General features: G+C 41.4%; 39 protein-coding genes, 3 tRNA genes and 1 other RNA gene. 14 read left to right on the top strand and 29 right to left on the bottom strand.

Annotation, left to right across the window (positions count from 1 at the left end; all coding sequences use genetic code 11):
• The coding region (locus tag AUR67_RS21195; RefSeq protein WP_161936940.1) for a hypothetical protein at positions 1 to 2,506 on the top strand (2,506 nt) is incomplete at its 5' end.
• A gap of 381 nt (positions 2,507 to 2,887) precedes the next feature.
• Positions 2,888 to 3,246: a transfer-messenger RNA gene (gene ssrA, locus AUR67_RS20795) on the top strand.
• Positions 3,247 to 3,317: 71 nt separating this feature from the next.
• Here the strand turns inward: ssrA and AUR67_RS11355 are convergent.
• Both AUR67_RS11355 and AUR67_RS11350 read right to left on the bottom strand, forming a co-directional pair.
• A complete protein-coding gene (locus AUR67_RS11355; protein ID WP_058585350.1) occupies positions 3,318 to 4,337 on the bottom strand; it encodes a hypothetical protein in 1,020 nt (339 codons plus the stop codon).
• Between the two features lie 240 nt (positions 4,338 to 4,577).
• Positions 4,578 to 5,294, bottom strand: a complete 717-nt coding sequence (locus tag AUR67_RS11350) for an enoyl-CoA hydratase/isomerase family protein (protein WP_058585349.1) — start codon at positions 5,292 to 5,294, stop codon at positions 4,578 to 4,580.
• Between the two features lie 205 nt (positions 5,295 to 5,499).
• Between AUR67_RS11350 and AUR67_RS11345 the strand changes: the two genes are divergently transcribed.
• On the top strand, positions 5,500 to 6,273 hold the full coding sequence (locus tag AUR67_RS11345) for a sulfite exporter TauE/SafE family protein (RefSeq protein WP_054561843.1): 774 nt from the start codon (positions 5,500 to 5,502) through the stop codon (positions 6,271 to 6,273).
• Here AUR67_RS11345 and AUR67_RS11340 read toward each other — a convergent pair.
• The 3 genes from AUR67_RS11340 to AUR67_RS11330 all read right to left on the bottom strand — a co-directional run bounded on the left by AUR67_RS11340 (position 6,263) and on the right by AUR67_RS11330 (position 9,314).
• Positions 6,263 to 7,741: a methyl-accepting chemotaxis protein gene (locus tag AUR67_RS11340; RefSeq protein ID WP_054561842.1), complete on the bottom strand. Its 1,479-nt coding sequence runs from the start codon at positions 7,739 to 7,741 to the stop codon at positions 6,263 to 6,265. The genes AUR67_RS11345 and AUR67_RS11340 overlap by 11 nt on opposite strands.
• 7 nt (positions 7,742 to 7,748) lie before the next feature.
• On the bottom strand, positions 7,749 to 8,585 hold the full coding sequence (locus AUR67_RS11335; RefSeq protein WP_058585348.1) for a substrate-binding periplasmic protein: 837 nt from the start codon (positions 8,583 to 8,585) through the stop codon (positions 7,749 to 7,751).
• Between the two features lie 93 nt (positions 8,586 to 8,678).
• Positions 8,679 to 9,314, bottom strand: coding sequence for an SDR family oxidoreductase (locus AUR67_RS11330; protein ID WP_058585347.1), 636 nt, complete (start codon positions 9,312 to 9,314; stop codon positions 8,679 to 8,681).
• A 142-nt stretch (positions 9,315 to 9,456) separates the two neighbouring features.
• Here AUR67_RS11330 and AUR67_RS11325 point away from each other — a divergent pair, with 142 nt between their 5' ends.
• On the top strand, positions 9,457 to 10,914 hold the full coding sequence (locus tag AUR67_RS11325; protein WP_152996522.1) for an OmpA family protein: 1,458 nt from the start codon (positions 9,457 to 9,459) through the stop codon (positions 10,912 to 10,914).
• Between the two features lie 26 nt (positions 10,915 to 10,940).
• Here AUR67_RS11325 and mnmC read toward each other — a convergent pair whose 3' ends face one another.
• The gene (gene mnmC, locus AUR67_RS11320) at positions 10,941 to 12,989 is read right to left on the bottom strand and encodes a bifunctional tRNA (5-methylaminomethyl-2-thiouridine)(34)-methyltransferase MnmD/FAD-dependent 5-carboxymethylaminomethyl-2-thiouridine(34) oxidoreductase MnmC (RefSeq protein WP_058585346.1); all 2,049 of its coding nucleotides are present in this window, start codon (positions 12,987 to 12,989) and stop codon (positions 10,941 to 10,943) included.
• 179 nt (positions 12,990 to 13,168) lie between these two features.
• Between mnmC and fabB the strand changes: the two genes are divergently transcribed.
• From fabB to AUR67_RS11300, 4 genes are all read left to right on the top strand, one after another.
• A complete protein-coding gene (gene fabB, locus AUR67_RS11315) occupies positions 13,169 to 14,383 on the top strand; it encodes a beta-ketoacyl-ACP synthase I (RefSeq protein ID WP_054561838.1) in 1,215 nt (404 codons plus the stop codon).
• Between the two features lie 132 nt (positions 14,384 to 14,515).
• On the top strand, positions 14,516 to 15,637 hold the full coding sequence (locus AUR67_RS11310; protein ID WP_058585345.1) for a 4-phosphoerythronate dehydrogenase: 1,122 nt from the start codon (positions 14,516 to 14,518) through the stop codon (positions 15,635 to 15,637).
• A gap of 32 nt (positions 15,638 to 15,669) precedes the next feature.
• Positions 15,670 to 16,686, top strand: a complete 1,017-nt coding sequence (locus AUR67_RS11305) for an aspartate-semialdehyde dehydrogenase (protein WP_054551679.1) — start codon at positions 15,670 to 15,672, stop codon at positions 16,684 to 16,686.
• A gap of 320 nt (positions 16,687 to 17,006) precedes the next feature.
• Positions 17,007 to 21,545 (top strand): FimV/HubP family polar landmark protein, encoded by a 4,539-nt coding sequence (locus AUR67_RS11300; RefSeq protein ID WP_058585344.1) that lies wholly within the window; start codon positions 17,007 to 17,009, stop codon positions 21,543 to 21,545.
• A 61-nt stretch (positions 21,546 to 21,606) separates the two neighbouring features.
• Here AUR67_RS11300 and AUR67_RS11295 read toward each other — a convergent pair whose 3' ends face one another.
• Positions 21,607 to 23,232 carry a M28 family metallopeptidase gene (locus tag AUR67_RS11295; RefSeq protein WP_058585343.1) on the bottom strand — a complete coding sequence of 542 codons (1,626 nt, stop codon included), beginning with the start codon at positions 23,230 to 23,232 and terminating at the stop codon, positions 21,607 to 21,609.
• 127 nt (positions 23,233 to 23,359) lie between these two features.
• Positions 23,360 to 24,379 (bottom strand): MBL fold metallo-hydrolase, encoded by a 1,020-nt coding sequence (locus AUR67_RS11290; RefSeq protein ID WP_235591828.1) that lies wholly within the window; start codon positions 24,377 to 24,379, stop codon positions 23,360 to 23,362.
• A 175-nt stretch (positions 24,380 to 24,554) separates the two neighbouring features.
• On the opposite strand from AUR67_RS11290, the gene AUR67_RS11285 reads away from it, so the two are divergent.
• Positions 24,555 to 25,148, top strand: coding sequence for a TetR/AcrR family transcriptional regulator (locus AUR67_RS11285; RefSeq protein ID WP_058585341.1), 594 nt, complete (start codon positions 24,555 to 24,557; stop codon positions 25,146 to 25,148).
• Positions 25,149 to 25,205: 57 nt separating this feature from the next.
• Here AUR67_RS11285 and lipA read toward each other — a convergent pair whose 3' ends face one another.
• The 13 genes from lipA to leuS form a co-directional block, all read right to left on the bottom strand.
• On the bottom strand, positions 25,206 to 26,171 hold the full coding sequence (gene lipA / locus AUR67_RS11280; RefSeq protein ID WP_054551675.1) for a lipoyl synthase: 966 nt from the start codon (positions 26,169 to 26,171) through the stop codon (positions 25,206 to 25,208).
• Positions 26,168 to 26,821 (bottom strand): lipoyl(octanoyl) transferase LipB, encoded by a 654-nt coding sequence (gene lipB / locus AUR67_RS11275; RefSeq protein ID WP_082665624.1) that lies wholly within the window; start codon positions 26,819 to 26,821, stop codon positions 26,168 to 26,170. Before lipB ends, lipA begins: the two co-directional genes overlap by 4 nt.
• A gap of 19 nt (positions 26,822 to 26,840) precedes the next feature.
• Positions 26,841 to 27,119 (bottom strand): DUF493 family protein YbeD, encoded by a 279-nt coding sequence (ybeD, locus tag AUR67_RS11270; protein WP_054551674.1) that lies wholly within the window; start codon positions 27,117 to 27,119, stop codon positions 26,841 to 26,843.
• Positions 27,120 to 27,302: 183 nt separating this feature from the next.
• Complete coding sequence (locus AUR67_RS11265; RefSeq protein WP_058585340.1) at positions 27,303 to 28,463, bottom strand: serine hydrolase; 1,161 nt, start codon at positions 28,461 to 28,463, stop codon at positions 27,303 to 27,305.
• A 54-nt stretch (positions 28,464 to 28,517) separates the two neighbouring features.
• Positions 28,518 to 29,285: a septal ring lytic transglycosylase RlpA family protein gene (locus tag AUR67_RS11260; protein ID WP_054561832.1), complete on the bottom strand. Its 768-nt coding sequence runs from the start codon at positions 29,283 to 29,285 to the stop codon at positions 28,518 to 28,520.
• Positions 29,285 to 30,391 (bottom strand): rod shape-determining protein RodA, encoded by a 1,107-nt coding sequence (rodA, locus tag AUR67_RS11255; RefSeq protein ID WP_058585339.1) that lies wholly within the window; start codon positions 30,389 to 30,391, stop codon positions 29,285 to 29,287. The genes AUR67_RS11260 and rodA overlap by 1 nt, the downstream gene beginning before the upstream one ends.
• Positions 30,388 to 32,268, bottom strand: coding sequence for a penicillin-binding protein 2 (gene mrdA / locus AUR67_RS11250; protein ID WP_058585338.1), 1,881 nt, complete (start codon positions 32,266 to 32,268; stop codon positions 30,388 to 30,390). Before mrdA ends, rodA begins: the two co-directional genes overlap by 4 nt.
• Positions 32,269 to 32,276: 8 nt before the next feature.
• Positions 32,277 to 32,747, bottom strand: coding sequence for a 23S rRNA (pseudouridine(1915)-N(3))-methyltransferase RlmH (rlmH, locus tag AUR67_RS11245; RefSeq protein ID WP_036967350.1), 471 nt, complete (start codon positions 32,745 to 32,747; stop codon positions 32,277 to 32,279).
• Positions 32,748 to 32,774: 27 nt separating this feature from the next.
• Positions 32,775 to 33,092, bottom strand: a complete 318-nt coding sequence (rsfS, locus tag AUR67_RS11240; RefSeq protein ID WP_054561829.1) for a ribosome silencing factor — start codon at positions 33,090 to 33,092, stop codon at positions 32,775 to 32,777.
• A 56-nt stretch (positions 33,093 to 33,148) separates the two neighbouring features.
• Positions 33,149 to 33,784 carry a nicotinate-nucleotide adenylyltransferase gene (gene nadD, locus AUR67_RS11235; RefSeq protein ID WP_058585337.1) on the bottom strand — a complete coding sequence of 212 codons (636 nt, stop codon included), beginning with the start codon at positions 33,782 to 33,784 and terminating at the stop codon, positions 33,149 to 33,151.
• Between the two features lie 12 nt (positions 33,785 to 33,796).
• A complete protein-coding gene (holA, locus tag AUR67_RS11230; RefSeq protein WP_058585336.1) occupies positions 33,797 to 34,837 on the bottom strand; it encodes a DNA polymerase III subunit delta in 1,041 nt (346 codons plus the stop codon).
• Positions 34,837 to 35,325, bottom strand: a complete 489-nt coding sequence (gene lptE / locus AUR67_RS11225; RefSeq protein WP_058585335.1) for an LPS assembly lipoprotein LptE — start codon at positions 35,323 to 35,325, stop codon at positions 34,837 to 34,839. The genes holA and lptE overlap by 1 nt, the downstream gene beginning before the upstream one ends.
• A 1-nt stretch (position 35,326) precedes the next feature.
• Positions 35,327 to 37,915, bottom strand: a complete 2,589-nt coding sequence (leuS, locus tag AUR67_RS11220; RefSeq protein ID WP_058585334.1) for a leucine--tRNA ligase — start codon at positions 37,913 to 37,915, stop codon at positions 35,327 to 35,329.
• Between the two features lie 186 nt (positions 37,916 to 38,101).
• Between leuS and AUR67_RS11215 the strand changes: the two genes are divergently transcribed.
• The 4 genes from AUR67_RS11215 (at position 38,102) to AUR67_RS11200 (ending at position 42,777) form a co-directional block, all read left to right on the top strand.
• Complete coding sequence (locus AUR67_RS11215; RefSeq protein WP_054551664.1) at positions 38,102 to 38,560, top strand: zinc ribbon-containing protein; 459 nt, start codon at positions 38,102 to 38,104, stop codon at positions 38,558 to 38,560.
• Positions 38,561 to 38,629: 69 nt separating this feature from the next.
• On the top strand, positions 38,630 to 41,032 hold the full coding sequence (locus AUR67_RS11210) for a Lon protease family protein (protein WP_058585333.1): 2,403 nt from the start codon (positions 38,630 to 38,632) through the stop codon (positions 41,030 to 41,032).
• Positions 41,029 to 41,505: an FKBP-type peptidyl-prolyl cis-trans isomerase gene (locus AUR67_RS11205; protein ID WP_058585332.1), complete on the top strand. Its 477-nt coding sequence runs from the start codon at positions 41,029 to 41,031 to the stop codon at positions 41,503 to 41,505. Before AUR67_RS11210 ends, AUR67_RS11205 begins: the two co-directional genes overlap by 4 nt.
• Before the next feature lie 357 nt (positions 41,506 to 41,862).
• On the top strand, positions 41,863 to 42,777 hold the full coding sequence (locus AUR67_RS11200) for a hypothetical protein (protein ID WP_058585331.1): 915 nt from the start codon (positions 41,863 to 41,865) through the stop codon (positions 42,775 to 42,777).
• Between the two features lie 51 nt (positions 42,778 to 42,828).
• Here the strand turns inward: AUR67_RS11200 and lnt are convergent, their stop codons facing one another.
• The 5 genes from lnt to miaB are packed head-to-tail and all read right to left on the bottom strand — an operon-like array spanning position 42,829 to position 48,269.
• Positions 42,829 to 44,382: an apolipoprotein N-acyltransferase gene (gene lnt / locus AUR67_RS11195; protein WP_201024586.1), complete on the bottom strand. Its 1,554-nt coding sequence runs from the start codon at positions 44,380 to 44,382 to the stop codon at positions 42,829 to 42,831.
• Positions 44,363 to 45,247, bottom strand: coding sequence for a CNNM family magnesium/cobalt transport protein CorC (gene corC, locus AUR67_RS11190; protein ID WP_054551660.1), 885 nt, complete (start codon positions 45,245 to 45,247; stop codon positions 44,363 to 44,365). The genes lnt and corC overlap by 20 nt, the downstream gene beginning before the upstream one ends.
• A gap of 22 nt (positions 45,248 to 45,269) precedes the next feature.
• Positions 45,270 to 45,725: an rRNA maturation RNase YbeY gene (gene ybeY, locus AUR67_RS11185; protein ID WP_054551659.1), complete on the bottom strand. Its 456-nt coding sequence runs from the start codon at positions 45,723 to 45,725 to the stop codon at positions 45,270 to 45,272.
• Positions 45,722 to 46,774, bottom strand: a complete 1,053-nt coding sequence (locus AUR67_RS11180) for a PhoH family protein (RefSeq protein WP_054551658.1) — start codon at positions 46,772 to 46,774, stop codon at positions 45,722 to 45,724. Before AUR67_RS11180 ends, ybeY begins: the two co-directional genes overlap by 4 nt.
• A gap of 49 nt (positions 46,775 to 46,823) precedes the next feature.
• Positions 46,824 to 48,269 carry a tRNA (N6-isopentenyl adenosine(37)-C2)-methylthiotransferase MiaB gene (gene miaB, locus AUR67_RS11175; protein WP_054551657.1) on the bottom strand — a complete coding sequence of 482 codons (1,446 nt, stop codon included), beginning with the start codon at positions 48,267 to 48,269 and terminating at the stop codon, positions 46,824 to 46,826.
• Positions 48,270 to 48,527: 258 nt separating this feature from the next.
• On the opposite strand from miaB, the gene AUR67_RS11170 reads away from it, so the two are divergent.
• Entirely contained in the window at positions 48,528 to 49,697 is a 1,170-nt protein-coding gene (locus AUR67_RS11170; protein WP_058585329.1) for an FAD-dependent oxidoreductase, read from the top strand.
• 162 nt (positions 49,698 to 49,859) lie between these two features.
• Here the strand turns inward: AUR67_RS11170 and AUR67_RS11165 are convergent.
• The 3 genes from AUR67_RS11165 to AUR67_RS11155 form a co-directional block, all read right to left on the bottom strand.
• Positions 49,860 to 49,934, bottom strand: a tRNA-Gln gene (locus AUR67_RS11165).
• A 38-nt stretch (positions 49,935 to 49,972) separates the two neighbouring features.
• Positions 49,973 to 50,057: transfer RNA gene (locus AUR67_RS11160), tRNA-Leu, on the bottom strand.
• A 66-nt stretch (positions 50,058 to 50,123) separates the two neighbouring features.
• A tRNA-Gln gene (locus AUR67_RS11155) sits at positions 50,124 to 50,198 on the bottom strand.
• Between the last annotated feature and the right edge of the window lie 24 nt (positions 50,199 to 50,222).

The raw sequence follows: 50,222 nt of genomic DNA, 5'->3' as shown, positions 1-50,222 counted from the left end.
AACAGTGAGCTTAGTTTATCGTGTAGAGTTAAGCAAATCGCGAGATACGGGGTATTTAGCACTATTTGATGACGCCTTTGTCTATTTGTATGATATGAGAGATAGTGATAATGATGGACTAAGCAATACCGATAAAGTACTTGCAGGAACAGATATAAATTCGCCTGATACTGATGGCGATGGTGTATTAGACGGTAATGATGCTTTTCCATTAAACTCAACGGAGTCTGTAGATACCGATCTTGATGGTATCGGTAATAATAAAGATGAAGATGATGATAATGATGGTTTTTTAGATACCGAAGATGCATTTCCATTAGATCCTACAGAGTGGCAAGACTTAGATGGTGACTTGGTAGGTGATAATAAAGATCTAGATATCGACTTGTTTATATCTAAAGAGGCTTTGCTCAATGAATATCTTAGTGTTAATGCAAAAGGAATGTATACAGATGTTGAAGAAGTTCTAACTAATCATATAAATAATTACGTACAATCAACGGTATCCTTTGACGTAATATCTGAATTGTCTTTAGTTAGTGGAAATCATGAAATTGAAATTCAATTACTTAATGAAAATGAACTTACATCTTTAATTCTTGTACCGCTGAAAGTTGTTCCAGCGGTAACTGTTGCTGATGAACTTGAAGTTTTGAATAACACTTCACTGAACGTTTTGGTTAATTTATCTGGAAAAGCTGCTGAATATCCGGTCATAATTGATTTTGAAACATCAGGTTTTCTTGATAGTGAATTAAATAGCTTGATTATTGAGGAAGGTACTGAAGGTCATTTCACAGTAACCCCTTTAACAAACGATAAACATTCAATCTCAATTTTAAATGCCGAAAATGCTCATATTGAAGGTGTTAATGATATCTTTGTATCAGTCGTCAATAATTTAGAGCCCAAAATAGACCTAGCTTTATATAATGGTGCATATGAAGCTGTCGTATTTAAGAGTAATGAAAAGGCAACTCTTAAACTTGACATAGAGGATGAAGGATTAACTAAATACGACCTTAAATTATCTTTGAATGGTGAAAACTTAACCTCTTTTGCTGATTCGCCAGCGTCATATTCGATAGATTTATCTTTGCTTGATGAGGGGGAGCAATTTCTTAACCTAAGCTTGATTGAACTGAATTCGTCTGAAAAGTATGAGGCAGGTTCAAAAATTAAGTTTTATGTTAATAATGAGGCTCCTGAACTAGAGGCTACATCTGACACTGATGGTGATGGCCTTATGGATTTAGTAGATGGGTTAGGCGATAGTGATGGTGATGGTATTGTCGACCTTTATGACCCTGAATCTCATGCAGATAATATAATTTCTTGGAATGATACACTCATATCTACTTCTGAAGATACTTCTATTAAGACTGGAGAGCTTGTAAACAAAACTTATAAGGGGTTAGCAAAGTCCGTCGCGTTAGAGCTTGATGATGCAGATGAGTTTTCAGCTACGAATTTTCCTGAAATAGTGAATGAAATTATTTCGAATGCATTTGAATTAACTCTAAGTGCAAAAGATAACAAAACTACTGATTATTGGTCAATTCAACTTAAGTTACCTAGAGGTCAAGCTGTAACAAGTAACACTTCTTTATATACTTATACTGAATCAGGTTGGGTAAAGTTTATTGAAACCAGCAATGAATATTTGATGTCAGCTATATCTAACGATGGAATGTGTCCAAAAGTTGGTTCTTCTGACTATAGTAAGGGCTTAACTGAAAATGATGACTGCGTAGTGATAATATTTAAAGATGGTAGTCAATTAGACCTTAATTTAAAAGACTCCCGTATTGCAAGAGTATTCGCTTCATTTGTTCTTGAAAATCAAGCGCCAATTATAAATGATGAAACCTTAAACTTTGAAGTTGATGAACAAAATACATTTACACATCAATTGGAAGCTTTTGATCCAGAAAATGGGATGATAGAGTTTGCTTTGGAGCAAACTTCCGGTTCAGAGGTAAAATTAACGGGTAATGATGGAGTGTTAGAGTTCATCGCTCCAAATGTTAGTCAAGATGAAACTTTAGAGTTTAAACTAACTGTTACTGATGAATTTTATACAGTAGAGCTACCTATAACTGTAATAGTAAAACAAGTTAACGAAGCACCTGAAATAGAGAGTATTTCTAATCAAACAATCAATGAAAGAAGCTCATTGTCAATTCCCTTAGTTGTATTCGACCCTGATGGAGATGATATATTTACGGAGGCAGAGATCACTTCAGGCAAAAATCTACTTAAATTTGATTTCAATAACTCTGTATTAAATGTAATTTCTAATGATGTAACCACAACAGAGAATATTACTGTTAAAGTTACTGTATCTGACGGAGATATGGTTGTGAGCACTTTTTTTGAAGTAAAGATTTTAAATGTTGATGCTGTTGAACAACCAAATGATACGAAGGAGTCATCTGGAGGTTCTATGGCTTATTTATTAATTTTCCTTACTGGTCTTTTGTTATTAGTTAAACGAAAAACTTGACATAAGTGATTTAAATATAAGTACTAAAAGTGCTCTGTCAGAAAGATAGAGCGCTTTTTTACAGCCTTAGGGGCAAGACTTCTAACTATTTTGCTTAATTAGTAAGCTATGATAGTAAAGTTTCATAAATCTGACATAAAGTAAAGTAGTTGATTTTTAAGCACATTAACTTACTTCATTTAAATTTTAATTCTTAGCTACTCTATAGTTTTGCCTTGGCGGGAATATGCTTAACATGCCTGTCATTATTGATTAAAGCAGTAGAAAAGATAAAAATGAAAAAGGGTTGTCAAACCAATATAATACCGCTACAATCCGCAACATCACTAGCTTTGCTGGCGATAGAAAAGTATTCTAAGATTTATGTCTTATGACAAAATCGGGGCTGATTAGGATTCGACGGAATTCAAGACGCCCGAGGTGCATGTCGAGGTGCGGTTGGCCTCGTAAAAAAGCCGCAATTTAAAGTAATCGCAAACGACGATAACTACGCTCTAGCGGCATAATAGCCCGCTAGCACTTCTCCGGTGTATGTCTGTGGACCCGGTTCTGAAGTGTCACCCTACACGGACTCGCTACGGAAACCCTGGCCGGGGTTGAAGGGCTAAAACTAAGCGGCCTCGCCTTTGCAGATCGTGTTCGTCCGAGCTGTATAAGGTTAACTAAAAGACGATACTAAACATGTAGTACCAAAGGTCGAGGCTTTTCGGACGGGGGTTCAAATCCCCCCAGCTCCACCAAATATGAAAAAGGCTGCTCTCAGAGCGGCCTTTTTTATTGTCTAAAGTATAGAAATAGTAGATAGCATTATTTATGACTTTTTATCGATGGCATCACAGGGCTGATACCATGTTAACCTTACAGATGCTAAGGCTGAAATAATTTTATTAACAAAACTTTGACCTCCGCCTATTGGGTTATAGATGCCGATTACTCTGGGTGTTATTCTAATATTCTCGTCATGGAGCAAAGCTTTTATCGAGCCGAGTGATAAAATCGAATTTTGAATAGTTGTTTGATTTAACTCGCTTGGTAAAGGTAAATTAGCAGAGACTAGCTCACCTGTAGCTCCCAGTGTTTGAACAACTAAAGTACCTGTTAAGTTTCCAGCTTTTGCTTCAGCTGCGATTGCAGGTAAACCAGACAAATTAACATTTCCATTTAAGACATTAATAGTCGCAGTGAGCCTTAACCCAACTCCTACATATACTGGCAAATTCACGAGTTCATAGTTCTTAATATCGTTGCCTAATAAATCAAAAAGTGATTTTAGCTCTTTGTTTTCTTTTGCCTTTGAAAATAATCCATCATTCGGATTAACTATAACTTTATAATTAGATATTACATTATCTGGAACGTGTTCAAATAATTTTAGGGGTTGGCCTTTTTCGTAAGTTTGGCTAGTATCATCGGCTCCCCACCATTTTACATCTGGTATTTGGCCGGATATTTCTCTTTTAACTAAAAAGCTACCCTTTGCGGTGTCTGTATTTGCATAGTCAATAATAACTTGATAAGAGCGACCTTCATAACCAATTGTTGATGGGCCAAAATTAAGTGTCCCATCAGATGTAAATTCAGCAACAGCTAAACGAACTGTTTGATCAGGAAATGAATCTTTTAAATTGCGCAATACAATTTCTTTATTTTTAAATTTAAGTTCGTTATCTTCGGGAGAACAACTAGCCCCATCTTGAGTCTGTACAGGTAATGGATCAAATGGTATGTAACTATATGATGTTTGTTTCTCAGCTAATGTATCAGGAATTTTAGTATGTGAGGTGCATCCAGCTAGAACTGAAATAGATAAAATAAATGTAATAAACTTCATGAGCATTCTCCTTTGCCTAATAAAAAAGTGTATGCTTTTATTTTGAATATAATGAATTTTATTTATATTATTTTAAATTTAAACTTCGAATTTAAAATAATATATTAGGTCTTTTTTTATAATGTGCAAGTTTAAGCTTTTAATAGTTGTTATTATTCTTGGTGTTTTATAAGTGTTATTATATAAACGATGTGAAGTTATATAAAAGAACCTCTAAGCACAGATACTTAGAGGTTTTTCCTAAACAACCAACTGAACGGCATCAATAATCGGTTTGTTTTCTATGTCAATGGTGTCGATGATGTGTTTGTGTAGGCGCTTTTTGTGCTCGGCGAAAATCGCGCGTTTTTTATCGAATTGGCTGGCAAATTCGAGGGCGGTATTAAATAAAGCTTCGTTGTTTGGGCAGGCTTGTTCAATAACATGATCCGTGGCGAGTTCGCCTGCGGTAACGCGGCGGCCCGTTAGCATCATTTCGTTAAAACGATAGTCTGGTATGGCTTTTTTAATAAAGGCGAGCATGCCCGGTAAAAACGGGATTGATAAATCAACTTCTGGGAAGCAGAAAAAACCACGGTCGCTTTGCATAAATCTAAAATCACAAGCGCACGATAAAATGGCGCCATTACCAAAAGCGTGGCCATTAATTGCTGCAATTACTGGCATTGGGAAGAGTAATAGGCGTTTAAATACCGCATCCATAGAGTGCATAAAGCCACTTACTTCAGCAAATTTTTGTGTTTTTAATGCGGGCATAAGCCAATCTGTATCTATGCCCAAGCTCCATGATTTTTCGCTGCTTGAAGTGATCACCAGTGCTTTGTGTTCAGGGTTACGTTCGATTTCGTCAAGGCAAGTTAAAAAAGCCTCTGCAAAAGCAGGGTTATGGCGATTTTCAGCTGTTGTCATAGTTAAGATAGCAACAGATCCTTGTGTACTTACATTCATCAGTGTCATGCTCTGCCTTTAATTTTATTGTGTTGTGGGCATAGTTATAACCCATAGGTTTAACAAAATAAACCACAAGTCTGACCAGTTGTGAATTTAGGGGCACTTCTCTTTTGGTTGATATGGTCTTTTAGTCGAAAGGGTTTTTCGAATTGTCGCTAATAATTGTGAGTCATGATAGCGTTAGCTCAAACACACTATTTAAAGCGTAACAATGGATTTGATCAGTTGGCAGTTTTTGGGTGGAGATTTATTAAGTCCGATCAGCACTATAATGCTCATTGTGGTTGCGGGCTTTACTTCAATGATTTCAGCGGCTTTTGGTGCGGGTGGCGGCTTAATGCTGCTGGTGATCATGGCATCTATGCTTCCTATGAGTGTGGTTATCCCTGTCCATGGGTTAGTGCAGTTAGGCTCTAACGCAAACCGCTTTTTGTTCACGTTTAAACATATTGATGGTGCTATGTTTGTGTACTTCTCTTTAGGGGGAGTCTTAGGTGCGCTGGTTGCCTCAACGATTGTCACATCAATTCCCCTTGAATTAATGAAAATAGTGGTCGCTGCCTTTGTGCTTTATTTACTGTGGGGTGTGACGCCAAAGCTCAGAGAAACCTCAAAGTTATGGCGTGTTCTCGCTGGGCTTTGGACCACGTTTATCTCGATGTTTGTAGGGGCAAGTGGGCCATTGGTTGGCAGCTGCTTATATGTAAATAATTATAATAAGCTTAAATTTACCGCCACATTCTCAAGCTGCATGACAGTACAACATACCTTAAAAGCGATTTTATATGGGGCTGTGGGCTTTGCATTTTGGCAGTGGTTGCCGCTGGTTATGCTCATGATATTGAGCGGTGCTTTAGGTACTTGGCTTGGCCTTAAGTTACTGCACCGCATTTCGTCAGATAAATTTAAAAAGATTTTTCGTTTAGTGTTAACGGTGCTTTCCCTGCAACTTGCGTGGCAGGGAATTATGGCTTTTAGTATTTAAACAAACCCAGTTTGGCAACGATGCCGCGTTCTAATTCATTGAGTTGGCCTATGGTGTTATCGAGGTGCTGAGCTTCTTGCGATAGGCTCTTAGCGCCTTGGTTAATGAGCTGCATGGTATTTAAGATATCAGCGGTCACACTGGTTTGCTCTTCAGAGCTTGCTGCCACGCTTTCGTTCATTTGATTAATGGTATTGATTTGTTTAGCAATATCTTTAAACACCGCTTGGCTTTTTTGATTCGCTTGGCTCACTTTATCGCTGAGTGACTTACTTTGCTCCGTTGCGGTTACACAATCAGAGGTATTGTTGTGTAGCGATACAATAATCGACTCAATCTCAGACGTTGAATCATAGGTTTTACTAGCAAGCGCTCTTACTTCATCGGCTACCACAGCAAAGCCACGACCAGATTCACCTGCACGAGCCGCTTCAATAGCAGCATTTAGAGCCAGTAAATTGGTTTGCTCGGCAATACTTTTTATAACATCGAGCACTTGGCTGATTTCGTTACTGCTGGCGTTTAGTTGTTTAACTACGTTTGAAGTATGGTCGAGTTGTGCAGCTAATTCGTCAACCATGTTGCCATTGGCATTCATATTTTGTTCGCCTTGTTGGCATAAGCGATGTACGTCGGTTGTTTGCTGTGCAGTTTGATTAGCCCCTTGCGCAATCTCTTTGGTTGCTTCACTTAACTGACTAAGCGCATTGGTTGCTGAATCAGTGCGATTATATTCAAGCTCGGCTTCGTTTTTAGAGCGCACAGATGCTTCGTTTACTGTGCTGGCTATCATTTCAAGCTCACTGGCTGTACTGCCTAGCTCAGTAATGATTTCTTGCACTTGCGCTATAAATCGATTGAAACCATCGACCAAATAGCCTATTTCATCATTAGATTGATAGCTAATACGTTTTGTAAGGTCGCCTTCGCCTTTGACAATTTCATCAACAAGGCTATTTACGCTATCGATTGGTTTTATCACTAATAGCCGCACGATATAAATAATCACCGCACCCAAGGCGATAAAAGAGACCAGCAAGGTAATAAACATGGTGCGTGTCGACTCAGCAATAGTGCTATGCAGTGCTTTTTGTGAGTAACCAATTTTTATGTGACCAATTAAATTATCTAAATAGTGCAAATCAATAGTTTTGCTAACCGATGCGTTATTGCTTTGTTTAGTGATAGCGGCCAGTGGCTTATTGCGATGATCTGTCACTGAAATGCTATGTACATGTTTGTTTTGCGAAAAGGCTTTAATAATCTGATTGATTAACGGCTCATCATAAGAGAATACCGGCTCGGCTAAAATAACCTGCATTTGCTCATTAAGGGCAGTGATGTCGTCTTGCCATTGCTGTGTTTGACTCGACTTTGCCAGCAGGTAGTTTGCGCTGATCACGAAGATAACGCTCAGTAAAAGGCACAAAGACAGTGCCAAGGTCATTTTATATTTTAATGATTTCATTGTGCGCTCATTGAAATGGGTTAAACCACAAAGGGCTATTTTTATTAGGTGTGTTCGACGATAACGTTGGGTTATCTAGCTCAATAAGGCGACGCGAGCTTAAGTTGGCTTTTGATAAAACCGTTTGTACTTGGCTGTCTGCCAAAAACATGGCGTTAAATGTGCCATCAGCAATCATCTCGTTTAGGGCATCATTTAGCTGTTTAAGTAGTGTGTGGTTGTTTTTGTTGACGAAAAAGTAAAGTGGTGCGGTGTACTTAATGACCAAGTGCGGCTCAACAGTGAGGTTAAGCTCTGAGTGATTGGCAATTTCATCCCAAGGTTCATTAACACCGCGTGGGAAGTAATCAAAGCGCTCGCCTTCAAGCATTGGGAACAAATTAGGGTATTTTAATGTAGTAACAACAGGCAGTTGATTTGCTTTTAATATTTTAGTATCTGGCCAGGTTTTACCTTGCCCAGCGGTAAAACGTTTTAAATCTTGTAAGCTAGTTACTGAGCTAAACAGTTCGCGATTTTGTGCTTTCACAATCGCGACTCGCATGCCAAGTAAGCCACGAAACAAGGGAATATAAACGGCTTGATAATCTTGCTCTAACTGAGTAGATGTCATGCTCCACATCACATCAAGCTGGTTGTTTTTTACATCGTTTAAGATACGTGCATTAGAGATATCTTTATTGGTTTCGTAAGGGTGAACATACTCTAAGCCAGCACGTTCGATGGCGCTGATCAGTAATTTGTGGGGAAGTGAGGTATCGCCACTATAGCTTTGAACTTTTACCGGTGCGGCAAAACAAGCCGACGTAAAAGCAAAGCAAAAAAGGAAAGCAAAATGACGCATAAAGCACCTTTGTTATTATTATGTAAACAATAAACTAAAGTGCTTTACGCGCTTTCTCAATCTTATTTCTTATGCATACGTATTCATACCTAATCAATCGTTCAGAAGGCTGTCGATTGACTTATCACCATTAAACAATTCAAACACTTGCGGTTTTTGCGGTGTATGTTCAGCAAGGTATAGCAGGGTATCTGCTACATCTTCACGATTGATCACCGCATCTTGGCGGGTTGCAGGGCGCGTGGTGGTTAATAGCCCCGTTGCTGCATCATTTAATAGCGTGCCAGGTCTGACAATGCTGTAATTTAACTCGCTACTGATTAAATGTTGGTCAGCCATGTGCTTTGCAACTAAATACGGTTTTATACTGCTTTCAATATTATCTGGGGCATCAGCACCGATTGAGCTCACCATTATAAAGTGCTTAACCTTGGCATCAACCGCATAATTAATCGCTTTAACAGCGGCCCATAAATCAATTAATAAGGTTTTATCTGCACCCGTAGCGCCGCCAGAACCCGCGCTAAAAATCACTTGCTCAACCCCTTCGAAGGCACGACTAAAATCGTTTTCGAGGTCTTGCTCTACAATCGTTAAATTATTACTTTCAAGTGTACTCAGTTTGCTTTTGTCTCTAACTAGAGCCACTACGTCATGACCACTTGCCAGCATTTTTTCGGTGGTCATTTTACCTATTTGGCCCGTTGCGCCAATGATTAAGGTTTTCATATCAAACTCCTTCTAATTGCTGTGTAACTAACGACCTTGGGGTGTGGATTTATTTTTAAAGGGGTACAAGCAAACTTTGAATAAAAAAGTATTATTTGGCATAGTATTGAATTAGGTACAAACTCAATTAAAAGGACTTAAAGTGAAAATATTTATTAAACTTTTAGGGTTGGTAACATTGGTATTTTGCAATGCAGTATCTGCTAATCAATGGCTATCACCTTATCCAAATAGTGAGGTTGAAAAGTCGGTTAAACTCAGTGGCGAACAGACACAGTTAATGAGTCAGTTTGATGGCAGTAAAAAGACATTAGAGAGATTTAGTTACAAAGACTTTATTGGCGATGTAAACCACACATTGTATGAAATAAACAATGTTGCCACTCTCAAAGTATTTGAAAACTATAAACACGCGTTACTCACTGATGGTTTTAATATTGTTTACTCTTGCCAGCTAGATGCTTGCGGTGACAGCTGTGATTTTGCAGAGGAAGTCGGTTACTTTCAGCTCTATAATTATCATCGTAAGCCATATTATCTTCTTGCTACTAAAGGTGAAAAGCCTGAGTTTGCCGTGTCGTTATTTGTTGGCCAGTACAACAGTAAAACGCGTGTTATGAGTAGCTCAATTGCGATTAAAGAGCTTGAAACAGGTCTGATAAAAGCCAATACAGCTGCTTTTGCAAAACAGCAAACAAATCCTGTTACCAAAGCACCTAAAGACGATATTAGAGGCTCAAGCGATCACCCATTACTTAGCCGTTATCCTGGTAGTTTTATTGAAGCCTTTGAGCAAATTGATTACGAAGAATTTTCACTACCAACAGGAATATTCAACCGTAAAAATAAAGCGCTACCTGTTGAAGATGTGACAGGTGATATCACTCGTATTACTTATGAAATTAGAAAAGTATCAACCCTTAAGGTTTTTCATAACTATGTGTCTGCCTTAACAAAAGAAGGCTTTGAAACGGTATTTAGTTGCGAACGTCAAGCATGTGGTGACGACCGTAAGGCAATACAAGCACTTGGTGATCACTTGTCGGTAAAACAAGTTTATAACTATTATCGTCAGCCGCGTTATCAGTTAATGAAAAGCACCACAGAAAATCAAACAACCTATGTCGCATTTTTTGTGGGTAATTACCAAGGCACTACGCGAGTGCAGCTTGTTATAATTCGAACAGAGCCTTTACAAGGAGATTTAGTTAAAACCAATCCGGACCAGGTGTTAAAGCAGCTAGAGCAAAAAGGTAAAGCAGCCATTTATGGCATTTACTTTGACCATGATAAATCAGACATTAAACCTGAGTCAGCAGAGTCATTAAAAGTGATTGCGGATGTTTTAAATAAAAATAATAGCTTAAATTTGTACGTTGTTGGTCATACAGATGACAAAGGGAGCCCAGAATATAATTTAGGGTTGTCATCTAAACGAGCAAAAGCGGTTGTTAAAGCGCTCGTGAGTCAATACGGCATTAAAGAGTCGCGTTTAATTGGTTATGGCGTAGGCCCTTATGCGCCAGCTGCCAATAATAAAAATGATTTGGGTCGTCAGCTAAATCGGCGCGTAGAGCTAGTTGAGCGATTAGGTAATTAACAATCAAAAGGGGCTTTTTAGCCCCTTTAAATTTTATTACGAATTAGGTCACGAACAATAAAGCGGGCGGGGTGAATAGCCTGACTCACGCGTTCGCTAAATGGTCTTGGCTCATTGTTTAAACAAGCAATTAAATGTTCAGCACATAAAGGGGCACTGCACAGGCCTCTTGCACCAAAGCCTGTGAGTACATGCAAGCCTTGCTGAGGTTTCGTTAACGTTTGGTACTGATAACGCTTACCTAAGCGTAGATTAGCAAACGCGCTTACATAATCACTTTGTTCAGCCCATTCACCTGCCATAGGTAGATGATCGATGAAGGTACATCTAACCGCTGCTTTCGCTGCAGTTATTTCACCTAAGCTATTGGCAAACTCGCAGTTGGGGTAAAAGTTTAATAGTTGTTCGCGATTAGTGTGGTTGTCTTGCTCTTTAACTTCACGGCTTTTTGAGTTTTTTTCAAAGGTTGCGCCCATGCAATGATGGCCCTGATATTCAGGAGTAAAATAGCCTTTGTGGCAAAGCACGGTCTTTAGGCGTTTTGACTGCTCGCTTGCTTGCACATGCGAGACTTGGCCGCGCACACCAACAACAGGTAGCGCTTGAGTTTGGCTAAACTGATCGCTGTGTTCACCTGCACAATTAATCACATCGCTAAATGGCCCGAAAGTTTGCTCTTTGCTGTGTAGCAACCAGCCATCAGCGGTTTTTTCGAGCTTTTCAATATGGCAATTAAAGTGACTGTCCATTTTATTATTGGTAGTGGCAGTTAACGAATTTGCCGCATTAAATAGAGCTGTAACAAGGGCTGGTGGATTTACCCAGCCACCTTTTGCAAAGAATACACCTGAGTAGCCCGTTTCTACACCGGCAATTTCGTCGCCTTCTTCGGCGCTTACATTACGCATTAATTCAGTTGGCCAAAGTTCTTTTTCAGCAAGGTTTTGATGTTTATCAGCTAGGCCTTGTTTAACCGCATGTTGTAATACACCACACCACTGGTGAGGGTAGTCAAAACCATCATTAAGTAATTGTTGGTATAGACGCATCGCATATAAAAAACTATGGGCGAACATTTCACTGTGTGGTGAATTTTTCGCTTGTAAATGCGGATACACAGCCCCTTGTACATTGTGAGAAGCGCCCATGGCAAGCGCTTCATCTTGGCAAAACAGCGTGGCTTTTAGGCCTCTTTTTGCCAGTGAATACAGTACACTGCTACTGGCAATACCACCGCCAATAACAGCCACATTACTCAATTCACTTTGCTGATGTGCAAAATACGCAGGCCCTGATTGTTGCTCATTAGGCTCAGTGAGCTCGCCAATCAGCATCTCGCGCTTTTTACCATAGCCTTTTGCTTTACTCATGCTAAAGCCGGCTTCGATTAGCCCTCTTCTGACAAAGCCTGCGGCAGTGAAAGTGGCGAGTGTAGCATTTGCTCTTGAGATAGCACGCATCTTGTTGAACAAACTCTGTTGCCACATATCTGGGTTTTTACTTGGTGCAAAGCCGTCTAAATACCACGCATCAACAACCCCTTCGCTTGGGTAGCTCATGGCGTCAATACTGTCTTGTACGTCACCAAAGTAAAGGTCGAGTATTAGTTTGCCGCCTGCAAATTCAAGGCGATGACAGCCAGCCAAATTAATTGGGTATTGAGCAATTAGTTGCTCACTATACTTGCTTAAACTAGGCCAGGCTTTGAGTGCTTGAGCAAGGTCATCACGCTTAATAGGAAATTTTTCAAAAGAGATAAAGTGCAAGCGGGTAACACTTTTTTTACCACTATGGTCGGGTTGATTTTGAACTTCTTGCTCTGCATGCTGCCTATCAAGGTGGGCAGCATAGTGCTGCCAGGTATTTAAAAAGTTAAGCCCCGTACCAAAGCCTGTTTCAGCAATCGCAAAGTGGTTACGGTCATGATTTTGTAATCGTTGCGGGATATGGTTTTGTTGATAAAACACATAATGTGATTCGGCTAAGCCATCGTCATTAGAGAAATAAACATCGTCAAACTGATCGGCGACAGGGGTACCAAGGTGATTAAAATGAATATGTGCGTTTTTGATCATGGTTTAACTAATTAACTACAAACTTTTTTCATTATTTTACGTGTTTTCTTTGAAATAGTCTGGCGTTATTTATAAGCTAGACATTCAGAGTACATGTGTACGCTAGAAAGCTGACCACTTCGAAAGTAATTTCAGCGTAAAATAGAACACAATTTAGTATAGAGCTAAGGTAATTACCCATGAGAAGAGCCGTTATTACGGGCATCGGTGTTGTTTCAAGCATCGGTAACAACAAAGAAGAAGTATTAGAATCATTAAAACAAGGCCGTAGTGGTATCGCGTTCAACCAAGAGTTTGCTGACTACAACCTACGTAGTAACGTATCTGGCAAAATCGATATTGATGTTAAAGAGTTTGTTGATCGTAAAGCAATGCGCTTTATGGGAGATGCTGCTGCATACGCTTATATCTCAATGTCGCAAGCGATTGCAGATGCTGGCCTTAGTGAAGATCAAGTTTCAAACGAGCGCACTGGTTTATTAGTGGGTTCAGGTGGTGGTTCATCTAAATGGCAAGTTGAAGCGGCTGACATTTTACGTGAAAAAGGCGTAAAACGTGTTGGTCCTTACATGGTACCACGTACTATGGCGAGTACGACTTCGGCGTGTCTTGCAACACCATTTAAAATTAAAGGTGTTAACTACTCACTAAGCTCTGCATGTGCTACATCTGCACACTGTATCGGTCACGCGGTTGAGCAAATTCAATTAGGCAAGCAAGACGTAATTTTTGCAGGTGGTGGTGAAGAGCTTCACTGGACGCTAGCAATGGAATTCGATGCAATGGGTGCATTGTCTACTAAGTACAATGAAACACCAGAGAAAGCATCACGTACATACGATGCAAACCGTGACGGTTTCGTTATCTCTGGCGGTGGCGGTATCGTTGTTGTTGAAGAGCTTGAGCATGCACTTGCTCGTGGCGCGCACATTTATGCAGAAATCACTGGTTACGGTGCAACGTCTGACGGCTACGACATGGTAGCTCCATCAGGTGAAGGCGCTGTACGTTGTATGAAGCAAGCAATGCAAGATCTTGAAGGCGGTATTGATTACTTAAATACTCACGGTACTTCAACACCTGTTGGTGATGTGAAAGAGCTTGGCGCTATTCAAGAAGTATTTGGTGGTAACTCGCCAATGATCAGTGCAACCAAAGCGATGACAGGTCACGCTCTAGGTGCAGCAGGCGTTCATGAAGCAATCTTCTCGCTATTAATGCTTGAGCATAACTTTGTTGCTCCATCTATCAACATTGATGAACTAGATGAGCAAGCTGAAGGTCTAAATATTGTAACTGAGCGTAAAGACGTTGAACTAAATACAGTTATGTCTAACAGCTTCGGTTTCGGTGGCACTAATGCCACATTAGTAATGAGCAAATATAAAGGTTAAACCTCTCCAGTATTTGCTTAAAGCCGAGCAATAGCTCGGCTTTTTCATTTGTTATAAAGTCTTAGTTGTTACCTATCCGAATACTGATAAATTCGCTACAATAGCGCCACTTTCTGCCTCTCGGACACACAAATGAAAATTCTTGCAGATCAAAATATGCCATTGGTTGAGCAGTACTTTGCCGATTTTGGTGATGTTGAGCGATTTGATGGCCGTAATCTTCAACCCGAGCAGCTAGTCGGGGTCGATATTTTGTTAACCCGCTCTGTTACTAATGTAGATAAAGCCTTACTCACTCAAGCAGATAAATTAAAGTTTGTGGGCACAGCAACCATAGGTGTTGATCACATTGATACCGGGTTACTTGCTGAGCGAAATATCGCATTTAGCAGCGCACCAGGTTGTAATGCCGTGGCGGTTGCTGAATATGTTATTAGTTGCTTGTATGCCTTGAGCCAAGAAAATGCCAGTTCATTACAAGGCAAAACTATCGGTATAGTGGGTGTTGGCAGTATAGGTAGCTGTTTACGTGATAAGCTAAGCCTGCTTGGTATGAATGTACTGTTATGTGACCCTCCAAAGCATGAAGCCGGTGAACTTGCAGAGCATATTGAGTTAGACACATTACTTGCTCAAGCTGATATTGTGACCTTTCACGTGCCTTTAGTTAAGCAAGGGCCACATAAAACCTTGCACATGCTCGATGAAAAACGCCTAAAGGCGCTTAAGCCAGGCATGACCATTATTAATGCCAGCCGTGGCGATGTGATTAATAACCAAGCATTGTTAGCATTGTTTGAGCAAGGCGCAAAATTAGATTGTGTGCTTGATGTTTGGGAAAACGAACCCAATATACTGACACCTCTGCTTGATTATGTACGTTATGCCAGCGTGCATATTGCAGGGCATACACTCGAAGGCAAAGCCCGCGGTACACAAATGCTGTATCAGAAAGTATGTGAGCTTGAAGGCATCGCAGCGCTTAAGTCTCTGGACGATTTTTTGCCAGAGCCAATTAGCCATTCTGTCACGCTAGGTGAAACCTTTAACCTAGATGATATAGGTCGCTTAGTGCACTTAATTTATGATGTGCGTCGCGACGATGGCATTTTACGAAGTAAATTAGCAAGCGAAGGCTTTGATAGTTTACGCAAGAATTACCCGCCACGACGCGAGTTTAGTACTTTGTCGGTGGCTGCCAACAGTGCATGTGAAGGCGCATTAGCTGCACTGGGATTTAGAATTAACGAATAAAGCCATTTGCTTTATTCAAAAGAGGAAAATACATGTCGCAAAAATTTAATGTAGCCGTATTAGGTGCCACAGGTTTAGTGGGTCGTCAGATTATCGAAACTTTAGAAGATCGTAAGTTTCCGGTAGACCAATTATTTTTACTCGCAAGCAGCCGTAGTGCTGGTGAAGAAATTCAATTTCGCGGTGAGAGCATTGAAGTAATTGATGTTGAAGAGTTTGATTTTAGCCAAGCTCACATTGGTTTATTTTCAGCAGGCGGCAGTGTTTCTGAAAAATACGCACCGATTGCGGCGGACGCAGGCTGTGTGGTAATTGATAATACCTCACACTTTCGTAATGACTACGATGTGCCACTAATTATTCCTGAAGTGAATGCATCAAGCTTAGCGGATTTCAGAAACCGCAACATCATTGCAAACCCTAACTGCTCAACGATTCAAATGCTGGTGGCACTAAAGCCAATTTATGATGCTTATGGCATTGACCGCATTAACGTATCAACTTATCAAGCAGTATCGGGTGCGGGTAAAGAAGCCGTTGATGAACTAGCTAAGCAAACAGCAAACTTAATGAATGCGCGCCCGATGGATAATGCCGTTTTCCCTAAACAAATTGCTTTTAATGTGATCCCACAAATCGACAGCTTTGAAGATAACGGTTATACCCGCGAAGAAATGAAAATGGTCAACGAAACACAAAAAATCTTAGGTGATAACAGTGTTGTGGTTAACCCTACCTGTGTTCGTGTTCCCGTGTTCTTTGGCCACAGTGAAGCGATTAATATTGAAACGCGTATGCCAGTAGATATCGAACATGTGAAGCAGCTATTAAACGATGCACCTGGTGTAGAGTTTATTGAAGACTTAGCCGATTACCCAACAGCAGTATCAGATGCAAGTGGTAACGATACTGTATACGTGGGTCGTTTACGTGCTGATATTTCGCACCCGCATGGTTTAAACATGTGGGTTGTTAGCGATAATACGCGCAAAGGTGCGGCAACAAATAGTGTGCAGATTGCTGAAGAGCTTATCGCAAATTATTTATAAATCTGATGATTTAGGCTGAGCTAAATTTAAGAAAAGCGGCAATTTGCCGCTTTTTTTGTGAATTCACTGCCAAATTATTGCCGCATACGCTGTAAAAGCGTATAAACTTAACGATAACAATAAAAAAGCCTCTCAGCCGCTATTATTTAAGCTATTTACTATCAAGGTGTTGCAATAGATATTGCAAGGCAACTAAGTTATAGTTTGCAGCTGGAATAGAGCTTGCAAGAAAACATAATTAAGAATCAATTCTGCAAGAATTACTTGATGTTTAAGCAACCAAGGTTGCTGCGTTAACATTTAAAACATAAAGGATCAGCATGCGCGGTTTAGCAACACTCTTCATATTAGCGTCTGCATTGGTGGTAACACCGACATACTCTGATGAAGGCACCACACTTAAAGGCCCTAAAGGTGTCGATTACGGTGCGCAGGGGCGCTCTATTGGTCCAATTAAACCGACCGATACATTATGGCGTATTGCCGCTAAAATTCGCCCTGACAACTCTGTAAGTATTTATCAGGTCATGCAAGCTCTGTATGACAAAAACCCATCGTCATTTTTAGATCAAAACCTAAATCATATGCGTGATGGCGCATATCTAAAAATTCCAACCATTGCAGAAATGCGTGCGGTCAACCCGGCACTAGCAAAAGCCCGCTCTGAACAAGATGATGAGCTGTGGGAAAAAAAGAAAAACGGTATGCTGACTACAGCTGAAATTAATGAATCGCAAAAGAAAGTAACTCAAGCCCGTAAAGTTGATGTAGACGAAGCAAAACAAGAACTTAAGCAAGAAATCAACACCATTAAAACAGAGCAGGGCACGCAGCTAGTAGAGCTTCAAAAACAGTTTAAATCGTCGGTTGAAAATGTTGAAGAAATCTTAGCTGAGAACAACAAGCTCAAAAAGCAACTAAGCGGTATTTCTAAAGAGCTTGAAACCGTTCGCGATCAACTTGGCCAAGACAGTGAAATTCAAAAGCAGCTGAAAGAACTGATCACTAAACAAAATGAAATCATAGAGCAGCAAAAAGCAAAAAAGATTGAAGAGGACAGTGGGTTTAGTTTTTCGAGTTTACTGAGCAACCCATTTGTTCTCGGTGCATTAATGTTTATTCCTGCATTACTGATCATTGCAGCCGTTGTGATGTTTATGAAAAAACGCAACAGCGCCAATGATGATACAGATGCAAGCGATGACGATGAATTTTTACCTCAAAGCCCAAGTTATGATGCTGATGATGATTTAGAACCAGTTATAGAAACTGATCCGCTAGTTCCCGATCCGGTCGAAGACAATGATGACTTGAGTGTGCGTTTAGATGACGACTTAGAACAAGACATGCTGCCTGATGATGACATCATTTTTGACGACAGCATTGATGATAGTTTTGATGAAGATGACAGTGTTTTAAATCAAGATGAGCTAGAAGGTTTATTAAGTGATGACATCGAGTTTAATGATGAGTCTTCAAGTAGTGCTGACGATGATGATTTAGATGCATTTTTACAGCAAGATTTCGACCAAACCGATGACGACAGTTTAGGTGATGAAATTGACCTAGATAGTGAGCAGCCTCAAGCAGATTCATCGGGTGATATTTTAAGTGCTGATGACATTGATGACCTATTTGATACTGATGAAGATGACTCGTTAGATAACGCCAATGATGAAATGGCAGCGCTTAGTGAAGAGCTTGCAGAAGATGACGCTGAAGATGATTTTGACATTGATAGCTTAATTGATGAGCAAAACAACACGGATTCTAATCAAGATGTAAACCTAGACGATATTGATGACTTACTCGATGAAAATAATGATGCCTCAACAACTAACGTTGAAGCTGAACTCATCGATGAAGATGATTTCGATATCGACAGCCTAATTGATGAAGCGCAAACAGACGAGCCAGCAGCCGAAGCTAATGATTCATTAGAAAGCGATGATCTTGATGATGCGCTGGATGTTGATGACATTGACTCGCTGTTAGATGAAGCTCAAGAAGAAGCGCCAGCCGAAGAACCAAGCGCGGATGAGCTCATCGATGAAGATGATTTCGATATCGACAGCTTAATTGATGATGCACAAACAGAAGAGCCAGCCGCTGAAGCTAACGATGCATTAGAAAGCGATGATCTTGATGATGCGCTAGATGTTGATGACATTGACTCATTATTAGATGAAGTTCAAGAAGAACCTAGCGCAGACGATTTAATCGACGAAGATGAGCTTGATGATGATTTAGATGTCGATGACATTGATTCATTATTAGATGAGACACAAGCAGAGCCTGAAGCGGAGCTTGTTGAGGAGCAGCCTGAAGAGCTTGCAGAAGAACCTAGCGCAGACGATTTAATCGACGAAGACGAACTTGATGATGCCCTCGATATCGATGACATTGATTCATTATTAGATGAAGCTCAGACAGAGTCAGAGCCTGAAGCGGAGCTTGTTGAGGAGCAGCCTGAAGAACTTGTAGAAGAGCCAAGCGCAGATGATTTAATCGATGAAGACGAGCTTGATGATGATATTGATTCATTACTAGATGAGACACAAGCAGAGCCTGAAGCGGAACTTGTTGAAGAGCAGCCAGAAGCGCTTGTAGAAGAACCAAGCACAGACGATTTAATCGACGAAGACGAACTTGATGATGCCCTAGATGTTGATGACATCGACTCATTATTAGATGAAGCACAGGAAGAGCCTGAGTCTGAAGAAGCACAAGAACCTGAAGCCGATCTTGTTGAAGAGCAGCCTGAAGAGCTTGCAGAAGAAACTAGTGCAGACGATTTAATCGACGAAGACGAGCTTGATGACGAACTAGATGTTGATGACATTGATTCATTGCTAGATGAGGCACAACTTGAGCAAGAACCTGAAACGGAGCTTGTAGAGGAGCAGCCTGAAGAGCTTGCAGAAGAACTAGATGTTGATGACATCGACTCACTAATAGATGAAGCTCAAGAAGAGCCTGAACCTGAAGAGCTGGTTGAAGAGTCAATTGAAGAACCTAGTGCAGACGATTTAATTGACGAAGATGAGCTTGATGATGATTTAGATGTCGATGACATCGACTCATTATTGGATGAAGCGCAGGAAGAGCCAGAACAAGAACCTGTTGAAGAGCTTACCGAAGAGCCTATTACGGATGATTTAAGCGATGAATTTGATACTGATGAAATCGACTCACTACTTGATGAGGTTGATGTAGAGTCAGAAGAACCTGAGTTAACAGATGAAAGTAGTTCAGATATTGATGACAATGCTGAGCAAGACGATGAACTCGATGTAGCAGATATTGACTCATTACTTGATGAAGACACTAGTGATGAGCAGGACTCTGACGTTGATGATGAGCTTGAAGAGCTTATTCAGCAAACAAATGAGCTGAAGCAAGACACTGAAGCACAGATATCAGATTTAAGTCATGAACAGAATGACAGTGCAGAGCATGATGAGAATCTACAAGAGTCGTTAGAAGATTTAGCCGATGCTGATCAAGCGGTTGATGACATGAATGTTGAATCGATTGCATCAGAGTTGGTTGATGATACGGATGAAGTTGATATCGATGAAGCGCTTAGTCAAGAGTTTAATGAAGATAGCGATGAGCTATTAGATGAAGATGATAGCCTTGACGAGTTTGATGATCCGTCACTGAAAAGTGTCGATGAGTTATTAAATGAAATTGGCGAAGAAGATGATTATGTCGAAGCACCAGACTGGTCAATAGACGAACCAGAGCAAGACATAGAAGAAGTTGAAATTGATTTAGGCGACGATCCGCTAGCAGATGAAGACCTAACTGATGAATTTGATTTAACCGCCGACGAAGAGCCATTACAGCAAGATACAGTGACTCCTAGCCAAGAGTTGGAAGAGTATCCAGAGCTTGAGTTAGATGAAGCAGGTTTTGAATTGGATGAATCTGATGAAGGCACTTCTAGTGAGTTAGATGAAGATGCACCATTACAGTTAAGTCAGGCAGAGCAAGACCTTGCCAATTCATTAGCAACGGGTAATGAGCTTGATCAGCTAGACGATGATTTTGATGATGAGATCTTGCTTGATAATGAATTTACAGAAGATGATATTCTTGATCCTGAGGACGACTTATCGGATCAATCACAGAGTGAAGGCACAACAGAGTTAACGAGCGAAGCGCCAATTGACGATGAGGTGGCTGATAGCCAAGACGAATTAGAGGAGTTCCCTGAATTCGAATTGGACGATATTGAACTTGATGATGCCGTAGAAGCTGAGCAAACATTAGCTGATATCGAGTCTAATTTAGCTGACGAGGCTGATTTAAGTGAGCTGTCAGACGATGAAATCGATGATGATTTTATGGCTGACCTTACTCAAACAGACTTTGATGCGCTGTTAAATGAATTAGCAGAGCCAGATGAAGCTGATATTGCTGATGCCAGTGAGTTCGATGTTGATTTTAATGCACTATTAAATGAAGACTTACAGGGTGAAAGCGAACAGCCAGTTGAACCTGAAGTACAGGCATTAGATGCCGAGGAGCAACAAACTACTTCAACGGATGAGTTTGTAGATATTGATTCATTACTTGAACAAAGTGACGATGAAGCACTCGACCACGAACCTTATGATGAGGTTGATATGGATGTAGGACTGAGTGATTTTAATGACTTACTAGCAGGCGATAACCCAACTGATGTTGATGCCGAAAGTGGTGGTTACTCAGCAAAACTGGACTTAGCTCGGGCATATATCGAAATAGACGACTTTGACTCAGCGCTGCAAGCCGTTGAAGATGTTATTGCCAATGGCCCAGAGGAAGTGCAAGAAGAAGCACAATCACTTAAGGCTAAAATTAACGAGTAATAAGTAAAACTGACAATAAAAAACCGAGCAACTAGCTCGGTTTTTTGTATCTAAGCGAAGGTTATTGCTTGTCTTGTAAGCGACGAGCTTTGAAGTCAGACTCGGCTTTCCACTTAGGCCAATCGCCGTTATCAGCAAGTTTGGCAGCAATATCAACAATCAGTTCAATATCTTGCTCAACACCGCCCATAGACCAATCTGCTGAATAGTCGTCAGCTTCTTTATGATACTTGTGCGCGATGTAATCAGGATCTGTATCACCTAAACTCATAAACAGTAAGCTAGGAACGCCTTGTTTAGCTAGAGAGAAGTGATCAGAGCGGAAGAACAAACCATTTTGAGGACGCGGGTCCATTTTTACATGACGACCTTGTGCTTTCGCTGCATCTGCAAGGTAGTCTTCCATTTCAGACATGCCTTTACCGTATTGTAATATGTAGTCAACGCCGTCTAGCACGTTCATACCATCAATATTAAGCAGCGCGACCATTTGCTTGGTTGGTACAATCTCGCCAGTTGCGAATTGCTCTGAGCCAATAAGCCCTGTTTCTTCGGCAGTAAAGTTGGCAAAGATAATAGAGCGTTTAAATGGTTTTTTCTTATGCATTTCAGTAAGAATACGGGCTATTTCAACCGTTGCTGCGCTACCTGATGCGTTATCAACAGCACCATTGTAGATTTTGACGCCGTCATCAGTTTGCTTAGTACCAAAGTGGTCCCAGTGCGCACCAATTACAATGTACTCATCAGGAGTTTCGCTACCTTTAAGCGTTGCAACAACATTATGCGATTGCGCTTGAGAGATATCACTTTTCAGTGTCAGCGCTGCTTTCGCTTTTAAGTCGACAGGTTTAAAGTCAGCTTTTAGTGCGTTGGCTTTTTCAGTTTGATAATCAAGGCCTGCTTGAGCAAAAATTTCATTTGCCGCTTGCTCATCAATCCAACCCATTACAGGGATGTCAGAAGCATTCTTATCTTGGTCGATTAAGGTATATTTGCTACCCGTGTTCGAGCTTTCTACAACGCCCCAAGGGTATGCGGCAGGAGCCGTTTCGTGAACGATAAATACTGCTTTTGCACCTTGGCGAGCACCTTCTTCATATTTGTAAGTCCAACGACCGTAGTAGGTCATAGCATTACCGGTGAAAAGCGCGTCGTCTTGAGTGGCAAAACCAGGATCATTAACAAGCACGATAATTGTTTTGTCTTTTACATCAATATCTGCAAAGTCATCCCAATTATATTCAGGTGCATTAATACCATAGCCAACAAATACAACATCAGAGCCATCGATGTTGATTTCAGGGTTAATTTGTTGGGTACGGGCGGTAAAATCACTGCCAGCATTAAAACTCAAATCACCCACTTGTAAGGTCATGTTTTGATCTGGGGTGAGTTTTGCCATAGTAACTGGCTGTAAAAACTCGCCATTAAAACTACCGCTTAAGCCGAGTTTTTTATATTCATCGGCTAAATAGTTAATGGTTAGTGTTTCGCCTTCAGTTAAAGGGCCACGGCCTAAGAATTCATCAGAGGCGAGGGTTTTAATATGTGAGCGTACATTGGCAATGTTTACGGCTTCATTGCTTTCAGCGTTCGGTTTATCAGTGCTTGTTGTTGGTTGCTCAGAGCAGCCGAATAAACCAATTGCAAGTGCCAAGCTTGCATACTTAAGGTGAGTTGTCATAGTTTTTCTGGTTGATTGCACAGGGTTTCACTATATGGGACGCGAAGGGGGGCTGTCCAGAAAGAGTCTACAAATAACTAATTATTCAGGATGAAAGGATAATAATGCACCTTTCATCCTGCCAATTTTACCACCACGTTTTATCAATGGCGGTATCTTGAATTTTAAATACCTCTCCAACTAGCGGAGTACTCAGTGATACTTGCTCTTGTCCTGCTTTTTTAGCGACACGTTTAAGTGGGTCATACCAAGCATGAAAGGCGAGATCGAATGTACCATTATGCACTGGCACCATTACATCACCTTGTAAGTCGAGGTGAGCTTGCACTGATTGTTCTGGTGTCATGTGAATGTCAGCCCAATCTTTGTCGTAAGCACCGGTTTCAATAAAAGTGATATCAAACGGCCCATAGCGATTACCAATCTCTTTAAAGCCAGAAAAATAGCCAGAGTCACCGCTAAAATAAAAGCGCTTGTCTTTTACTTTAATAGCCCAAGACCCCCAAAGAGTTTTATTGCCGTCTGTTAAACCTCGGCCAGAAAAGTGCTGAGTTGGGGTAAATACAATTTGGCTATTTGCCATATTTTGCTCTTGCCACCAATCAAAACTATGGACTTTTTGTTCATCAACGCCCCATTTTTTCAGGTCGTTTTCGACTCCTAATGGCACATAAAAAGAATCTGTTTTATCAACAAGCTGTTTAATTGCTGCTTTATCTAAGTGGTCATAATGGTTGTGCGAAATAAACACTTTGGCAATGTTTGGTAGCTCTGCAATGCTGATAGGTGTTGGCTGAAAGCGCTTTGGCCCCATGAATGAAAAAGGCGAAGCGCGCTCTGAAAATACCGGATCAAATAGCCAGTATTCGCCATACACTTTCGCTAAAATAGAGGAGTGACCTAACTTCACAAAATGCACTGTGTCATTAGATAAACGCTCAAGCTGTGCATGAGAAACAGAATGCATAGGCAGTTCACCTTTTGGCTCTGCATCGATTTTCTTTTCTGTAATAAAGCGTTTGAAGATACCTAGCGTTTTCTTAAAGCTGGGTCTTTCTACCTCAGCACTATTGTGGAACTTGCCATCAGATAATTGCGCAGAGTGGCTGTTATCACTCACGCCTTCAGCGGCTAATTGATTATTCATAATAAACACTCCTATCACGATGCATAGAGTGGCGATTGCGAGCCATTTTAGAAATTTCATATCGTCACCATAAGTAAACTACACGGTGTAGTTTTTCATGGTTTGCTATAAAAGTAAACTATCTAGTGCATTTTTTATTTTTGCGTTACACTAGTAACCCTTATCGGAGGGGTCCATGAAATTATCACAGAGAAAACGATTAGATATTTTGAATGCAGCTGAGACATTGTTTTTTCAGCAAGGTGTTGAGCATACCAGTATGGATCAGGTTGCAAGCTTAGCGGGTGCCTCAAAGCGTACCGTATATAATCACTTTGAAAATAAAGATGTGTTGTTTCAAGCCATTCTTGTGTTTATGTTTGAAAAAGTCCGCCAAGAGCAAGCGGTTGTATTTGATGCTGCTGTGCCAATTGCAGAGCAGTTAACACGCATTGCTGAACAAGAAGTGGCACTTTTGACCTCTGAAGAGTTTTTAAAAGTAGCGAAAGTCGCTTTTATGCAGATGTTACAGCAGCCTGATTTAGCAAAATCATTAGCCAGTAATAACATGGGCTGTATGCAAGATCTGGTGGCGTTTTTAGAAGCGGGTGTGCAAGCACAGGTTTTAACGATTGATGATGTTGAGTTTGCAGCAAAACAGTTTGTGTATCAGTTAAAGTCGCTGATCTTTTATCCGTTGCTGTATGGCTTTGAGCGCCAAGAAGGCGACTCCGATAAGAAAGTAATAAACGAAACTGTAAAAATGTTCTTAGCGCGTTATGGGCGCTGATATTTTGGAACATAAAAAAGCCCGCTTAATGCGGGCTTTCAAATAGTTGTAAAAGTATTACTTCACTTCTTTACCAGCTGCTTGTTGGTCAGCATGGTAGCTTGAGCGAACAAATGGACCACAGGCTGCATGTGTGAAGCCAATTTCGTCTGCATAATCTTTTAATGCATCAAACTCCGCTGGCGGCACATAGCGTTTAACCGGTAAGTGGTGCTTAGAAGGTTGTAGGTATTGACCTACTGTTAGCATATCAACGTTATGCTCGCGTAAGTCACGTAACACTTCTTCGATTTCGCTAATTTCTTCACCTAAACCTACCATCAAACCAGACTTAGTTTTCACATCTGGATGTGCTTCTTTAAAGCGACGTAACAGCTCAAGTGACCATTTATAGTCAGCACCTGGACGCGCTAATTTGTATAAACGCGGTGCTGTTTCTAGGTTGTGGTTAAATACATCTGGCGGCGTCTCGATTAATATATCAAGGGCTCTGTCCATACGACCACGGAAATCAGGTACTAGAATTTCAATCGTGATTTCTGGGTTGTGCTTGCGAATTTCACGAATACAGTCAGCAAAGTGCTGTGCACCACCATCACGTAAATCATCACGGTCTACTGACGTGATTACAACATAACTTAGCTTCATGTCTTTAATAGTCAGCGCTAGCTTTTCTGGCTCAGCTGCGTCTGGCTTTAATGGACGGCCATGGGCAACATCACAGAACGGACAACGACGAGTACAAATAGCACCTAAGATCATGAAAGTCGCAGTACCATGGTTGAAGCATTCAGATAGGTTAGGGCACGAAGCCTCTTCACACACTGAGTGTAAACCATGTTTACGCATCGCTTGTTTAATACCATCAATACGTTCAGTTGATTTTGGTAAGCGAATTTTTAGCCACTCTGGCTTACGCAACATTTCGTTTTTTTCAGTCGGTAAAACTTTAACTGGGATCAGTGCCATTTTTTCTGCATCACGCAGTTTTACGCCTGGTTCCATTTTGACTGGTTTATTCATTCGTTTTCAAACCCTTCAGTGTGCTTAACCACAGTAGCATTAAGCTTTTTAATCATGTGTTTTACAAGCCCTGCACCTGCTTGCTCGAGGTTCTGCGGACCGTTAAGATCGGTTGTTTGCACCATGTTCATGCCAGCATAGCCGCATGGATTAATACGTAAAAATGGACTTAGATCCATACTTACATTTAGTGCTAAACCGTGGAAAGAGCAACCGCGGCGAACGCGAAGGCCTAATGAGGCAACTTTGCTGTCGTTAACGTAAACACCGGGTGCATCCGCTTTCGCGTAGGCATCAATGCCGTAGTCTTTTAACGTATCAATAATGCACTCTTCAAGCCAGGTTACCAGCTCCCTTACACCAATGTTTAAACGACGTAAGTTGAATAGCACATACATCATTTGTTGGCCTGGTCCGTGATAGGTAACTTGACCACCACGATCCACTTGGATCACTTCGATATCACCGGTATTTAATAAGTGCTCAGCTTTTCCTGCTTGGCCTTGCGTAAATACTGGCTCGTGCTCTACCAGCCAAATTTCATCTGCGGTGTGCTCATCACGGGTGTCGGTAAAAGATTGCATTTTTTGCCAAATTGGCATGTAACGCTGACGACCTAGTTGACGAACGATTAATTCTCTTTCGCTCACGACTTACTCCGTAATCGGCCTATAGCATGTGACGTACGTCATCGATGTTGCTGATCACGTTATAAATTTCTTCAATGTGCTCTTTACTTGTAACCGTTGCTACAAGCGTTACAGATTCGTAATTACCTTTGCTGCTTGGTTTTACCTTTGGCGCATAATCGCCAGGTGCAATTGGTTGCAGCTTTTCTAGGATCTGATCTGTTAGATTTACGTTAGCTAAGCCCATGATTTTAAATGTGAATGGGCAAGGGAAATCTAAATACTCATCAAACTTAGTATTTTTTACAGGTTGAACCACGACGGTGACTCCTCAAACAGTGAGTGTGCTTAATAGAGGTGTTCTCTGCCATTTCTTGGCATTAAGCAAACTTAGATTACGACGCACTAGACCCAGCGCGACTGATATGGGGCGCATTCTATCATTTTTCAGACAAAAAAAAACGCCTTGCGGTGCAAGGCGTTTATAAACTTTATGACCAGATTACTGAATTTGTAAACGTAGGTAATCGTAGATCTTGCTAAAGAAGCTGCCTTCTTCCACTTCTTCTAGTGTAACTAGTGGATATTGTGCAATTTCTTCACCTTCAAGCTGTAAGAATAGCGTGCCTACTTTAGTACCTTTAGCAAGCGGTGCTTCTAATGTTTTATCAAGTTCGAAGTTCGCTTTTAAGTTTTTACGCTGACCACGTGGAATCGTAATAGGTGTATCTTCTAAGATACCTAACGATACGTTTTCTTTGTTACCCATCCAAATACGTTGCTCAGCAAAGCTGTCGCCTGCTTTATATGGCGTGATTGTTTCGAAAAAGCGGAAACCGTAGTTTAATAGTTTTTTACTTTCAACTTTACGAGCACGTTCGCTTTGAGTGCCCATTACTACCGCGATTAAACGCATGTCATCTTTAGTTGCAGAAGTTACTAAGCTATAACCCGCTTCTGATGTATGGCCAGTTTTAATACCGTCAACGTTCATGCTTTCATCCCATAACAATGAGTTACGGTTGTATTGCTTGATGCCGTTAAAAGTGAATGATTTTTTCGCGTATACTTCGTACTCATCTGGTACATCGCGAATAAGTGCAGCACCTAAAGTTGCCATATCACGTGGTGTCGTGAAGTGTTCGTTAGTATCTAAACCATGGCTATTCACGAAGTGGCTGTTAGTCATGCCAAGCTTTTCAGCGTGGGCATTCATTAAATCAGCAAATGCGCTTTCACTACCAGCAATGTGTTCAGCCATTGCTACACAGGCATCGTTACCCGATTGAATAATGATACCGTGGTTTAAATCATCAACACTGATCTGCTTACCGACTTCGATAAACATTTTTGATGATTCAGGAAAATTCTTTGCCCAGGCTTTTTCACTGACTGTAACCATATCAGTTGGTGCAATATTACCTGCTTTGATTTCAGTACCAATTACATAACTGGTCATCATTTTGGTTAAACTAGCCGGTGCTAATTTTGTATCTGCTTCGCCTTCGGCAATTACTTTACCTGTGGTGAAATCAACCAAGAAATAACCTTTCGCATTAACTTGAGGTGGGGCAGGGATAATTTGGGCTGTTGCAGAAAATACGCTAGCAGTGCAAACAAGGCCACAAACGCCACTTAAGATTTTATATTTTATAGATTTCATCGTACTCATTAATGGTTAAAGTTAAACATGTTGCGTTGACCTATTCTAAAGGTCTTACTCACTGTAAAGCAAGAACGCGTTCTGAAATTGGTTTTGTTTTAGCTTTTCTAAAACAGCTTGTGCTTCTGCGGCATCTTTTATTGGACCAAGACGTAATCGATAGATTCCATCTTTTTCAACAATGTTTGTTGGCACATGATATTGCTGACGTAGTTGAAACGCGAGGGCTTCAACATTAGCAAGAGTACTTCCCGCAGCAACCTGAATGTAGCTTAAACGAGGGGCAGAATTGGCAAGGGTAACAGCCTCAACCTTAACACGGGCTGTACCTTGTCGGTAATAACCTAATTTATAGGCCGCAGAATAAGATAAATCGATAATCCGGTCATCATGAAACGGGCCACGGTCGTTTACACGAACAATTACTGACTTTCCATTATCTAAATTTGTTACTCTGGCAAAGCTCGGTAGCGGCAGCGTTTTATGGGCTGCTGTCATCGCAAACATATCGTACACCTCGCCGTTTGAGGTGTGATAATTGTGAAACTTTCGACCATACCACGAAGCAATCCCTTCTTCTGCATAGCCTGTTTCATCAAGCATCGGCGTGTAGCGTTTTCCACGGACTTCGTAAGGACGACTAGCGCTTGCGCTTTTAACAACCGGGGTGACTATGGCATCTTGCATTTCAAGTTCGGTTGGTTTTCGAAGCGGGGCTGCATCATGCTCCATAGCATAACGGCCTTGCTGAGATGAAGAGCTACACGCCGCAAGCAGCACAGAAAATAACGCTATAAGTAAGTAATTGACTCGCTGTGTCATTATTTTAAAAGCATCCTTTTATCGGTGGCGATAGACATGATAATGCCAAATCCGGCCATCAAGGTCACCATAGAGGTGCCACCATAGCTTATTAGTGGTAACGGAACACCTACTACAGGCAGTAAGCCCGAAACCATGCCAATATTTACAAATACATAAACGAAGAAGGTCAGTGTTAATGCGCCGGCAAGCAGTTTACCAAACGCATCTTGCGCGTTGACCGCAATATATAAGCCACGACCAATAATAAACAAGTACATACAAAGTAATAAACAAACCCCAAACAGGCCAAACTCTTCGCTCAGTACAGAAAAGATAAAATCGGTATGACGCTCAGGTAAAAACTCTAATTGTGATTGTGTGCCTTGCAGCCAGCCTTTACCTTCAACGCCGCCAGAACCTATCGCAATTTTCGATTGAATAATGTGGTAACCCGAGCCAAGCGGGTCGCTTTCAGGGTCTAAAAAGGTCAGTACCCGTTGTTTTTGATAATCAAGCATCACGTAATGCCAAAAAGGCCATGCTGCCAAACCAACAGTAGCAGATAAAAAGCCAATAAGGCGCCAACTTAGTCCAGATAAAAACAATACAAATATCCCTGAGCTGGCAATCAGAATAGAGGTACCTAAGTCGGGTTGCTCTTTAATTAAAATGGTTGGCACCATTACAATCGCAAAGCCAATAATTAAATGGATGATTCTTGGCGGTAAATGGTTACGTCCGATATACCATGCAACCATCATTGGCACGGCTATTTTCATTAGCTCTGATGGCTGGAAACGGGTCACTCCTAAGTCAAGCCAGCGCTGTGCACCCTTTGAACTAACCCCAAATAACAACACCCCAACCAGCATTAAAAGCCCCACGCAGTAGAGCGGAATAACCATACTCTTTAATGTGTTAGGCGAAAACTGCGCGAGTATAAACATACCAAGGATAGCGCCAAACATACGTGTTGCGTGACGTATCATCATTGCAGAGTCTTGGCCGCTAGCGCTGTAAACGATAGCAAGGCTGGCTACCATCATCGCCATAAGGGCAATAAGAAGTGGTAAATCGAGGTGTAGGCGCTGCCAAATTGAGCGTTTTTTATTTAATGGGATCATGGCGCGTCACTTTGGGCTATTTGAATCGGGTTTGCTGAGAAGTAGTAATCCATTAATTGACGCGCAATTGGCGCACCAACGGTACTACCACCACCGGTGTTTTCAACCACCACAGAGACCACAATTTGTGGGTCGTTATAGGGTGCAAAACCAACATAGATAGCGTTATCACGTTGGCGCTCTTTAAGTGATTTTGCGTCGTAACGCTCACCTTGAGCAATACTCACAACCTGAGCAGTACCGGTTTTACCAGCTGGATCGTAATTCGCCCCTTTAAATGCTTTATGTGCCGTGCCTGTGACTTTATGTACGGTGTTGTGCATCGCATCTAGCGCAATTTGCCAATGATGAGGGTTTTTTAATACTACAGGTGGCTTTTCATCATTATTGATTTGCGTTACTTCGTTTTCTTTTTTAGCGACTTGTACAAGATGCGGAGGATGATCGAGTCCGCGGTTCACTAATATGTTGGTAGCATTAGCTATTTGCATTGGTGTTGCGGTCCAATAACCTTGTCCGATACCCACTGAAATGGTGTCGCCGCGCCACCATGACTCTCTAAAGCGGGCTTCTTTCCACTCTCGCGATGGCATAATGGCAGATGTTTCTTCGTGAATATCGATTCCAGAGAGCTCGCCAAAGCCAAACTGCGTCATAAAGTCACTGATTTTGGTGATCCCTAAACGGTAAGCAACATCGTAAAAATAGGTATCGCATGACTCTTCAATAGCACGATAAACATCAACATGACCATGGCCCCAACGTTTCCAGTCACGCCATTTGTGCTCCACATTAGGAATTTGGAAAAAACCCGGATCCCAAATTTGTGTTTGCTCGGTTACCAGTCCTTCTTCAAGGGCAAGAATTGACATATGAGGTTTAACTGTAGAGGCAGGTGCATAACGCCCTTGCGTGGTACGGTTAATTAGCGGTCTGTCAGGGTTTAACAACTTTTTGTAATCTGTGCTGCTGATACCATGAACAAATAAATTCGGGTCATAACTTGGGTTAGAGTAGAGTGCTAAAACGCCGCCATCTTTAGCATCAAGCACTACAATGGCACCACGCATATCTTTTAAGGCATGTTGAGCAATTTGTTGCAGGCCAATATCCAAAGTAAGTACTAAGTCGTGACCAGGCTCAGGTGGCGTGAGGCTTAAAGTGCGGATAACTCGGCCACGGTTATTCACTTCAACGCGCTGCGAACCAACCACACCATGAAGAAGTTCTTCGTAATATTTTTCGATACCGAGCTTACCAATGTCGTGTGTTGCACGGTAGTTAGTAGCTTGGTCTTCTGCTTCAAGTTTGGTGAGTTCTTTTTTGTTGAGTTTGGCAACATAACCTAAGGCATGGGTAAGGGTATCACCATAAGGGTAATAGCGAGCTAAACGCGCTTCGATACTAAAGCCAGGAAACTTATGCTGATTAACCGAGAACTTTGCAACTTCGGTTTCGTCTAAACGGGCTTTTAATACTTGGCTTTTAAAGCGGCGATTGTGCTTAATGTCATCTAGAAAGTCAGCTTTTTGTTGCTCAGTTATTTCGATAACTTTTTCAACTTCGCTCAGTGCCTGTTCAAGGTTATCAACTTCCTCGGGTATTACTTCTAAATTATAAACTGGCTTGTTTTCAGCCAGTAATACGCCATTTCTGTCATAAATAAGCCCACGGTTAGGGGCAATTGGAATAACTTTGATGCGGTTATCGTTCGAACGTGTTTGATAGTCTTGATGTTCGATAACTTGGATGTTGTATAGGTTAGATAACAACACACCAATTAACAGTGTAACAAACACAAAACCCACAAATGCTCGGCGAGCAAATAAGTTTGCCTCAGCCGAGTGGTCTCGAATCGTGGGTCTGTGTTTTCGCATTGGCTTTACTACTCGCGATGATAAGGGTGGTTGTTATTCAAGCTCCAGCCTCGGTATAGGCTTTCTGCAACAATAATGCGCACTAGAGGGTGCGGTAGTGTCAGGTTTGATAATGACCATTTTTGCTCAGACGCTGCAATACACTCAGGTGCTAAGCCTTCGGGTCCGCCGATCAATAAGCTGACATCGCGACCATCAAGCTGCCACTTTTCCATACTTTTTGCCAGCTGATGGGTATCCATTGGCTTACCGGTTACCTCTAGCGTCACAATGCGGTTGCCTTTAGGGATAGCAGCAAGGGTCTTTTCGCCTTCAAGTTGTAAAATACGTTTGATATCCGCATTTTTACCACGTTTACCTGCGGGGATTTCAATTAGCTCAAGGGGCATATCACGTGGGAAGCGACGTTGATATTCTGTGAATCCGGTTTCAACCCATGCTGGCATTTTGGTGCCAACAGCAATCAATTGTATTTTCAAAATGGTTACCTATGTCCTTGCTAAGGGTTAGCCCCAAAGTTTCTCTAGATCATAGAAGTCGCGAGATTGGTCTTGCATTACATGCACTACCACATCACCTAGGTCTACAAGCACCCATTCGCCTTCGTTTTGGCCTTCGTATCCGAGAGGCTCTTCACCTGCATGGCGTGCTTCTTTAGCAACGTGATCAGCAATCGATTGTACATGGCGTTTAGAGTTACCTGAGCACACTAACATGTAATCAGTAATGTCTGACTTACCACGAACATCAAGCTGTACCACATCACGGGCTTTCATATCGTCGACTTTATCAAGGGCAAATGCGAGTAGTTGTTTAGAATCCAAAGTGTTTTCTCAAAAATAAATAATCTTAATTTGTTATTTTATCACGCAGGCAGTATTTATTCATCTGTTTGGTAAAGATGATGCTGCGCAATGTATTGACTTACATTGGTAGGTAAAAGTTCCGCTATATCATTATTTAAATGCAGCTTTTTTCTGATTTCGCTTGAGGCGGCATTAACTTGTAAGCCATTTAAAAAGAATAACTTACCTGCAGGGGCTTGTTGTAGCTGGCTAAGTTGCTCTGTTACGGCATTCTCTTTATAAACTGCAAGTTCACCAGATACTTGGCAGTGCTGCCCCGGGCGCTGGTACACAACGATATGACAAAGTTTGACAATCTCTTGCCATTTAAACCATTTATCTAGGCTATTGAATGAGTCCATGCCGATTAAAAACATAATCGGCGCAGCTGGGTTTTCTGTACGTAGCTCTTCTAAACTCAGCAAAGAATAAGACGCACCTTCTCGGTTTAGTTCGCGGTAATCGATAGCAAAATGCGGATTGTCGTCAATCGCAAGTTTTAGCATGTTAATGCGATGCTCATCACTAATTCCAGGCTTGGCTTTATGAGCAGGAATAGCACAAGGCATGAAGTAAAGGGTATCGAGTTGGCACTGCTGAACACACTGCTGGGCCATATTAATATGACCTAAGTGAATTGGATCAAAGGTGCCACCAAAAATAGCAATCATCAATTGTTACTCTTAGTCAAAGACCGGCTGGCAAGGTAAAGGTATCGCCACAGGTTGGCAAAACACTAAGCATATTTGCATTAATGCTTGGTAGGGGGCTACGAGGTTGCCTTGTTTATATGCGGCATCAAACTGGGCTAATTGTTTGGTAATTTGTTCGAGTACTTGGATGTTCAAGCGATTTAAGGCCTGTTGTACAACCGCTTGTTGGTTTTTCCAAATATTATACTTTTTGTATAAATCAGCCATATTGGCACCATTCAAGCGCCCGTGTTGCATAGCCAGTAAGTTAGCTGCTTCTTTATTGATGGCCCAAAAAATGCTCATGGCTTCAGTGTTATCAGCAGCTAGTTTAGTCATTACTTTAACCGCTTGTTCGGCGTGGCCATTTAATAAAGCATCACTTAAATCAAAAATATCAAATTTTGACTGATTCAGTAGGCCTTGCATAACGGCTTGCTGGTCAATTAGCTCACTACCATAAAGCAAAGACAGTTTTTCTAACTCTTGATGACAGGCAAGTAAATTTCCTTCAGTGGCATCAATTAAGCTTTGTTTCGCGTTGTTGTGAAGGTTTAAGTTTAAACGATAGCATTGCTCATCTAACCAGCGGCTCAGGTGATTACCTGTTAATGGGTAACAAGGAACAAATAAGCCTTGCTTATCGAGGGCTTTAAACCAAGCACTGCGTTGAATATCTTGGCTGGCTTTGGCACCTTTTAAAACCAAAATAGTATCGGGATTAGCAAGCTCAACAAGTTGCTTAAAGATTTGACTGCCTTGCGTACCAGGTTTTTGCTCGTTTAAATCAAACTCAATTAAGGTACGAGCGCTAAACAGTGACATACTTTGGTATTGAGCAACAATTTCTTGCCAATCAAAACCCGGCATTAAGGTAAATTTGATTACCTCGTCAAAGCCTTGCTGTTTAGCTGCTTGACGAATTTGCATGATGCACTGAGCAATTTGGTAAGGCTCTTCACCAAAAACCATGTAAAAAGGCGCGAGGCCTTTTTTTAACTGGCTAGGAAGCTGGTTTGCATAACAACGCATTATAGTTGTGATAACTCACGAACAATACGACGACTCGCTTGCTTACGAATTTCGCCTAATAGCAAATCAAGCTCTTTTGCTTTTGCAAGGGCATTGTCTGGGTCGTCTTGGTAGTTACGATACAATTCAAAGCTTTGATTAATCGCTTTTTGTCCAGGGCGCTTCAGGGTATAGCTTACGCTGTAGGCAAGTTCATATTCAGCAACCTGACCATTATCAAACAATGACAGGATTTGACGCTCTAAACGATCTCTGTGAATCTTTAATTCAGGGTGTTTACCAACTTGGTTAAGCTCAACTTTACTCGCAATCAGTTCTTTTTCGACTAATTCGAATAATGCTGACTTTTCATCATCACCAACAAGAGTGATTATTTTCAAGTCGTCAGGCAAGTTAGAGGCTTTCTTTAAGTGAAAGCCACAACTTGTCAGCAGTAAACAGACTAGCGCAAGGGCTAGTCCGTTTTTCAGTGCTTGAAGCGCTGCCATCTTAGTTAGCAACCACGTTAAGTAGTTTGCCAGGTACGTAAATTACTTTACGGATAGTCGCGCCTTCAGTGAACTTAGTCACGTTTTCTTCAGCAAATGCTAATGCTTCAACTTGCTCTTTGGTTGCATCTGCAGGCACTGTTAACTTAGCACGTAGCTTACCGTTAACTTGTACAATGATTAGCTTCTCATCTTCAACAAGTGCTGACTCATCAACTGTTGGCCATGCTGCATCTAAGATGTCGCCTTCTTTGCCAAGGTCTTGCCATAACTGGTGACACATGTGCGGTGTGATAGGCGCAAGCATGATAAGTAATGCTTCAAGTGCTTCGTTAGCAATTGCCACATCTTGTTTATCAGCAAGTGGTGCTTTAAGTAACTTGTTCGAGATTTCCATGATAGCAGCGATTGCAGTGTTGAATGTTTGACGACGTTCAACGTCATCAGTCACTTTTGCAATTGCTTTATGAAGTTCACGACGAAGAACTTTTTGGTCGTTGTTTAATGCTGATTTATCAAGCGCTTGGTAGCCTACTGTTTCTACATCAACAGCGTATTTCCAAATACGTTTTAAGAAACGCATTGCACCTTCAACACCTGAATCAGACCATTCAAGAGTTTGCTCTGGTGGCGCTGTAAACATCATGAATAAACGAACTGTATCTGCACCGTACTCGGCAATAACTTGTTGCGGGTCGATACCGTTGTTTTTCGATTTCGACATTTTGCTCATGCCCGCAGAGAATACCGGCTCGCCATCTTCTTTGTGCCACGCTTTAACAACACGACCTTTGTCGTCTGTTTCAGTTTGTACGTCTGTTGGTGAAATCCAGATATCACCGCCTTTCTCATCTTTACGATAGAAAGTATCAGCTAGTACCATGCCTTGACATAATAAGCGCTCAAATGGCTCATCTGAGTTTACTAAACCAAAGTCACGTAATAGTTTGTGGAAGAAACGCGAGTAAAGTAAGTGCAAGATCGCATGCTCAATACCACCAATGTATTGGTTTACTGGTAACCAGTAATTTGCAGCACCTGGCTCGATCATGCCTTCGTCAAAACGTGGGCTACAGTAACGAGCGTAGTACCAAGACGATTCCATGAAGGTATCGAAGGTATCAGTTTCGTGGAATGCAGGCGCGCCATTTACAGTTGTTTTAGCCCACTCAGGATCAGCTTTGATTGGTGAAGTCACACCATTCATTACTACGTCTTCTGGTAAGCGAACTGGTAGCATGTCTTCTGTTGCTGCAAGCTCATCACCATTTTCGTCGCTAAGCATTGGAATTGGAGAACCCCAGTAACGCTGACGGCTAACACCCCAGTCACGTAGACGGAAATTAACTTTACGCTCACCTACACCCAGCGCTTCTAGTTTGTCTGCAACGGCATTAAACGCTGCTTCAAACTCAAGACCATCGAACTCACCCGAGTTAACTAACACGCCTTTTTCTGTGTATGCTTGATTGTTTAAATCAACCGTTTCTTCAGACCCTGCAGCTGGTGCGATAACTTGGGCAATTTCAAGGCCATAAGCTGATGCGAACTCGTAGTCACGTTGGTCATGTGCAGGAACAGCCATAACTGCGCCTGAGCCGTAATCCATTAATACAAAGTTAGCAACCCAAATCGGTACTTGCTTACCTGTTAATGGGTGAATCGCATAAAAGCCAGTTGCAATGCCTTTTTTGTCCATGGTTGCCATGTCTGCTTCAGCGATTTTCGTGTTTTTACACTCATCAACAAACATAGCTACAGCGTCGCTGTTTTTAGCGGCTTCTTGTGCAATTGGGTGACCTGCAGCAACTGCTACGTAAGTCACACCCATGAAGGTATCTGGGCGCGTTGTATAAACACTGAATGTATCTTCGTTATCAGCACGCTTAAATTCGATTTCTAAACCTTCAGAGCGACCAATCCAGTTGCGCTGCATGGTTTTAACTTGCTCAGGCCAGTGATCAAGTTTATCTAAATCGTCTAGTAGCTCTTGTGCGTAATCAGTGATTTTGATGAACCATTGTGGAATTTCTTTTTGCTCAACAATGGCACCTGAACGCCAACCACGACCATCAATAACTTGTTCGTTAGCAAGTACAGTTTGGTCAACTGGATCCCAGTTTACTGTTGACATCTTTTTGTATACTAAGCCTTTTTCGTAAAGCTTAGTGAAGAACCACTGTTCCCACTTGTAGTATTCTGGGTGACATGTTGCGATTTCACGATCCCAATCATAACCAAAGCCTAATTGCTTTAACTGGTCGCGCATGTAATCGATGTTTTCGTAAGTCCACTTAGCAGGGGCTGTGTTATTTTTGATTGCCGCATTTTCAGCAGGTAGACCAAACGCATCCCAACCCATAGGTTGCATTACGTTTTTGCCTTGCAAGCGTTGGAAGCGTGATACTACGTCACCAATGGTGTAGTTACGAACGTGACCCATGTGGAGTCGGCCGCTTGGGTATGGGAACATAGATAGGCAGTAATACTTTTCTTTGCTCTCATCTTCAGTGACTTTAAATACTTGGTTTTCTTCCCAGTAGGCTTGTACTTTTGACTCAATGTCTTGCGGGTTATATTGCTCTTGCATCTACGATTCCAGACTTCTTGCAAATTAATAAAAAATTGTCGATAAGGATAACCCAAAATACATGCTAATCACAGCGGCAAATAGGCGCTTTTGTTAATTTTCCAAGGAAATATATTTTCAGGGCAGGTTAACCTATACTCAACTAGAATAACGGTTGATTTTTCATCATTTTTGAAGGAGTAAACGATGGCAGATTATAAATCTTGGCTTAGCGATTTAAGTGCATGGCTTAAAGACGTAAAAGATCATGAGCTAAAAGATGCAATGGAAAAATTTGTTGAGTCAGAGCAGGCACTTAAAGACTTAGGGCAAGAAAAGCTCAATCAGTATCGTGACTATCTACAACGCGATATCGACCACATTAAAGAAAACGACAGTCACTATGATTCACTCGCATGGCTAGAGCTTAAAGAATCGCTTTGGTATGAGTTATCTCACATTGAAGATAAAACCCAGCTCGAATGGCAAGCCTTAAACCAAGATTTTCAACACAATGGTGTCTATCAAGAGGGAGAATGGATAGCCATGGGCACATTAGTATGTAAAAATTGTCAGCATAGTTACGATGTTTACCATGCTACGCAAATTACTCCTTGTACTGAATGTGGCGGTATTTATTTTCGCCGTAAGGCATTACAACCTTAATCAGTGACGCAGGCTTGTGCTGGGCGTTACCTATAATGCCCAGTCAAGACTGGGAAATAAGAAGTTAGAATGACAAAAAAACTAATCCCTCTACCTATTTCTGCGTTAGCGCCTAAGATTGCCGCAAGTCATGTTGCGACTTGTATGCAAAACCCATATCCAGAAGCGTTGCCATTTATTGGTCAACAACGTGCACAAAGTGCCCTCGACTTTTCACTTGGAATGGAATTACCGGGTTATAATGTTTATGTGATGGGTGAAGCGGCCCACGGTCGTTACACCTTAGTAAAAGACAAACTCACAGCCCATTCAAAAGACCGCCCAACGCCTAATGAGTGGTTGTATGTTAACAACTATGATGACCACCGCGAGCCAATCGCGTTATTCATGCAAGCAGGTCAATCAAAGCAATTAGCTGACGATATAGATTCATTTATCGACGAAGTACTCGATACATTCCCAGCAGCTTTTGATAACCCGGGTTATCAACGCAAGAAAAAATCAATCGACCGTGAGTTTACCGATACTTACGATGCGGCAATTACTGCTGTTGAAATTGCTGCTCTTGAACAAAGCGTGGCACTGATTGAAGAAAATGGCGTTGTTGGATTTGCGCCATTAGTTAACGGTAAACAACTGAGCGACAGTGAATTTGCAGCCCTTGATGAGCCTCTGCGTATCGAATTTTATGAGGTTATCGAAAAGCTTGAAGATGCGTTAATCGAAGCATTAATAGAGCTTCCTCGCTGGAAACGAGAGTCATCTGAAAAACTACGTAACCTTAAAAAATCAACTGCTGAGCTTGCGACTAAGCCACTAATTAAAGCTCTTGAACATAAATACGCGACACACATTGGTGTATTGCGTTATTTAAAAGATATTCGTGAAGAAATCATTGATGCGGTACTTGAATGGCTCGACGATGATGAAAACGACGAAAATAAAGAAGACTTTGACCGTAAAGGGATGCTCACAGACTTCTTTGCGCCAAATATTCTAGTCGAATACAAAGAGGGCGATGCAGCCCCTGTAGTGTATGAGCCAAACCCGACTTTTGGCAATATTTTCGGCAAAATTGAATATGCGACTTCGCAAGGCTCGCTTATCACCAGTTACCGCTCAATTCAGCCAGGTGCACTGCACCGTGCTAATGGTGGCTATTTGATTATGGATGCCGAAAAAGTCATGGCGAACCCACAAGTGTGGGATGGTCTTAAGCTTTCTTTAAAAACGCATCAAATCAAAAACGACTTACCATATCAAGACAGCTCTGTGGGAAGTAGCTTCACGTTACGTCCGCAGCTTATTCCTCTTGATGTAAAAATAGTGCTGCTAGGCTCTCGCGACCTTTATTACACCATTGGTGAATATGATGAAGAGTTTGCAGAGTTATTCCGTGTCCTTGCTGACTTTGATTATTACTTACCAAGTAGCGATAAACTGCAATATCAGTTCATTACCAAGGTGACTGAATATTGTCAGCAAACACTCAACTGCACCGTAAATGAAGCGGCAATGGCGAGGTTATTAAAGTTTAGTTATCGCCAAGCTGAGCACCACAACAAGCTCTCAGCTCGTTTTGCTGATGTATTAGAGTTAGTGGCAGAAGCCAGTTTTTATGCCAAACAAGACGGCCAACCCGTGATTGATGCTCATCACATAGATGAAGCCATTGTTGGTAAGCAGTACCGTACAGGGCAAATTTCAGAAACCATGCTGAGTGATATCAAAGAAGGGCAAATTTTAATTGCAACCGAAGGTCACGCAGTGGGCAAAGTAAATGGCTTAACTGTGCTGCACATTGGCGATACCTCATTTGGCACACCAGCACGCATAACAGCCACTGTATACGCAGGTGCAGATGGCGTAATTGACGTTGAACGTGAAGCCGAGCTGGGTAAAGCCATTCACTCAAAAGGGGTGATGCTATTAACTGGCTACTTAGGTAATAAGTATGCTCAGCAATTTAGCCTAACGCTCAGTGCCAATATCGCAATAGAGCAAAGCTATGGCTACATCGACGGTGATAGCGCCTCATTAGCAGAGCTGTGCGCGCTTATATCAGCCATTACAAACTTACCTATTAGCCAATCTATTGCACTGACAGGTTCAATTAACCAGCATGGTGATGTGCAATCAATTGGTGGCGTAAACGAGAAAATAGAAGGCTTCTTCAAACTTTGTAAAATGCGTGGCTTAACCGGTGAGCAAGGGGTGATTATTCCTAAATCTAACCAAGTTAATTTAGTGCTTGATGACGAAGTACTCGATGCCGTTGAAAAAGGACGCTTTAATATTTATGCCGTTGAAACCGTTGATCAAGCACTGAGCTTATTAATGGATAAAGACGCAGGTGAATTGGCTGCAGAAGGTTACCCTGAAGGCTCTATTAACGCGCTAGCCTTAGCAAGGCTTGCCAATATCGCCGATATCGTAAATGGCGACAATGATGATGAGAAGGACGCAGAATGATTAATTTAATACTTTTACTGATCATTGGTATTTTTTGTTTTTTAATTTTTAAAAACAGTAAAAAGGCGAAGCTACAAGCCCTTGAAAATGAAAAACTCGCCGCGGACTTTTTAGCGAATAATAGTAAAGCTGACGATGTTCATGAAACCGCATCTGGGCTGCAATACAAAATTGAGCAAAGTTCAGGTAATGACACAAAGCCAAGTGCAACCAGTAAAGTAAAGGTTCACTATCATGGCACGCTTATGGATGGCAGTGTTTTTGACAGTTCAGTGGTAAGAAACTCACCAATTAGCTTTGGTTTAAATCAAGTCATTGCGGGTTGGAGCGAAGGCTTACAGCTAATGAACGAAGGGGATAAGTTTACCTTTTATATCCCGCCTCAGCTTGCTTACGGCCGTAAACGCGTCGGCAGCATTCCAGCAGGCTCGCTACTTATATTTGATGTAGAGCTGATAAAGATAGAATCTTAAAATGTTAAAAAGGCTTCATCATGAAGCCTTTTTTAATTGCCTGCTAAATGTAGTTGAACAGATTTACCTCAATGCAAACATTATTGAATGTAAAGTAGCTGAGACTTTTAAAGTAATTTACTTTTTCGAAAATGCACGTTGCAGTGTAATAACTAGCTAATCTTGCGTTGACAAAATTGATAGGTCTCTGTACAAGTTCTATAGTACCCCTTTGGGGTATTTTATTTATATTGAAGTAGTAAAGCCTCATCTCATTTTTTAAAATGAACTTCTATAGCCCATAGAAAACCTTCAGAAAATTAGGTTGTTTCTTGTATTTTGGTTATTTTAAAGTTGCATTAATAAAAGGATTTTTGAATGTACAAACTTATATTATTGTTTATTATTTTTTCGGGAATATCCTTGCCTGCTTTTGGTCAGGCAGAAGTTGAAATCTGCAATAATTGCTCTCAAAGTCAAAAAGACAAGGTTGCTAGGCTAAGCGTTAACTCTGATACTAAAGCTGTCATTGTGGTCGATATGATTAATGAAACAGCATTAAAATATGATACTCACTACATTGAAGATCGTTATGGTGAGCCAGTAGTTAGTGTTTCTTTGTCTGAGCTTAGTAATGATGAAGTTTTTGATTTAGGCCTTCTCTATGAATATCGCAAAGAGTTAGTACGTTTAATAACGCGTGCTTCTGAAAAGAGTATGCTTAAAGATGCGCAAAGTACTCAACGTAATATATCGACTCCTAATTATACTAATTCCAATGCAAGTGATAATTCCCCGATAGGAAAGGTGATTGAAGTCAAGGGAAGTCCCTATGACTTTTTGCTTGCCAGTTATTTTAGAAATGATGTTTATGACTTTTATTTTGCGGGTGAGACATTAGCTTTAACAAAAATATTATTACCAACTAAGGGAACAATTAAATTTCCGAATATGAATAAGTTAAAGCTATATGTTCGTATAAACTTTTATAGTGATGATTTGGCTAAAAGCCTAAATGGTTTTGTTAGCGTAACACTAAACCCAGTAATTAAGTCATTTAATGTTTTAGGTGGGCGGGATGGATTTAAAAACTCAATTCCTTTGAAGCAAGACGAAATTAGTGGTCATGATTTTATATTCGCAAATGCTAAGAGCGAAGATAAAAATGAGAGCGAAAGAAATGAACACGCCAAGTTTGAAAGATACTCCAGCTCACTAGACGGAGGAGTTAGCTGCCGAGTTGTGAAAACCAAAACGAAGGGAAATAAAAAAATATACACTTATCAATGCTAGCGTTATAAGTTAAAGAGTGGAGTTACCACTCTTTAACTGTCGTCTAAACTTTTATTTGTTATTTTTAATCCTAATAAGCACACCAACAGTACCGAGTAATATCACTACCGCCCATACTGGCCAATTGCCGTATTGGCTATAGATACTATCGCCTTTAATTAAAGTGATATTGGCCTCAAGTACATCAGCTTTAAATTGTGGCATAGCTAATTGTGATTTAGCGATAGGGTCGTAAACGGCGCTAATACCATTATTAGTAACACGAATTAGTGGGCGCTGTAACTCTAAGGCGCGCATACGCGCTAATTGCATATGTTGGTGCGGGCCATGGGAGTCACCAAACCATGCATCGTTACTCACCGTGAATAAAATGTCAGAGTCACTGCGATAATTACCACGAACCAACTCAGAAAAGGCAATTTCATAGCAAATAGCCGGTAAAATATTTAAGCCATTAGCGCGTAAATTGTTTTGCACTTCATCGCCACGAGTGAAAGATGACATAGGTAAATCAAACAGTGGCGCAATTGGGCGCAAGAAGTCCTGAAACGGAACAAACTCACCAATAGGTAATAACTGATGCTTTTGATAGCGGTTTTTACCTAAATATTGATAGTGGCCTTCACTGTCATTGTGTTCTTTTTTACCAAGCACTATTAAGGTATTAAAAATGTTACGCGTGTCGTATTGGTAATCAACGATACCAGTAATAAGCGCGGTGTCATTAAACGTTGCGGCACTATCAAGGCCTGTTAAATACTCGGTTGATAATGCTTCAAGCTCAGGCACTGCAGCTTCTGGCCAAACAATTAAATCAGCATCCCAATGCAGGCGAGTCATATCTTGGTATTTGCTCATAGTCGCCCAAAACTCAGACGGCTCAAAGCGAAGATGCTGTTTAATATTGCCCTGCACCAGTACAGTTTTAATGGTTTTGTCTTGGTAGTGTAGCTGGCTGCTGCTTGCAATCGTATATAAGCCAGCTAATAGGGCTACAGAGGCGATAAGAGGTTTACCATCTTTATTTGCTAGGCGATATAAAGCAAACGCAATTAACATACATACAAGCGTGATCCCAAACTCACCAATCACTGGGGCTAAAAAATTAAGTGGGCTGTCTGTTTGCGTGTAACCAAAGCTCAGCCACGGAAAGCCCGTTAGCAATGTGCCACGTAAGTATTCTGTGGTTGCGATAGCGGCGAGTAACCAACATATAAAGCTGTATGGGCCTGTAGCAAGGCGTGTTGCTAGCCAAGTAGCTAATGCAGGATAAAGGGCTAAATAAGCACAAAGCAGTACCATTAACGAAAGTGATGCGATTAATGGCATGCCACCAAAGGTCGCTATTGATACATGCACCCAGCTTATACCTGCACCAAACCAACCTAAACCAAATATAAAGCCATATTTAGCACTTTGTTTAGCGGCTAATTTACCGTTTGCGAGAGGGTTAATGCAGTAGAGTAGAGCACCAAGGGAAAGAAAAGTTATAAACCATAGGTTATAGGGGGCGTAACTTAAGGTTAAAAAGAGGCCCGCAACAAGTGCGAGCCAGGCTTTTTTATCTTTTGCAAGGTGACTTAGGTTAGTTAGCAGTTTCTTCACTGTCGTTATCATCAGCCTTTGGAATGGTGACTTGCAATTGTAAGATACGGCGGTTATCTGCGTTAGTGACTTTAAATTGTAAGCCTTCTACCTCGATTGTTTCACCACGGCTTGGCATATGGCCAAATGCATGTAAAACAATACCACCTATGGTGTCAGCATCTGAGGTGCTGTAACCGGTTTTAAAATATTCATTAAAGTCATCAACTTCAGTCAGCGCTTGCACAGCGTAAACGTGCTTTGCAACTTGGCGAATATCTTGTAGGTCTTCACTTTCATCGTGTTCGTCTTCGATTTCACCAACGATGATTTCTAGGATATCTTCAATAGTGACAAGACCAGACACACCACCATACTCATCAATAACAATCGCCATGTGGTAACGTTGTTGACGGAACTCATTAAGCAGAGTGTCTACACGTTTACTTTCAGGCACTACAACTGCAGGACGCAAATATTCACGTAAAGAAGGCAGTTGCTCATCTTTGTTGATGATCAGTGGTAATAAATCTTTTGCTAATAAAATACCTTCAACATGGTCTTTGTCTTCACATACCACAGGAAAGCGTGAATGTGTTGAATCAACCATCATAGGTAATAGCTCTTCTAATGGTGTATCAACCTCTAAGGTTACCATTTGCGAGCGTGGGATCATGATGTCCCGCACTTTCAGCTCTGATACACCCAGCACCCCTTCAATCATATCTTTGGTTTCAGGGTCGATAAGGTCGCGTTCTTGCGCATCGGCAATTACTTCTACCAGCTCTTCTCTATTCTGGGGTTCCCCTTGCAACATTTGGGCTATGCGGCCCAGCCACGTTTTGCCAGAAGAACCCTGGCTAGTTTGCGAGTTGTCGTCGCTCATTGCGTCTAATTGCTCCGTTAATTTAAATATCGTCTCGATATGGGTCAGCGATGTTCAGATCGGCAAGTAATTGCTTTTCAATGCTTTCCATTTCAAGTGCATCTTCGTCCTTTATATGGTCAAATCCAAGTAAATGCAAGCATCCATGGATAACCATATGGGCAAAATGGTCGTGAAAGGTTTTTTCTTGCTCAATTGATTCGGCTAAAACAATAGCCGGGCAAATGATTAAATCACCTACTAAAGGTAACTCAATGCCCGGTGGTGCTTCAAATGGAAAAGATAAGACATTAGTCGGTTTATCTTTGCCGCGGTAATCATTGTTGAGCTGCTGGCTTTGTGCTTCATCGCTGATCACTATAGTCAGCTCTGCATCTTCACGGTAGTTGCTAAGGGCTTTGTCAGCCCATAGCTGGAATTGTTCAAAGCTTGGTAAGTCGTCAAACTCACAGGCTATTTGTAAATCTAATTCGGTCACGAGTTTGCTTCTTGTTGGTTTGCTTGTGCTTCTTTCGCACGTTGCTTCTCTGCACGTTTTAAACGTTCTGCTTCATCGTTTCGCTCATAAGCTTCAACGATACGAGCAACAACCGGGTGGCGAACCACATCGTGTGATTGGAAGAAGTTAAAGCTAATTTCATCGACACCGTTTAATACTTCGATGGCATGACGTAGGCCTGAGCGGGCACCACGAGGTAAATCGACTTGTGTAATATCGCCTGTAATCACCGCTTTTGAATTAAAACCAATACGGGTTAAGAACATTTTCATTTGTTCTGCCGTGGTGTTTTGGCTTTCATCGAGAATAATAAACGCGTCATTTAGCGTACGACCACGCATGTAAGCAAGGGGCGCAACTTCAATCACGTTTTTCTCAATCAGTTTTTCAACTCGTTCAAAACCCAGCATTTCAAATAATGCATCGTATAAAGGGCGTAAATACGGGTCGATTTTTTGGCTTAAGTCACCCGGTAAAAAGCCTAGTTTTTCACCAGCTTCAACTGCTGGACGGGTGAGTAGAATACGGCGGATTTCTTGACGCTCTAAGGCATCAACAGCTGCAGCAACCGCTAAATAAGTTTTACCTGTACCGGCTGGGCCAATACCAAAGGTAATATCGTGGTGCAAAATATTTGCAACATACACGCCTTGATTATCATTGCGCGGTTTAATAACGCCACGGCGAGTTTTAATCACCATGTCTTTGCCATATACACCTGGGTTTTCATCTTGCTCTAGCGCATTTGATTCGCTAATTGCCAAATGTACGGCTTCAGGTTCAATCTCGCCAATCAGGCCGCGAATAGGTTGAGTTTCAATATAGAGGTTTTTTAGTATCTCAACAGCCGCAGCTGCAAGGTGCAGTTTACCGGTTACTCTGAAGAAATTATCACGGTGTGCAATCTCAACACCAAGGCGGCGTTCAATTTGCTTAATGTTTTCGTCAAACGGACCACATAAAGATGAAAGGCGTTTGTTGTCGGCGGGTTCTAAATAAATCTCTAATGTTTTTAACTGATTACTCAAAATTGCTTCCTATTGATGGGTGCAGGCTGTGCCTGCACCAAGTGTCACCCTAAGGTACGAAAGTAGCAACGCCAATTTCGTTAGGGGCCGTAGCAGCCTCAGCTTCAGCAGCTTTATTTAAAATAGCTGAAGGTGCCACATCACGGCGTAAGTTCATTTCTGATTCTGTACGAATTAACTCACCACGTAAAGAGTTTGGCAATGCTTCTGTAATACGTACATCAACGAATTGACCGATCACTGAGTGAGGGCCTTCAAAGTTAACCACTCGGTTGTTCTCAGTACGGCCACGTAATTCCATTGGGTTCTTCTTAGAAGGACCTTCAACTAGGATACGCTGTTCGGTATCAAACATTTGGCGGCTGATTTGCTGAGCCATTTGCGTGATACGGTTTTGCAGAATGTATAAACGTTCTTTTTTCTCTTGCTCTGTTACGTCATCTGGTAAATCAGCAGCAGGCGTACCAGGGCGCGCACTGTAGATGAAGCTAAAGCTCATATCAAAGCCAATATCATTGATAAGGTTCATAGTTGCTTCAAAGTCCGCTTTACTTTCGCCAGGGAAACCAATGATGAAGTCTGAAGACATGCTTAGGTTAGGGCGAATTTTACGTAACTTACGAATCGTAGATTTGTACTCGAGTGCAGTGTGACCACGTTTCATAAGGTTAAGAACACGGTCTGAACCACTTTGCACTGGTAAGTGTAGGTGATCAACAAGCTCAGGTACGTCTGCATACGCATCAATGATATCTGGCGTAAATTCTACAGGGTGCGATGTGGTGTAACGAATACGGTCAATACCGTCAATCGCAGCGACATAACGTAGTAGGTCAGAGAAGTAACAAATTTCACCGTCGTGAGTTTCACCGCGATACGCATTTACGTTTTGACCAAGTAGGTTTACTTCGCGAACACCTTGCTCTGCAAGTTGGGCAACTTCAAGTAATACGTCATCAAGTGGACGGCTTACTTCTTCACCACGCGTATAAGGAACTACGCAGAATGTACAGTATTTAGAACAACCTTCCATAATTGATACAAACGCAGTAGGGCCTTCCGCTTTTGGCTCTGGTAAACGGTCGAACTTTTCAATCTCAGGGAATGAAACGTCAACTACCGAGCTGCTGTCGCCACTTTGCACTTGCTTAATCATTTCAGGTAAGCGGTGTAATGTTTGCGGGCCAAAGATTACATCAACAAACGGTGCACGTTGACGGATTGAGTCACCTTCTTGCGATGCAACACAGCCACCAACACCAATGATTAACTCTGGTTTGTCGTCTTTTAATAGTTTCCAACGGCCAAGCTGATGGAATACTTTCTCTTGTGCCTTTTCACGGATTGAACAGGTATTGAGTAAGATCACGTCAGCGTCTTCAGCTTCTTCAGTTAACTGATAGCCGTTAGTCGCATCTAGTAGATCAGCCATTTTCTGAGAGTCGTACTCGTTCATCTGACAACCCCAGGTTTTAATATGCAGCTTTTTACTCATTGAAATATAGCCTCGTTTTCAATTCGGTAGTGACACAAAAATGTGTTAGAAACAGGATTAAGTGGCAAGTATGCCGACTTAAAGGACGCGTATTTTAGCTGGATACCCGCACAGATCCAAGTATAGATTTTATCTTTGTGGTGTGAAATCAAACAAGTCACTGTTTTGAAATTCATAAGCGGTAAATGCACTGACACACAATATTGAATTACGTTACAATTTATCCCGTATTTAAATAGCCAAATGAGCGAATATTAAATGAATAAAAATAAGGTAATTGTTGTCGGTGGCGGCATGGTAGGTGCTGCTACTGCTGTAAAACTGGCCAAGCAGGGGAGGGATGTCACCGTTATTGAAAAGCACCTTATCGATGCTGATCACATTTTAAGCTCAGATAAGGTAGATATTCGCATTTCGGCTATTAATCGTTTTTCAGAGAACTTACTAGATGATCTCGGTGCAATGCCGTTACTAAGGCAAAATCGTATCGCGCCTTATCAACAACTAGAGGCTTACCAGCAGCAAGGCGAGAATTTATTGTTTGATTGCCATGAGATTGGCGAAACGCATTTAGGTCATTTAATCGAAAATAATTTAATTCAAGCAAGTCTCTGGCAGCAATTCGACAAGTACAACATCGAAGTGATAGAGCAGTTATCTGCCATCACGGATATTACTCAAACGACTGATTCAATCACCTTACATTATGGCGATACTCAATATACCGCCGACTTAGTTGTTGCTGCAGATGGTGGACAGTCACAATTGCGAACTAAAGCTGGTTTAGGTGTAACGGGTTGGCAATATGGCCAGCATTGCATGGGCGTGTTAATCAAATTAGATGCCCCACAGCAGGTAAAAACGTGGCAACAATTTACGCCAACCGGGCCTGTGGCGTTTTTACCGATGCAGGCCCCTTATGCTAATTTAATTTGTTATCACGATGCAGGGGTTTTAAAGCAGTGGCAAAAGTTGTCGAATGAGCAACTTAAAGCAAAACTCATTGACCATTTTCCTGAACTACCGGGTGACTTTGAATTACTTGAGCATGCTGTTTTTCCACTTGCACGCCAACATGCCAATGATTATTCGCACGGACGTTTAGTTTTGGTGGGTGATTCGGCGCACACAATTAACCCGCTTGCTGGGCAAGGTGTGAACCTAGGGTTTCAAGATGTTGTAGCACTGGCAGATATTTTGGCAGATCAACCTGATGTTGGTCAGCAAGCGTTATTAAAACGCTACGAGAAAAAACGCCGCCACGCTAATTTGCTAATGATGAGCATGATGGATGCATGTTATTTTGGTTTTTCAAACGAGATTAAATCACTGAGCTGGGTGCGCAGTAAGTTTTTAAAGCTTGCTAATAACACAGGCCCTGCAAAGAACTGGGTTTTAAAATATGCGATTAGCGGGACATTAAGTTAATCGTAAAAAATTAATCGTCAAAAGACAAAGAAGCGGGGTAATGAAAATTAGCCCGCTTTTTTTGTGCTAATACCAAATATACTTTGGAGAAACTTGAAACTTGAAACTTGAAACTTGAAACTTGAAACTTGAAACTTGAAACTTGAAAGGGAAGTAAGTAGTTGGCTGGGATACCAGGATTTGAACCTGGGAATGGCAGGATCAAAACCTGCTGCCTTACCGCTTGGCGATATCCCAACGCTAAACTTGAAGAGTTTTAGTTCTACTTAAGAACATGGTGCGGAAGGAGAGACTTGAACTCTCACAACCGAAGTTACTGGAACCTAAATCCAGCGCGTCTACCAATTCCGCCACTCCCGCATCAAAGGGTCTGCAAATTTAAACTCTTAGCTTGAGTTTTCTTATTCACTCTCTTGGTAGAGAAAGTGGCTGGGATACCAGGATTTGAACCTGGGAATGGCAGGATCAAAACCTGCTGCCTTACCGCTTGGCGATATCCCAACAAAGAATAATTTGATAGTTTTG

Source organism: Pseudoalteromonas sp. XI10 (genome assembly GCF_001469895.1).
Classification (GTDB): domain Bacteria; phylum Pseudomonadota; class Gammaproteobacteria; order Enterobacterales; family Alteromonadaceae; genus Pseudoalteromonas.
The sequence above is the reverse complement of the archived record's forward strand: the minus strand, read 5'-3'. Positions and strand labels throughout refer to the sequence as shown.

Excerpts from the sequence above, each read along its gene's own strand:
- AUR67_RS11260 (WP_054561832.1), bottom strand. The coding sequence starts at position 29,285 with ATGACACAGCGAGTCAATTACTTACTTATAGCGTTATTTTCTGTGCTG.
- AUR67_RS11300 (WP_058585344.1), top strand. The coding sequence starts at position 17,007 with ATGCGCGGTTTAGCAACACTCTTCATATTAGCGTCTGCATTGGTGGTA.
- AUR67_RS11340 (WP_054561842.1), bottom strand. The coding sequence starts at position 7,741 with ATGAAATCATTAAAATATAAAATGACCTTGGCACTGTCTTTGTGCCTT.
- rodA (WP_058585339.1), bottom strand. The coding sequence starts at position 30,391 with ATGATCCCATTAAATAAAAAACGCTCAATTTGGCAGCGCCTACACCTC.
- corC (WP_054551660.1), bottom strand. The coding sequence starts at position 45,247 with ATGAGCGACGACAACTCGCAAACTAGCCAGGGTTCTTCTGGCAAAACG.
- mrdA (WP_058585338.1), bottom strand. The coding sequence starts at position 32,268 with ATGCGAAAACACAGACCCACGATTCGAGACCACTCGGCTGAGGCAAAC.
- fabB (WP_054561838.1), top strand. The coding sequence starts at position 13,169 with ATGAGAAGAGCCGTTATTACGGGCATCGGTGTTGTTTCAAGCATCGGT.
- mnmC (WP_058585346.1), bottom strand. The coding sequence starts at position 12,989 with ATGATCAAAAACGCACATATTCATTTTAATCACCTTGGTACCCCTGTC.
- nadD (WP_058585337.1), bottom strand. The coding sequence starts at position 33,784 with ATGATTGCTATTTTTGGTGGCACCTTTGATCCAATTCACTTAGGTCAT.
- holA (WP_058585336.1), bottom strand. The coding sequence starts at position 34,837 with ATGCGTTGTTATGCAAACCAGCTTCCTAGCCAGTTAAAAAAAGGCCTC.
- lipA (WP_054551675.1), bottom strand. The coding sequence starts at position 26,171 with ATGAATAAACCAGTCAAAATGGAACCAGGCGTAAAACTGCGTGATGCA.
- AUR67_RS11345 (WP_054561843.1), top strand. The coding sequence starts at position 5,500 with ATGGATTTGATCAGTTGGCAGTTTTTGGGTGGAGATTTATTAAGTCCG.
- AUR67_RS11305 (WP_054551679.1), top strand. The coding sequence starts at position 15,670 with ATGTCGCAAAAATTTAATGTAGCCGTATTAGGTGCCACAGGTTTAGTG.
- AUR67_RS11265 (WP_058585340.1), bottom strand. The coding sequence starts at position 28,463 with ATGAAATCTATAAAATATAAAATCTTAAGTGGCGTTTGTGGCCTTGTT.
- miaB (WP_054551657.1), bottom strand. The coding sequence starts at position 48,269 with ATGAGTAAAAAGCTGCATATTAAAACCTGGGGTTGTCAGATGAACGAG.
- AUR67_RS11310 (WP_058585345.1), top strand. The coding sequence starts at position 14,516 with ATGAAAATTCTTGCAGATCAAAATATGCCATTGGTTGAGCAGTACTTT.
- AUR67_RS11210 (WP_058585333.1), top strand. The coding sequence starts at position 38,630 with ATGACAAAAAAACTAATCCCTCTACCTATTTCTGCGTTAGCGCCTAAG.
- AUR67_RS11335 (WP_058585348.1), bottom strand. The coding sequence starts at position 8,585 with ATGCGTCATTTTGCTTTCCTTTTTTGCTTTGCTTTTACGTCGGCTTGT.
- AUR67_RS11200 (WP_058585331.1), top strand. The coding sequence starts at position 41,863 with ATGTACAAACTTATATTATTGTTTATTATTTTTTCGGGAATATCCTTG.
- AUR67_RS11330 (WP_058585347.1), bottom strand. The coding sequence starts at position 9,314 with ATGAAAACCTTAATCATTGGCGCAACGGGCCAAATAGGTAAAATGACC.
- AUR67_RS11205 (WP_058585332.1), top strand. The coding sequence starts at position 41,029 with ATGATTAATTTAATACTTTTACTGATCATTGGTATTTTTTGTTTTTTA.
- AUR67_RS11350 (WP_058585349.1), bottom strand. The coding sequence starts at position 5,294 with ATGACACTGATGAATGTAAGTACACAAGGATCTGTTGCTATCTTAACT.
- AUR67_RS11290 (WP_235591828.1), bottom strand. The coding sequence starts at position 24,379 with ATGAATAATCAATTAGCCGCTGAAGGCGTGAGTGATAACAGCCACTCT.
- AUR67_RS11355 (WP_058585350.1), bottom strand. The coding sequence starts at position 4,337 with ATGAAGTTTATTACATTTATTTTATCTATTTCAGTTCTAGCTGGATGC.
- AUR67_RS11285 (WP_058585341.1), top strand. The coding sequence starts at position 24,555 with ATGAAATTATCACAGAGAAAACGATTAGATATTTTGAATGCAGCTGAG.
- lptE (WP_058585335.1), bottom strand. The coding sequence starts at position 35,325 with ATGGCAGCGCTTCAAGCACTGAAAAACGGACTAGCCCTTGCGCTAGTC.
- AUR67_RS11215 (WP_054551664.1), top strand. The coding sequence starts at position 38,102 with ATGGCAGATTATAAATCTTGGCTTAGCGATTTAAGTGCATGGCTTAAA.
- leuS (WP_058585334.1), bottom strand. The coding sequence starts at position 37,915 with ATGCAAGAGCAATATAACCCGCAAGACATTGAGTCAAAAGTACAAGCC.
- AUR67_RS11295 (WP_058585343.1), bottom strand. The coding sequence starts at position 23,232 with ATGACAACTCACCTTAAGTATGCAAGCTTGGCACTTGCAATTGGTTTA.
- AUR67_RS11170 (WP_058585329.1), top strand. The coding sequence starts at position 48,528 with ATGAATAAAAATAAGGTAATTGTTGTCGGTGGCGGCATGGTAGGTGCT.